We start from the raw sequence: 55940 nt of genomic DNA on the forward strand, positions 1-55940 counted from the left end.
GATGGGCACGCCATTCATCCACCATATGGGCGAGGGCTTTCTGTCGGCCGAGGCGATCGCCGATCCACCGCCCTTCGAGCGAGCACGGGCGGCCGTCGCCTATTCGGGCGTGGCTCGTCAGATGGTGCAAGGCCTGAAATACCAGGACCGTACCGATCTCGCGCCTTGGATGGCGCGCTGGATGGTGCGCGCGGGCGCCGATCTCATTGCCGAGGCCGATGTGGTTGTTCCGGTGCCGCTACACTGGCGGCGCTTTTTCAGGCGGCGTTTCAACCAGTCGGCGGAATTGGGGCGCGCGGTTTGCGAACTCAGCGGGCTGTCCTTCGCGCCCTCCGCCATGCGGCGCGTGAAACTCACCCGCCAGCAGGTCGGGCTGGAGCGACAGGAACGCGAGGAGAATGTGCAGACCGCGTTTCGTGTGCCGGCGGAAGCGGAAATCGAGATTACCGGCCGCAGGGTGCTTCTGATCGATGATGTCTACACTACGGGTGCCACCGTGCGTGCCGCCACCAAGGCGCTGAAAAGAGGAGGTGCGGCCGCCGTCGACGTGCTGACCTTTGCCCGCGTGCTGCCGGGGGACTTCCGGGCGGATGAGTCCGTGACTATATAAGTCGGCAACAGAGAACGGAAACGCCATGGCCGATGTCACCATCTACACCCGCATGATGTGCGGCTACTGCACGGCAGCCAAGCGGCTGCTGGAGCGCAAGGGCGTCGCCTATACTGAGCATGACGCCTCGTTTTCGCCGGAACTGCGCCAGGAGATGATTTCGCGCGCTCATGGGCGTACGACCTTTCCGCAGATTTTCATCGGCGACAGGCATGTCGGCGGCTGCGACGACCTCCATGATCTGGAGGCCGAAGGCCGGCTGGACAAACTGCTCGCCAACGGCACGACGATTTGAGGGTATGATCATGGATGTTTTCAAGGCCGCGGCGATCCAGATGCGCTCAGGCGAAAGTCCTGAGCGCAATGCGGTCGATCTCGAACGGTTGGTGCGTGAAGCGGCGGCGCAAAATGCCACCTACATCCAGACGCCTGAAATGACCGGAGCGCTGATCCGCGACAAGGAAGCGCGTGCCGCCTCCTTTACCTCCGAGGACAAAGACATCGTCGTCGCGACCGCGCGCGGACTGGCGCGCGAACTCGGCGTCTACCTCCATATCGGCTCGACCGCCATCCTGCGCGCCGACGGCAAGCTCGCCAACCGGGCGCTGTTGTTTGGCCCGGACGGCACCACGCTTGCCACCTATGACAAGATCCACATGTTCGACGTCGATCTCGACAATGGCGAGAGCTGGCGCGAATCCGCCTCCTATGAACCAGGCATCGAGGCCGTCGTGACCGAGATCGCGGGCGCGAAATTGGGTTTTGCAGTTTGCTACGATCTGCGGTTTCCGCAGCTGTTCCGTGCCGAGGCGATGGCGGGCGCCGACCTTTTGACCGTGCCCGCGGCCTTTACCCGTCAGACGGGCGAGGCACACTGGCACGTGCTGCTGAGGGCCCGCGCCATCGAGAACGGCGCCTTTGTCGTCGCCGCCGCGCAAGGCGGCCTGCACGAGGACGGCCGCGAGACTTATGGCCATTCGCTGATCGTCGATCCGTGGGGGCGCATCCTGGCGGAAGCCGCGCATGACGAACCCGATGTGATCGTCGCCGAGATCGACCCGGCGCAGTCGCTTGCGGCGCGCAAGAAGATACCGAACCTCAGAAATGCGCGGGATTTTACCATCAATGCCGGCGCGGTGGAGGCGCCGCGTCTCAGGGGTGCCGCCTCTTGATCCGCTTTTCCCTCATCTGCGAAAACGAGCACGAGTTCGAGGGCTGGTTTCGCAGCAATAACGATTTCGACACCCAGAAGAAGCGCGGTTTTGTCGATTGTCCCAGCTGCGGCTCGCACAAGGTGCAGAAGGCCCTGATGGCGCCCGCCGTCTCGACCGCCCGCAAGCAGGAAACCATTGCGCTGGCCATGGGCGAGGCGCAGAAGCAGGCCATGGCGCAACTGAAGGCGATGGCCGAGAAGGTGCGCGAGAATGCCGACTATGTCGGCGACAAGTTCGCCGAGGAAGCGCGAAAAATCCACTTTGGCGAGACCGACCCGCGCGGCATCTATGGTGAAGCGACGCTGGAAGAGGCCAAGAGCCTGGCCGAGGACGGCGTCGATTTCATGCCGATCCCGGTATTTCCGGACGATCGCAACTGAATGATCAACTCACGTTGCCGATCAGCTTCTCGAGCAGGCTCGAAAGCGTCTCCTGCTCGGCCTTCGTCAGGCCCGAAAGAATCTCGTGTTCATTGGCCACATGGGCGGTGACAGCCTCGTCGATCAGCGCCAGACCCTTTTCGGTCAGCCGTACGACAATGCCGCGCCGGTCGCTGGGGTGTGGTCCGCGCAGGATCAGCCCCAAGGTTTCGAGCCGGTCGAGCCGGTTGGTCATGGCGCCGGACGTCACCATCGTCGCTTCGTAAAGCGCTGTCGGGGTCAGCGCATAGGGCGATCCCGAGCGGCGCAGCGTCGCCAGCACGTCGAACTCCCCAGACTGCAGTCCATAGCGAGCAAACAGCGGCGCGAGCCGCTCGCGGGCGATTAGAGACGACGCCTCGTTCAGTCGTCCGAGCACGGCCATCGGTGACACATCCAGGTCGGGCCGCTCCCGCTTCCATTGCTCGATCGCCCGCGCTGCCCTATCCACCGTCTCACCGCTATGTATCTTGACGTTAAGAATCTTTCCGCTATCATAACGCAGGATGCAAGGCCGGCCAAGAGCCGCGCGGGACAGGGTTCGATCATGAAAATTCTCTGGGATTCGGCTCTCGGCCTGCTGGTGGTCACCGGCGGCCTTCTTGGCCTGACGCTGCCCTTCGGCAAGCTCGCCACGGCGGACGGCGTGCCGGCCATGGTCTGGGCCTTCGTCATTTCGCTTGGTGCCGGCGGCGTGCTTTTGTGCGCATTGCTGCTCAGCAGGCAAAAGATCCGGCTGACGGCGCACAAGCTGCGCTATTTCTTCGTCACCGCGGCTGTGTCCTACGCGTTTCCCAATCTCCTGATGTTTTCAGCCATCCCGCATCTCGGCGCCGGCTATACGGGCATCATGTTCACGCTTTCGCCGGTCATCACGCTGGTGTTCTCGATCCTGCTCGGTGTCCGGCGCCCCAATATGCTCGGCATATCAGGCATTGCCGTCGGCTTCATCGGTGCAGTGATGGTCGCTCTTACGCGCGGCGAGACCGGCCAGCCGGCCGACTATTTCTGGGTGGCCGTCGGGCTGCTCATTCCGGTCAGCCTCGCCGCCGGCAACATCTACCGCACCGTCGATTGGCCGGAAGGCACCGGCCCGATCGAGCTTGCCGTCGGCAGCCACCTGGCGTCGGCGACGCTGTTGTTCATCGGTATTCTTGCCCTGTTCGGCCTCAAGGCGTTCGCGCCGCTCGGCGGTGTGCCGCTGGTGGTCGTCGCGCAAGTCGCATCCGCATCGGCGATGTTCGCCTTCTTCTTCCGGCTACAGGCCGTCGGCGGCCCGGTCTATCTCAGCCAGATCGGCTATGTGGCGGCCGCGGTAGGGCTGTTTGCCGGCACGATCTTCCTTGGCGAGCACTACCAGCTGCTGACCTGGGCCGGCGCCGTCATCATCACCGCCGGCGTGTTCATCACCACCAGGGCGCAGAGCCAGACCAGCATGAGAGCGCAGGGCCAGGCCGCCTAAACGTCTTCACCCTTGCCGGCCGTACTGGCGAGGCGGCTCCCGTCCGCTCGATGCCGAATGGCGAGAGACTGGATCAGACCGATCCTTTTTCCGCCAGCACCATGTAGTTGACGTCCATGTCCTTCGATCGCGACCAGCGGTCGGCAAGCGGGTTGTAGGTGACGCCGGTGCGGTCGATGACAATGAGGCCGGCGCCGCCAAGCGCCTTTTCCAGTTCTTCCGGGCGCACCAGCTTGCCGAATTGGTGGGTGCCGCGTGGCAGCCAGCGCAGCACGTACTCAGCGCCGATGATGGCCAGCCCCAGCGCCTTCAGCGTACGGTTGATGGTGGCCACGAACATGATGCCGCCGGGCCGGACCATCTGCCCGCATTTGGCGACGAACAGGTCGATGTCGGCGACATGCTCAACCACTTCCATGTTCAGGATGACGTCGAATGTCTCGCCGGCGTCGGCGAGGTCCTCGGCCGTCGTGGCGCGATAGTCGACGCTCACATTGCCTTCGGCGGCATGCAGTTTTGCCACTTCGATGTTCGTTTCCGAGGCGTCGGCTCCCACGACCTCGGCGCCAAGCCGCGCCATCGGCTCGCACAAAAGGCCGCCGCCGCAGCCGATGTCGAGGATGCGCAGGCCTTCGAACGGCCGTGCCGCGCGCGGGTCACGGCCGAAGCGCGCCGCGATCTGGTCGCGGATATAGGACAGCCGGACCGGATTGAATTTGTGCAGCGGACGAAACTTGCCGTTCGGGTTCCACCATTCGGCGGCAAGGGCGGAAAAGCGTTCCACTTCTCCGGCATCGATCGTCGATCGGCGGGGCTCTGGCATCGGTTGGTCTCCTCGACACTACAGCGCCGCGCGTCCTTCGGATGCGCAAAGGACGCTGTAGCACTTTGATTCTGCGCATGATCCCTTCCGAAACCGAAGTCGATTTCGGGGTCATGCGCTAGGAAGTCGGGCGTGAGGCCTCGAATGTCAAGGCAACATTTTCTCCCTGCTGCCAGGGCCCGTCTACTTCGTGTCCAGCACGTCGCGCAGCTTCGCGGCCAGTTGCTCGATGGTGAACGGCTTGGCCAGGAAATGCACGTCATGGTCGAGCACACCGTTATGGACGACGGCATTCCTGGTGAAGCCGGTGGTGAAGATGACTTTCAGCCCGGGCTGGCGCGCGACCGCTTCCTCGGCGAGCTTGCGACCGTTCATCACCGGCATGACGATATCCGTGAAAAGCAGGGCGATGCCAGGCGTCGCGGCCAGCTTTTGAAGGGCCTCCGGGCCGCTTCCGGCCTGGATGACGGTGTAGCCGAGTTCGCGCATGGTGTCCGTTGTAGCGGCTCGCACGCGGGCGTCGTCCTCGACCACGAGGATTGTCTCGGTGACCTTGGAGACGCTCTTGCCACGCTCGGCGGGCGCGGCCGGCTCCTCGGGGCCGAAGAACCGTGGCAGGTAGATCTTGATCGTCGTGCCTTCGCCCGGTTCGGAGTAGATATTGACGTGGCCGCCTGACTGTTTGACGAAGCCGAACACCTGGCTCAGCCCCAGTCCCGTGCCTTTGTTGACCGGCTTGGTGGTGAAGAAGGGTTCGAAGGCCTTGGCAATGACCTCCGGTGACATGCCGGCACCGGTGTCGGTCACTGCGATCATCACATATTGGCCCGGAGCGACTTCGGCATGCGTCGAGGCATAGGCCTCGTCGAGGTAGCTGTTGGCGGTCTCGATGGTCAACTTGCCGTCATTATCCATGGCATCGCGGGCGTTGACGGCCAGGTTGAGGATCGCGTTCTCGATCTGGCTGGGATCGGCGTGAGTTTTCCACAGGCCACCCGCCAGCACCGTTTCGATGCGTATGCCCTCGCCCAGAGCCCGGCGCAGGAGGTCGGACATGCCAGTCACCAGCCGGTTGGTATCGACGACCTGCGGCGCCAGCGGCTGGAGACGGGAGAAGGCAAGCAGCCGCGAGGTCAAATTGGCGGCGCGGCTGGCCGCATCCGTCGCGGCCTCGATGAATTTCTCGATGTCGTTCTCGCCTCGCTTCAGCTTGCGCTGGGCAAGGTTCATGGCACTGAGGATCACCGCCAGCATGTTGTTGAAATCATGGGCGATGCCGCCGGTCAGCTGCCCCACGGCCTCCATCTTTTGCATCTGGCGTATCTGGGATTCGGCCTTTTCACGCGTCTGGATCTCGTTGCCAAGTTCGATGTTCTTGCGCATGAGCTCTTCCTGAGCGGTGGCGACCTCGCGGAAGCGGCGGCGGGATTCGCGAATGGTGTAGGCGCCGAGCAGGAAGATCGCGGTGAGCGCCGCCAGCGAACCGATGCGCAGCCACGCCTCGACCCGGTCCGTGTGCTCGTCGCGCGCAGCGATGTCGGCGGCGTCGATGCGCCGGATCATATCCATGTTGGTCCGGATTTCGTCCATGGCGGACTTGCCTTGACCGCTGCGGAACCTTTGCAGCGCTCCGGCCGCGTCGCCCTTGTCGTACAGGGCCATGGTTTCGGCCAGTTCAGCCTGCTGTCGCGAAAGCGCGTCCTTGATATGACTGATCTGCTGGACGAAAGGGCTGTCCGAAGCCGCCATGGCGTCGATGCGGGAGAGCTGCCCCGGAATTGCATCGACCGCCTTCCGATAGGGTTCGAGATAGGATATCTCGCCGGTCAAGAGATAGCCGCGCCGACCGCTCTCGGCGTCCTGCGCCAGCGAAAGCAGGCCGGAGAGCAATTGCTGATACTCAATTGTGGCGCGCGCGGCGGCACGATTGGCCCTCTGGCTTTCGACGAGCATGGCGCGGGAGCCGACGATCAGCGCCAGCACCGCGAAACCGGCGACAATCGGAAACGTTTGCCATCGCATGGCACGTCGAAGACGAGCAATCATCTGTTCTGCCGAACCAAAAGGAATTCCCGCGGGCAGCATTTGGTAAGCGGCGGCAGCCTGCAAGGCAATATGCCGTCTTCTTGAAGCCGGCAATCCGCGTCCAGCCTTGCGAAACCGAAAGCATTTGGCTAAGGAGGCCGCGCATTCAGCGGCCGGCGCAGCCGGACGTGTCTTTCCGCTTTTCGGGATTCCGCTTTCTGGGTTGGGGTCCGGCTTCAGTCAAAGGCAATTCGCTTCCATGGCGCGCATCGTGATGAAATTCGGCGGAACCTCCGTCGCCGACATCGCCCGCATCCGCAATGTGGCGCGTCACGTCAAACGCGAGGTCGATGCCGGCCATGAGGTGGCGGTGGTGGTTTCGGCAATGGCCGGCAAGACCAATGAACTGGTAGCCTGGACGCGCGAGGCCTCGCCGATGCACGACGCACGCGAATACGATGCCGTTGTTGCTTCCGGCGAGCAGGTCACCGCCGGACTTTTGGCGATCACGCTGCAGAACATGGGCATCCATGCGCGGTCCTGGCAGGGCTGGCAGATCCCGATCAAAACCGACAACGCGCATGGCGCGGCGCGCATCCTCGACATCGACGACGCGTTCCTGGTCAAGCGTTTCGGCGAGGGCCAGGTTGCTGTCATCGCAGGTTTCCAGGGTATCGGGCCGGACAACCGCATCGCCACGCTTGGCCGCGGCGGTTCCGACACCAGTGCGGTGGCCATAGCCGCGGCGGTCAAGGCCGATCGCTGCGACATCTACACCGATGTCGACGGGGTCTACACCACCGATCCGCGCATCGAGCCCAAGGCGCGGCGGCTGGGCAAGATATCGTTCGAGGAAATGCTCGAAATGGCCTCGCTCGGCGCCAAGGTGCTGCAGGTGCGTTCGGTCGAACTTGCCATGGTGCACAGGGTGCGTACCTTCGTGCGGTCGTCCTTCGACGATCCCGACGCGCCCGGAATGGGGGATTTGCTCAATCCTCCGGGAACGCTCATTTGCGACGAGGAAGAGATCGTGGAACAGCAGGTCGTCACCGGAATTGCCTACGCCAAGGACGAGGCCCAGATTTCGCTGCGCCGCGTCGGCGACCGCCCAGGTGTCGCCGCCGGCATCTTCGGGCCGCTGGCCGAGGCCAACATCAATGTCGACATGATCGTCCAGAACATTTCCGAGGACGGCAAGTTCACCGACATGACCTTCACGGTGCCTTCCGGAGACGTCGACAAGGCGCTTGCCGTGCTCGATCGGCTGAAAGCCGAGGTCGGCTACGATGTCGTGCAGTCGGAAGCCGGCATGTCGAAGGTGTCGGTCATCGGCATCGGCATGAGGAGCCACGCCGGCGTCGCGGCCACCGCCTTCAAGGCGCTGGCGGACAAGGCGATCAACATTCGCGCCATCACCACCTCCGAGATCAAGATTTCGATACTGATCGACGGTCCGTACACGGAACTTGCTGTTCGCACTTTGCATTCCGTCTACGGTCTGGATAAGCAGTAGCAAGACTGAATCAGTTGTTGCGCGCGTGCCGGCAGCGGCGGAAACTGCGCCGGCAAGTGTTTCATTGGAGAAGAAGCCGCGATGCGTGAGACGGCCGTTGGCCCGCGCGTTCTGCTGAAACGGCTCCGCGAGCTCATGCAAGAGCCGCTGGAGCCGCAGGAGCGGCTTGACCGGATCGTGCGCGATATCGCCTCCAACATGGTCGCCGAAGTGTGCTCGCTCTATGTGCTGCGCGCCGATTCGGTGCTCGAGCTCTATGCCACCGAAGGTCTGAACCCCAACGCCGTCCACCTGGCGCAACTGAGGCTGGGGCAGGGCCTGGTCGGCACGATCGCCGCCAGCGCGCGGCCACTCAACCTTTCCAACGCGCAGGAGCACCCGGCCTTCGCCTACCTGCCGGAGACCGGGGAAGAGATCTACAATTCCTTCCTTGGTGTGCCGGTGCTGCGGGCAGGGCGCACGCTGGGCGTCCTGGTTGTCCAGAACAAGACCATGCGCCACTACCGCGACGACGAGGTCGAGGCGCTGGAAACGACCGCCATGGTGATCGCCGAGATGATCGCCACCGGTGATCTGGCGCGGCTGACCCGGCCAGGTCTCGAACTCGACCTGCGCCGCCCGGTGAGCTTCACCGGCCTGTCCTTCAACGATGGCGTCGGGCTTGGGCATGTCGTGCTGCACGAGCCGCGCATCGTCGTCACCAACCTGTTCAACGAGGATAGCGAGGAAGAGGTCCGGCGGCTGGAAAGCTCGCTCGGCTCGCTGCGGCTCTCCATCGACGACATGCTGGAGCGCCGCGACGTCGCTTTCGAGGGCGAGCATCGCCAGGTGCTGGAAGCCTACCGCATGTTCGCCAACGACCGTGGCTGGGTGCGGCGCCTGGAAGAGGCGATCCGCAACGGCCTGACGGCGGAAGCGGCGGTGGAAAAGGTGCAGAGCGACATGCGCGCGCGCATGCTGCATATGACCGATCCCTATCTGCGCGAGCGGATGAGCGATTTCGACGATCTTGCCAACCGGCTGCTGCGCCAGCTGATGGGACGCGGGCCGGAGGATGTCGCGGCATCGCTGCCGAAGGATGCCATCATCGTCGCCCGCTCCATGGGCGCCGCCGAGCTGCTCGACTATCCCCGGGACAAATTGCGTGGACTGGTGCTCGAGGATGGCGCGGCCACCAGCCACGTCGTCATCGTCGCGCGCGCCATGGGCATTCCGGTCGCCGGCCAGATGAAGGGCGCGGTTTCAATGGCGGAAAACGGCGATGCCATCATCGTCGACGGCGAGGAAGGCGCGATCCATCTGCGGCCGCAGTCCGATCTCGAGGCAGCCTATGCCGAAAAGGTGCGGTTCAGGGCACGCCGGCAGGAAGTCTACCGCGAACTGCGCAAGAAGCCGTCGATGACCAGGGACGGCGTGCAGGTCGACCTGCTGATGAATGCCGGGCTTGCCGTCGATCTGCCGCAGCTGGCCGAGGCGGGCGCGGCCGGCATCGGCCTGTTCCGCACCGAATTGCAGTTCATGGTCGCCTCGACCTTTCCGCGCGCCGAAGCGCAGGAGAAACTCTATCGCGACGTGCTCGAGGCCGCGCGCGGCAAGCCGGTAACTTTCCGCACCATCGATATCGGCGGCGACAAGGTGCTGCCCTACTTCAAGGGCACCATCCAGGAAGAGAACCCGGCGCTCGGCTGGCGGGCGATTAGGCTGACGCTCGACCGTCCGGGTCTGCTTAGGACCCAGATCCGCGCCCTGCTCAAGGCCAGCGGTGGGCGTGAACTCAAGCTGATGCTGCCGATGGTGACCGAGCTTGGCGAGATCGCCCAGGCGCGCGAGATCATCGATCGCGAGGTGCGGCATCTCTCACGCTTCGCCCACCACCTCCCGACCAGCCTCAAGCTGGGCGCCATGCTGGAAGTACCGTCGCTCCTGTTCCAGCTCGACGAATTGATGAAAGCCGTCGACTTCGTCTCGGTCGGTTCGAACGATCTGTTCCAGTTCGTCATGGCGGTCGACCGTGGCAACACGCAACTGGCGAACCGCTTCGATACGCTGTCGGCGCCGTTCCTGCGTGTGCTCAAGCAGATCGCCGACGCCGGCGCTCGCAACCACACGCCCGTGACGCTGTGCGGCGAACTCGCCGGCAAGCCGATCTCGGCAATGGCGCTGATCGGCCTCGGGTTCCGCTCGATCTCGATGTCGCCGGCCTCGATCGGCCCGGTCAAAGCCATGTTGACGGAACTGCCGCTGGACGAGCTGAACGCCTTCTTCGACGATAATCTGATGGCGCCGGCGCAGGGGCTGCCGATGCGGGCGTTGCTACAGGCCTTTGCCGACGACCGCTCCATTCCGCTGTAGCATTTGTCATGATCAACCTGCCCCGTGACCGCATGGATCAAGTCGTCAAGCGTTTCGAGATGCTCGAAGCGCAGATGTCGGCCGGCCCGGCGCCGGATGCCTATGTGAAGATGGCGTCGGAATATGCCGAGCTTCAGGACATGGTGGCCAAGGTTCGGGCGCTGCGCTCGGCCGAGCACGAGCAGGCCGACCTTGAAGCGATGCTCGCCGACAAAGGCACCGACGCCGAGATGCGGGCTCTCGCCGAAGCCGATCTGCCCGGCGTCGAGAAGCGCATCGAAGAACTGCAGAAGGACATCCAGATCCTGCTCCTGCCCAAGGATGCCGCCGACGACAAGAACGCCATCCTTGAAATCCGCGCCGGCACCGGCGGGGACGAGGCGGCACTCTTCGCGGGCGACCTGTTTCGCATGTATGAGCGCTATGCCGCCGAACGCGGCTGGCGGTTCGAAACAGTGTCGGCCAGCGACGGCGATGCCGGCGGTTTCAAGGAAATCATCGCCACCGTGTCCGGCAAGGGCGTGTTTGCCCATCTGAAGTTCGAATCCGGTGTGCATCGCGTGCAGCGCGTGCCGGCAACCGAGGCCAGCGGCCGCATCCACACTTCGGCCGCCACGGTTGCGGTGCTGCCTGAAGCGGAAGAGGTCGACATCGAGATCCGCGCCGAGGACATCCGTATCGACACGATGCGGGCCTCGGGTTCCGGCGGGCAGCACGTCAACACCACCGATTCGGCGGTCCGCATCACGCATTTGCCGACTGGCATCATGGTGGTGCAGGCGGAGAAGTCGCAGCACCAGAACCGGGCGAAGGCCATGCAGATCCTGCGGGCCAGGCTCTATGATCTGGAGCGCGGCAAGGCTGACGAGGAGCGTTCCGAATCGCGCAAGTCGCAGGTCGGCTCCGGTGATCGCTCCGAGCGCATCCGCACCTACAATTTTCCGCAAGGCCGCGTCACCGACCACCGCATCAATCTGACGCTCTACAAGCTCGACCGGGTGATGATGGGCGAACTCGATGAAATCGTCGACGCACTGATCGCCGATCACCAGTCAAAGCTGCTGGCCGATATAGGCCTCGATGGCTGACCCTCTGCCCGAGGCACTGGGGCCGCTGCTGCGGGAGGCGCGGGCCAGGCTTGCGGCGGCCATGATCGACGATCCGGCGCTCGATGCGCGGCTGATCGTCGAACATTATTCCGGCACGACGCGCACGCAGGCCATTGCCGAACCCGGGCGCAAGGTCGACGGGGGCGCCATCGCCGAAATCGAGGCCGCGCTGAAACGGCGAACCGGTGGCGAACCGGTGCATCGCATCCTCGGCTATCGTGAATTCTACGGTCTGCGCCTATCGCTATCGTCGGAAACGCTGGAGCCGCGGCCGGACACCGAGACGCTGGTGGAGGCGGTGCTGCCCTTCGTCAAGGCAACGGCCGCACGGGAGGGCACATGCCGCATCCTCGACCTCGGCACCGGGACGGGCGCGATCGCCCTGGCGCTGCTGAGCACGGTGCCGGCCGCGACCGCCATCGGCGTCGACATTTCCGCAGGCGCGCTGGCGACAGCGACCCGCAATGCCGGGCAATTGGGGCTCGGCGGCCGGTTCACGGCACTGCAGTCGGACTGGTTCGAAAAAGTTTCCGGCCGATACCATGTAATTGCCGCAAACCCCCCCTATATACGGTCGGAGGATATTGGAAATCTGCAGAACGAAGTTCGCGATTTCGATCCGCGCCTGGCACTTGATGGCGGTGCGGATGGGCTTACCCCCTACAGGATCATCGCCGCCGAGGCGGCAAGATTTCTGGAAGCCGAAGGCGTGATAGCGGTCGAGATCGGCCACACGCAACGCAACGAGGTCAACGACATATTTAGCGTAGCCGGCTATGCCGCCGGTGAGGTGTTCGGCGATCTCGGCGGAAACGACAGGGTTCTTGTCTTTCAACGGGGAAAGCCTTGACGCAGTGCGAAAAAACCGCTTGGCAATGCCGGGGAATGCGGCTAGGGTCGCCTCAACCGGATGAGACGAAGCAGGCAGTGCTCTTAGCGATTCGGTTTCCTTGGAAATAGCTGCCTTCTTGCGCAAACGACGCCCAAGCTTCGTGCGGGAATCGTCCGGCAAGTGATGTAACCGGAACAGGATGGCACGTGGCGCCAACGCAATCGATGCGGGCGAACGCCGGTGAAGAAACGAAACGGCTGGCTGCATGAGCGCCTCCGTTCGTAACGAGTTTTCGAAAATTTCAAGATGAAGAGAGTCGAATGAGGCCACAACAGCAGAACAGGCGCATGCGCGGTCGCAACAACAATGGCGGCGGCGGTGGCAACAACAATAACAACAACCGCAAAGGCCCGAATCCGCTGACGCGCAATTACGAGAGCAACGGCCCGGACGTGAAGATCCGTGGATCGGCTCAGCAGATCGCCGAAAAATATGCCACCCTTGCCCGTGATGCGCAAAGCTCCGGCGACCGGGTCATGGCGGAGAACTATCTCCAGCACGCCGAACACTACAATCGAATCATTGCCGCCGCGCAAGCGCAGATGCCGATCCAGAACGTCCAGCAGAACCGCGACGACTTCGACGATGATGGCGACGAGGACCGCGACGAGTTCGACAATGCGGGCAACGTCGGGGCCGGCAACAGCGGAGCAAGCAGCGGCGGCAACACCATTTCCGATCCGCAAGTTCCGGTGATCAACCATGGCGCCGGTCCGCAGCCAGTGATCGAAGGTATGCCGGCCGAGGTCGCGCTCAACCGGGAAAGCGGCCGCGACAATCGTGACAATGCTGGCCGTGACAATAGTGGACGCAACCATGGCGGCCGCCATCGCGATCGCCGCCCCAATGGCGGCTATGGCCAGAACGGCCAGCGCGATTATGCTTCGTCCGCCGAGCAAGGCGGCCAGCAGCAGCGCAACGAGGCCCCGGGACAGGCTGAGGTGCAGGCAGAGTCCGCTTCGCCGGCCGAAACCGTCGCGGCGACCGAACCGGCTCCGCTGTTCGAGAATTTTTCGCCAGCCGGTCTGGCCGCCCAGGCCGAGCTCAATGAGGCGGCGGCCGAGAGCGGCGCTGCCCGCCGCCCGCGGCGACCGCGCCGCCCGCGCGCCACTGCCGACCAGGCAGACGGCGGCGGCCGCAATGCGGATGCCGGCGAGGTGGCCGCGGCCCCTGCCGAGGGCGGCAGCGCAGAGCCCGTGATCTCAGACATCGACAACTGATCGAGCAGCACTTGAAGACGTTGAACGGCGGGGAGAAATCTCCGCTGTTTTCGTTTTTTGCGCCTGTGGAATATTATGCATTGACCGACATCAAGGCGTCTTGAGACAGCATGGCCTATGCACCATATCTCGGCTGAACAGGATCCGGCTCGAATGGGCGGGTCCGTCACCGCAATCTGATCCGGTGCCGCAAAGCGGGCCGGTGACGGAAGGAGACAGATATGAATCTTGAGAAATACTCCGAGCGCGTGCGCGGCTTTATCCAGTCCGCGCAAACCATGGCGCTCTCCCGCAATCACCAGCAATTCACCCCCGAACACATCTTGAAGGTACTCGTCGACGACGATGAGGGCCTAGCCGCATCCCTGATCGAGCGCGCCGGCGGCAATGTCCGCGACGTCAAGCTCGGTGTCGAGGCGGCACTTGAGGCGATGCCCAAGGTGGAAGGCGGCAATGGCCAGCTCTATCTGGCGCAGCCTCTGGCCAAGGTGTTCTCGACCGCCGAGGAACTGGCCAAGAAGGCCGGCGACAGCTTCGTCACCGTCGAGCGGCTGCTGCAGGCGCTTGCCATGGAAAAATCGGCCAAATCAGCCGAAATCCTGGCCAAGGCCGGCGTCACCGCGCAGGCGCTGAACCAGGTTATCAACGATCTCCGCAAGGGCCGCACCGCCGATTCGGCGAGCGCCGAGCAGGGTTATGATGCGCTGAAGAAATACGCGCGTGACCTCACAGCCGATGCCCGTGCCGGCAAGCTCGATCCGGTCATCGGCCGTGATGACGAAATCCGCCGCACCATCCAGGTGCTGTCGCGCCGCACCAAGAACAATCCGGTGCTGATCGGCGAGCCCGGCGTCGGCAAGACGGCCATCGCCGAAGGCCTGGCGCTGCGCATCGTCAATGGCGACGTGCCGGAATCGCTGAAGGACAAGCAGTTGATGGCGCTCGACATGGGCGCGCTGATCGCTGGCGCCAAATATCGCGGCGAATTCGAGGAGCGGCTGAAGGCCGTGCTCTCGGAAGTAACTTCGGCCAACGGCAGCATCATCCTGTTCATCGACGAGATGCACACGCTGGTCGGTGCCGGCAAGGCGGATGGCGCGATGGATGCGTCCAACCTCCTGAAGCCGGCCCTGGCGCGCGGTGAACTGCACTGCGTCGGCGCGACCACGCTCGATGAATACAGAAAACACGTCGAGAAGGACCCGGCGCTGGCCCGCCGTTTTCAGCCCGTCTTTGTCGACGAGCCGACGGTGGAGGACACCATCTCGATCCTGCGCGGTCTGAAGGAAAAATACGAGCAGCACCACAAGGTGCGCATCTCCGACTCGGCGCTGGTGGCGGCGGCGACGCTGTCCAACCGCTACATCGCCGATCGTTTCCTGCCGGACAAGGCGATCGACCTGGTCGACGAGGCTGCCTCGCGGCTCAGGATGCAGGTCGATTCCAAGCCCGAGGCGCTGGACGAGATCGACCGCCGCATCATGCAGCTCAAGATCGAGCGCGAGGCGCTGAAGGTCGAGAAGGACGAGGCCTCGAAGGACAGGCTTGTCCGCCTGGAAAAGGAACTCGCCGGCCTCGAGGAGGAATCGACCGAGATCACCGCCAAATGGCAGGCCGAAAAGCAGAAGCTCGGGCTTGCCGCCGACCTGAAGAAGCAGCTCGACGAGGCGCGCAACGAACTGGCCATTGCCCAGCGCAAGGGTGAATTCCAGCGCGCAGGCGAGCTTGCCTATGGCAAGATTCCGGAACTGGAAAAGAAGCTGAAGGAGGCTGAGGCCCAGGACGGCAAGGCCGGCATGGTCGAGGAAGTGGTCACACCCGACCACGTCGCCCATATCGTGTCGCGCTGGACCGGCATTCCCGTCGACAAGATGCTGCAAGGCGAGCGCGACAAGCTGCTGCGCATGGAAGACGAGATCGGCAAGCGCGTCGTCGGCCAGGGCGAGGCGGTGCAGGCCGTTTCCAAGGCGGTGCGGCGTGCCCGTGCCGGCCTGCAGGATCCGAATCGGCCGATCGGCTCGTTCATGTTCCTCGGACCGACGGGCGTCGGCAAGACCGAGCTGACCAAGGCATTGGCCAGCTTCCTGTTCGACGATGAGAGCGCCATGGTGCGCATCGACATGTCGGAGTTCATGGAAAAGCACTCGGTCGCCAGGCTGATCGGCGCGCCTCCCGGCTATGTCGGCTATGAGGAAGGCGGCGCGTTGACCGAGGCGGTGCGGCGCCGGCCCTATCAGGTCGTGCTCTTCGACGAGATTGAGAAGGCGCATCCGGATGTCTTCAACGTGCTCCTGCAGGTGCTCGATGACGGCCGGCTGACCGATGGCCAGGGCCGCACCGTCGACTTCCGCAACACGCTGATCATCATGACGTCGAACCTCGGCGCCGAATATCTGGTCAATCTCGGCGAAGACCAGGATGTCGACGCCGTGCGCGACGAGGTGATGGGCGTGGTGAGGGCGCATTTCCGGCCGGAATTCCTCAACCGCGTCGACGAGGTGATCCTGTTCCATCGGCTGCGCCGTCAGGACATGGACCGCATCGTCGAGATCCAGCTCAAACGGCTGGAGAACCTGCTTGTCGATCGCAAGATCGCGCTGTCGCTGGATCACGAGGCGATCGAGTGGCTTGCGGCCAAGGGCTACGATCCGGCCTATGGCGCCAGACCGCTGAAGCGGGTGATGCAGAAGGAACTGCAGGACCCGCTGGCGGAGAAGATCCTGCTCGGCGAGATCCTCGATGGCTCGACGGTGAAGGTGACCGCCGGTTCCGACCGGCTGAATTTCCGCTCGAAGCCGACTGTTGTCGCGACCGAGGCGGCGGCCTGACCGATGCGTGTCGCCTAAACCGGCCTTGGTTTTGGGACAATGACATGCATTAAAAACAAAAGATCTGAAGCGCGTCGCGCTTCGGAGTGCCGCGCGCCCAGTTTGGGCGCGCGGCGTTTTTCATAGCAAGCATGGGACGCGGATGACGCTGGACGACTATAACGACTTCTGCGCCTCTCTGCCTGCCACGAACCATGTCGTTCAGTGGGGTGGCGCCCATGTCTGGAAGGTCGGGACCAAGGTCTTTGCCATTGGTGGCTGGAACGAAGGCGCGCAGCTCTTCGTCACCTTCAAATGCTCCGACATTGCCTATGACGTGCTGAAGGAACAGCCGGGCTTGCGGCCCGCGCCGTATCTTGCCTCGCGCGGCATGAAATGGATCCAGCGTCAGACAAGCCAGAGCATGGATGATGACGCGTTGCAGGACTATCTGCGCGAGAGCCACCGCCTTGTTGCGCTCAAGCTGACGAAGCAGGCGCGCAAGGAGTTGGGGCTTGGCGCAGGCTAGTCTAGAGCATCGGGCGATTAACATGCAACGTAGCCTGCCTGTTTGAGATAGTTCCAGCATTCGGTTGGATCGAACATGGCGCAGATGCTTCCGACGGCGCGGACGAGATCGTCGTAGGTGCGCGCTTTGGCCTTTCGCAACAGGGTTTTGAGTTTTGCGAAGGCCATCTCGATCGGGTTGAGGTCCGGCGAATATTTGGGCAGGAAGAGGAACCTGGCGCCGCGCTGTTTGAGCGCCTCTGCGGCGCGCGGACTTTTGTGGACATTGAGATTGTCCAGAATAACGATGTCGCCGCGCCCGAGAGCCGGTGCGAGCTGGGTTTCGACATAGGCATCGAACGCCGCCCCGTCGATGGCTCCCTCGATGATCCAGGGGGCCACCAGTTCATGGCAACGCAGGTCGGCGATGAAGGTCTGGGTATGCCATTTGCCGAAGGGCGCATCGGCGAGGAGCCTCTTGCCGCGCAGGCTGCGCCCGCGCAACGGGGTCATGTTGATCTTCACGCTCGTTTCGTCGATGAAGACGATCCGCGCCGGCACGGCGCGCATCAGAGGCTGATGATGGTCGCGCCACTCACGCCGCGCCGCTCTCACGTCGGGCCGTTCTTGCTCCGACGCCAGCAGGGCTTTTTTTATACGTAAACCCCTCCCGGCACAGCAACTTCGACAGGTTCGACGGGTCCGCCCTGACGCCGTGCTCGTCTTCAAGCCACGCGCCAAGCTCAGGCATCGTGATGTCCGGCCTGGCCATCACTTTGTCGACAATGGCCTGACGATACGGGCCGAGTTTGCCAGACCCGGCAGGACGCCCCTGACGGGCCGGTTCGACGGAACCAGTCGCCGCATAGCGTGCCTGAACGCGTACCGCCGTCGAAGGCGCCACCTCAAACTGCGCCGCAACTGCCCGCCGCGACTTGCCCTCGGCAATGCCGCGAACAAGTCGAAGCCTCAAATCCTGCGAAACCGCTTTGCCCATGGTGCACCTCCGCATCCATAGGAATCAGACTTCAGTCGAAAAGGGAATCCCAACGATTCACCCTATTCGCCCGACGCTCTAATTGACTGTGGAGAGGTTGCCGCCTCACAATTCCTAGAATGTTCGGCCTCAAACGAGACCTAGTAGATGGCCTGCTCATGCGGGCAGACGGGCTCGTCGCGCCAATTGCCCAGGCGCACGCGGAAACGTTCGCCGATGCGAAGACGCAGCCATTCGGCGTGCTGCCGCTCGGCCGGACCGTCGTAATAGATGTGGGCGTGATAGCTGGCGATTTCCGAAAGCGGCCTCGGACCGGCTTTTTCGTTCCCTTCGATGTTCCCCTTCGATGATCCCCGGGGAACTCTACACCAAGCACCGACACTCGGAAGAGGCCGCGTAGCCCCGAAAACCGCAGCGGCGGGGGGTGCGCCTGCACTCGCTACCCCCCTGTTGCCGCGGCGCCGTTACTGGCCGCAATGGTGGCCATTCACCGATGGTGGCGCCTTCGGCGGCCTGCCGCTGGCATTGGGTGTTTCCGGGTTTGCCCCCTGCGGGCCTGCGGGGCAATTTTGATCGGCATTCGAATTCATATAATCCGAGCTCGTCCCAACGATGCCAATGCTGGAGGTGGTGCTTGGATCGACGAGCACCCGTCTTGCATGGTGCCTTGGCTGGTGGGTCCCGGAAGTTGCCCCGGTGTTTGCGTTATAAGCGCCGGCATCCTGGGCCAGCGCCGCCGTCGCAAGGCCGATGGTGAGGGCCGAGGCTGCGAGGATTTTTGTAAGCATGGGAGATACTCCATCTTCGTTTTTCGGCTTTTGCCGGATCGTGTCCGACATGGGCAGAACCCATCGGTCCGATCGACGTTCCGTTGAGAGTCGACACCTTTTTGTGAAATCTTGTCGTCAATCGTTCACAAACGCTCCGGCGCCGCCGCAAGGTGCCGGGCATGTCATTAGCCAGCTCAGCAGCCTGTGAAGCCGATAGGACGAGCCGCGCCGCGCCGCCGCATGATCGAGTTCCCCAGCCTGCCTCCGATTACGGACAGTCGGCTTGCGGCCCCAAAGTGGTCCCAACCGCGCGACAACTTGAGCATCCTGACTTCTGAAAGTCGTCGCTCCTCGGCACCAAGCCTCCTATCCATTGCCCCATTCTCGCCGGCACGATCGCCAACTGCGGACCAAGTTCTTCCGCGATCGTCAGGTGCGTGACGACGGCGTGGCTGGCCACGATTCTGAGGCCATTTGCGCCATCCCCAAATCCTCACGGACGAACGCGGATGATCGTCTTTCCCTTGCGCCGCTCGGTCGGGTTGAAGGCGGCGACGGCATCGTTGAGGGCCGAGACGTTGCCGATGTTCGTCCGCAGACGTCCGTCCCGCACCCGTTGGACGATCTCGTTCAGCTGGGCACGATCGGACTCGACAACGAAGTCGACCGCAAGGCCGTCGGCGGGCCGCGCCTCGACAGGCCCGACGACGGACACCAGCGTTCCTCCGGCCCGGACCATGCCTGCGGACCGCTTGCCGATGTCGCCGCCGATGACGTCGAACACCAGATCGACCTTGCCGGCGTCTTCCAGGGCGTCGTTGTCGAGGTCGATGAACTCCTTCGCGCCGAAGTCGAGCACCGCCTGACGGTCGACGGCGCGTCCGGTGCCGATGACGTAGGCGCCGGCCTCCCGTGCGAGTTGCGTCACCATCGACCCGACCGCGCCGGCTGCGCCATGCGCAAGAACGCTCTGCCCGGCCCGAAGGCGGCCGAGCTCGAATAGTCCCTGCCAGGCGGTCAGGCCCGAGATCGGCAGGCTCGCACCCACCGTGAAGTCGACGTCGCCCGGCAGCGGCGCGAGGTTGCGTGCCTCGATGGCGATATACTGCGCCAGGGTGCCGTCGCGATACCAGTCGGCGAGGCCGAACACCCGCTGTCCCACCGACAATCCCGTCGTGCCATAGCCGAGGGCGGTGACCACGCCGGCCAGTTCGTGCCCGGGAATCGACGGTGTTCGGTCACGATCGCGGCGATCGGTCCAGGTCGAGGGCCACGTCAGCTCGGTCGGGACGAACCCCGAAGCATGAACCTGAACCACGACATCGTTTATCGCTGCCTGCGGCTCGGGCCGCTCCACCAGCGTCATCCCGGCCGTTCCCGCCGCCTGGTCCGTCACCACGATAGCCTTCATGATAGTTTCCTCCTCGGTCATTTGTCTCTTTGGTGGAGAGGCTTCCGACCACTCCCCGGATTTGGGCGGCACGTTCGCCAGCAGGGGTCCCGAGGCCTTCGGCAATCGTCAGATGCGCGACGGCGCGTGCAATCCAGAACTGGTCGCCGCTTTATGCAGCAGCCATGATTTCGGCATAGGTGCCGAAATCGACATTGCCGCCGGACAGCACCACGGCGACGCATTTGCCCGCGAGTTCGATCCCGCCCGAAGACAGCGCAGCCAGTCCGACACAGCCGCCCGGTTCGACCACCAGCTTGAGGTGGGCCATGGCGTCGCGCATCGCCTGCGCGGTCGCCGTGTCGGAAACGGCAATGGCGCCGGCGAGGTTCCTGCGGTTGATCTCGAAAGTGATGGCGCCCGGCTCGGCGGTCAGGATCGCGTCGCAGATCGAGCTGTAGCCCGGTTCGTTCGAAACCCGGGCGCCGGCGGCAAGCGAGCGGCGCGTGTCGTCGAAATGCTCCGGCTCCACCGCCCAGACCGCGGTGCCGGGCGAGGCGTCCTTGACCGCGACGGAGATGCCGCTGGTCAGACCGCCGCCGCCGCAGGGGACAATGACCGCGTCGAGGCTGACGCCGAGCGTCCTGGCCTGCCTCATGAGTTCAAGGCCAATCGTGCCCTGCCCGGCGATGATGGCCGGATCGTCGAAGGGCGGCACCAGCACCATGCCCTTGTCCAGATAGGGGCGAACCACGGTCAGGCGGTCATCGCGGAAGCGGTCGAACGGCACCACCTCGGCGCCCATCCGGCGGACGTTGCCGATCTTCATCGCCGGTGCGTCCGCCGGCATGGCGATGACCGCCTTCACCCCGAACATGGCGGCGGAAGCGGCGACCCCTTGCGCATGATTGCCCGAGGAAAAGGCGACGACGCCACGGCTGCGTTCTTCTTCACTCAGCGAAGACAGCTTGTTGTAGGCGCCGCGGAACTTGAACGAGCCGGTGCGCTGCAGCGTCTCGGGCTTGAACAGGATACGGCCGCCAAAGCGCTTGTTCAGCTCCTGCGATTCGATCAGGGGGGTTTCGACAATCAGGCCCGAAAGCCGGGCAGCGGCGGCGCGGATGTCGGCGATGCCGGGAAGAGTGAGGGTGGTCATGCGAGGTCCAGCAAGAGAGATGGTGTCTCTATGATGCCCGCAAAGGCACGTGGCGTGCCATTGAAAAAATGTGACCGTTACAAAGTTGGCGAGTCATGAACGGCGTTTGCACCGCCCCTCACCTGCCAAGGGCAGTGAGGGGCGGCGCCGAGACCGAGAATTGACCGCTCCTAACCCAGCAGCGTCCTTTGCCTCTTGGTGCCGCCCAGCTTGCGCCAATTGTTGAAGCGGTGGGTGGCGGCGGCAAACGAGATCTTCATCTGCTGTGAGACCGAATAGCGCGACTTGCCCTCGTCGAACATGCGGTAGCAGCATTCGACGCCTTCCTCGGTCAGCTTGCCATCCGGAGCCTTGTTGTGCGGATTGGCGGGGTCGAACTTCTCGACCTCCTGCTCGACCAGGCCCTTCAGCCTCTGCAGGTCCGCCTCGATGCTGGCGATAAGATCGAGGACGGGCTTCGGATCGAAATGCTGTGCGGGATGTTTTGTCGTCATCTGCTGGATCCTCATTCTTGTCTTAGGTTCAGCTATATAGGTGAATCTTTGCCGATAACAAAGGGCCACCCACGCTCGAGCGCTTCAACAATTCTTGACCTCGCGGCCAAGCATGCGATTGACCCGGGCCACTTCCAACCCTAGTTTAGAACAATTCTAAATAGGGTGATTTCCTCATGCTTTCCCGTGTTTTCGGTTTCGGCCGCCGGCCCTTCGAGTCGCTCTCCGAACAGGAGATCCTGGCGCTGGCCATTTCGTCCGAGGAGGACGATGGCCGCATCTACCGGGCCTATGCCGACGGGCTGGCGGAGCGGTTTCCGCAATCGGCGAAAGTGTTCGAGGAGATGGCCAAGGAAGAGGACGGCCATCGCGACTCGCTGATCGAGCTTCATCGCAAGCGCTTTGGCGAGCGCATCCCGCTGATCCGGCGCGAGCATGTGAAGGGGTACTATGAGCGCAAGCCCGACTGGCTGGTAAGGCCGCTCGGCATCGAGCATGTGCGCAGCCAGGCCGAGGCGATGGAACGGCAGGCCTATCTGTTCTATGTCGAGGCGGCGAAGCGCACCACCGATGCCTCGACGCGGAAATTGCTCGACCACCTGGCCTTGGCGGAGCAAGGCCATGAAACGCTGGCGCAGCGCCTCGAACAGAAGCATGTCCCCGGCGAGATGAAGGACGAGGAGGCTGCCGCCGAGCAGCGCCAGTTCATCCTTACCTATGTGCAGCCGGGCCTGGCCGGATTGATGGATGGCTCGGTCTCGACACTGGCCCCGATCTTCGCCGCCGCCTTCGCCACGCATGACACCTGGCAGACCTTTCTGGTCGGTCTTGCCGCCTCGATCGGCGCCGGCATTTCGATGGGCTTCACCGAAGTGGCGTCCGATGACGGCAAGCTATCGGGCCGGGGCTCTCCGATAAAGCGCGGCATCACCACCGGCGTCATGACGGCGGCGGGCGGCCTTGGCCATGCGCTGCCCTATCTCATCCCGCATTTCTGGACGGCAACCGCCGTTGCCGCCGTGGTGGTGTTCTTTGAGTTGTGGGCGATCGCCTTCGTCCAGAACCGCTACATGCAGACCCCCTTCCTGCGCGCCGCCTTCCAGGTGGTGCTGGGCGGCGCGCTGGTGTTCGCGGCCGGCGTGCTGATCGGGAATGCATAGATAAGCGGAGGTCGGCGCTGCCCCTCATCCGCCTGCCGGCACCTTCTCCCCGTATAAGGGACGGGGAGAAGGAGATGGCTTCTACCTTGGTGCTCTTCCTGCAAGGTAGGCAATTGGCGAAATCCGCGATGACAGCGCCCCTCTCCCCGTCACTATACGGGGAGAGGATGCCGGCAGGCAGGTGAGGGGCGGCGCCAATATCAACCAAACTCACCCATTCGCCGCCCGGCTGTCAGCCGGTGCCTCGTCCCTCTCCGTCAGCCCATAGTCGCGCACGACATGCGCGATGCGCAGACGATAGCCGGCAAAGATACCGCCCCGGCCGGCTTGCTGCGCCTGCCGGTGCTCCTCGGTGTTGCGCCAGGCCCTTACCGCGTCCTCGTCGCGCCAGAACGACAGCGACAGGATGCGATTCGGGTCTGCCAGGCTCTGGAAGCGCTCGATGGAAATGAACCCGTCGATGCCGTCGAGCAAGGGACGCAAATTGGCGGCGATGGCGAGATAGGCATCGCGTTTGCCCGCCGCCGGTTCGACCTCGAAGATGACGGCGATCATGTTTTCACCAATGGCGCGTGGGGCCCGGAGACGTGTTTCAGGAACATGCGGTCCTCCCTGAGGATGAAGCGTTCACGGCGGGCGAACTCATAGTTTGCCTTGCCGGCGGGATCGGCGGCAAGCCGGGCGCGATAGGCTTCGTAGGCCGCCAGGCTGTCGATATTGTAGACGGCATAGGCCGTCGTGGCCGAGCTCTCATGCGGGGCATAGTAGCCGATCAGGTCGGCGCCGCAGCGCGGAATGGCCTGGCCCCAGTTGCGGGCATATTCCTCGAAGGCAGCCTTGCCGAAACGGTCGATCTCGTAGCGGATGAAGCAGGTGATGGTCATGGTCGGCTCCCTGGGTTTTTGCATCAATGGTTCGAGCGCGGTCGAAACGTCGTGCGCATCGAGGTGCTAGGCATTTCCTGTCAGGAGCCGCCGTCGCCGGCTCCTTGAGCTGAAGCCAGAATAGTGGTTATCTCACTGGGATGCTTCGACAAGGATCAAACTATGCGTGAAGGACCCGACATTGCCCGTATCGCCAGCCTGGTCGGCGATCCGGCCCGCGCCAACATGCTCTCCGCATTGATGGGCGGCACGGCACTGACGGCAAGCGAGCTGGCGCTGGAAGCCGGCGTCTCCTTGCCGACAGCCAGTTCGCATTTGTCGAAATTGATGGAGGGCGGACTGCTGACCCTGGCCAGCCAGGGCCGGCATCGCTACTACGGCCTTGCCGGGCCGCAAGTGGCGGGCATGATCGAAGCCATCACCGGTGTCGCCGAAGCCGTTGGCCCCAGGCGCGTGCGGCCGGGCCCGCGTGACGCGGCGATGCGCGTCGCGCGTCTGTTACGACCACCTCGCCGGCGAGCAGGCGGTCGCGATGCTGGATCGGTTTGTCGACAAAAGAATTCTGGTGCGAGACGATAACAAGATCAGGCTGTCGCCCTCCGCCGCATCACATTTCGCAGCCATCGGCATCGATGTCGGCGCCAGGCCGCGCCGTCCGGTCTGCCGCGCCTGCCTCGACTGGAGCGTTCGGCGCTCGCACCTCGCCGGCTCGCTTGGGGCCGCCATCCTCGACAAGATTCTTGCCGAGAAATGGGCACGGCGTGAGAAGGACAGCCGTGCGGTCATTTTCTCGCCGCCGGGCAAGGCGGCATTCGAGAGGGTGTTTCTAGCCTGAGCGGGCTACCCCCGCTTCAACGCCTTGCCCTTCTTGAAAAAATCCACCCAGGGATCAGGCTCCGCCAGCCGCTCCAGCGTTGTCTTGTCGCCGATCGGGAACGCGTTGGGCGCCAGTCCGGCCTCGATCTCGGCCCAGGTCACCGGCATCGACACGGTGGCGCCCTTCTTGGCCCGCGAGGAGTAGGGGGCGACGGTGGTCGCGCCGCTGCCATTGCGCAGATAGTCGACGAAGATTTTGCCGGTGCGCGCTTTCTTCGACAACGTCGCGGTGTAGCGGTCCGGCGCTCCCTGTTCCAGCGCGCGGGCGAAATCATGGGCGAAGCTCTTGACCTCGGCCCAATCCGCCGACGGTTTCAGCGGCACGACGACATGAAAGCCCTTGCCGCCCGACGTCTTGACGAAATTGGGCAGCGACAGTTCGTCGAGCTTGCCCCTTATGTCGAGGGCGGCCGCGCGCACCGCCTCGACGTCGACGCCCTCGTCCGGGTCAAGATCGAAGACGATCTGGTCGGGCCTTGCCAGATCATCGATGGTGCAGCCCCAGATGTGGATTTCGACCACGCCGAGCTGGACCAGTGCCGCAATGCCATCGAAATCGCGGATGAACAGGATTTCCTCGCCGTCGGTGGGATCGTTCGTCTTCGCGATCTTCTCGTGCATGCCGGGTGACGCATGCTTCTGGAAGAAGCGCTGGCCGTGCACGCCATCCGGCGCCCTGACAAGGCTGAGCGGGCGGTCGACCACGAACTGTTTCATGCGCGGCCATACCAGCGCATAGTAATCGAGCAGGGCCTGCTTCGATATCTTTTCGTCGGGCCATAAAAGCTTGTCGGGATGGGAGAGCTTCACGGTGGTTCTGGCGGCTCCGGCAGCCTTGGCGGCGCTGGATGCCGGCTTGGCCTTGGCCGCGCTCTTGGCTGTCGCTGCTGCCTTCGGCTTTTCCTGCACGACTTCCTCCGCGGGCTTATCCTCGCGCAATCCCTGGAACGAGGCATGGCGTATTATACGGTCGGAGGTCCAGCTGCGAAACTCCACTTCGCCGACCAGCTCCGGCTTGACCCAGACCAGGCCCTTGCCCGTCGGCACGGCCGCGTTGAACGGTGAAGCCGTGGCTTTCAGCGCGTCGAGTTTTTTCTTCAGCTCATTGGCGCCCTTGGTGGAGAAGCCGGTGCCGACGCGACCGGCATAGTGCAGTTTGCCACCCTCGTAATAGCCGACCAGCAGCGAGCGCAGCCCGCGCCCGGTCTTGTCCGACGGCAAATAACCGCCGATGACGAATTCCTGCCGTGCCGTGCATTTCGACTTCACCCAGGTCGGGCCGCGCCCGCTGCGGTAGGACGCATCGGCCCGTTTGGAAACGACGCCTTCCAGCCCCATGCGGCAGGCATGCTCCAGCATCACCTTGCCAGGCTCGGCGAAATGGTCGCTGAAGCGGACCGCCGAGTCCTGCGGCTGCCCGGCCAGCAATTCCTGCAGGGCCTGCTTGCGATCGACCAGCGGCTCGCGGCGCAGGTCCTGCCCATTCAGCCACATCAGGTCGAATACATAGTAGATGAAGCGATTTGTCCGTTTTGCCGACAGATCCTGCTGCAGCAGCGCGAAGGAAGAGACGCCGCTGTCGGCCAGCACGACGATCTCGCCGTCGATGATGGCGTCGCTGCATTTCAGGCTGGCGAGCTCGGCGACGATGGCGTCGCCGAACTTTTTCGTCCAGTCGAGGCCGGTGCGGGTCAGCAGCCGCACATCGGTGCCAGCGATCTGCGCCTGCATGCGATAGCCGTCGAACTTCACCTCGTGCAGCCAGTCCTCGCCGGACGGCGCATCCCGCTCCAGCGTCGCCAATTGCGGCTCGATGAAGTCCAGGTGCTTCGCGTGTCCGGCCTTCGCCGTGCCGGCGGCCGGCTTGTTGGAGTGCCAGACCTTCGGTTTCTCGCCCTTGGCCGCCTTGCCTTCGCCGACCTCCTCGATCGTCAGGCCGGATTTCACCGATCTGGGCTCGTCCTTCAGAATATCCTCGCCCGGCCGCGCGGCGGCATCACCCGACTTGATCAGCAGCCAATTGTCGCGCTTCTCGCCGGGGCGCGGTCTCAGCCGCACCAGATGCCAGCGGCCGTGCAGCTTGTGGCCGTTGAGTTCGAAATCGATATGTCCCTTCTTCATCGCCTTGGCCGGATCGCCGTCGGGTGTCCACGTGCCTTCGTCCCAGACGATGACCGAGCCGCCGCCATATTCGCCCTTCGGAATGGTGCCTTCGAACGGCGCGTAGTCGATAGGATGATCCTCGACATGCACGGCCAGCCGTTTCTCATGCGGGTCGAGGCTTGGCCCGCGCGTCACCGCCCAGCTCCAGAGCACGCCCGCATGTTCCAGGCGAAGGTCGTAGTGCAGCCTTGTCGCGGCATGCTTGTGGATGACGAAGATGCCGCCGGCCTCGCCCTTCTTGTGGACCACCTTGCCGGCCGGCTCCGCGGTCTTCTTGAAATCGCGTTTGGCATGATACTGTTCGAGGCTAGCCATCTGTTCGCATCCTCACGCCGACTTGCGCTTGGTCGCGGCTTCTTTCGGCTTGCCGCGCTTGGCCGCCGCTTTTGCCTTCACCGCGGTCTTTGCGCGGCCGGTGCCGGAACCGCCTTCGGACGAAAGGCTCTTCTTCAGCGCATCGAACAGGTTGACCACATTGGAAGGCTTGGGCGGCGCCTTGGCCTTCGGCGCCTTACGGCCCGCCTTCTTGGCGCGAATGAGTTCGAGCAGCGCGTCCTCGTATTTATCCTCGAACTTCGAGGGATCGAACTTCGCCTTCTTCTTGTCGATGATGAGCTCGGCCAGATCGGTCATTTCCTGATCCGTCTTCACCGCCTCGATGGCGCCGAAGACGGTGTCAGGCTGGCGCACGGTGTTGTCGTAGCGCAACGTCGTCAGCAACATGCCCTTGCCGAGCGGCTCGATGACCACGGGACGTTCACGCCGATAGAGCACGATGCGGGCCAGCCCCGCCATCTTCTTGCCGGCCATGGCGTCGCGGATGACGGCGAAGGCTTCCTGTGAGACTTTGTCGGCCGGTGTGACGTAGTAGGGGGTATCCAGGTAGATCTGCTCGATGGAGGATTTGTCGACGAAACCGTCGAGCCCCATCGTATGCGACGACTCGATCTGTACGGCCTCGATCTCGTCTTCCTCGATATGGATGAACTCGCCATTGTCGTCTTCGTAACCCTTGATCTCGTCTTCGTCCCCAAGCGGCTTGCCGGTTTCGGCGTCGACATAGATCCGCTTCACCGTGTTGCCGGTCTGGCGGTTGAGAATGCGAAACGAGACTTTCTCGGCATGAGTGACGACATTGGTGAGTTCGATGGCGCAGGTGACCAGCGAAAGCTTCAGGTAGCCTCTCCAGGCCGGACGCGGCGCCATGACGATTCCTGTTGAGAAAGACGATTTCCGTTAAAAGATGAGGTGCAACGGACAACGTCGCAACCGGTTCCAATCCGGTCGGGCCAAGGCCGGCGCGAATGCCTCCGGCCTTGGTCCTCAGCCCCTTATTCGGCGGCCTGCAGGTTGATCTTGCTTTCCGCCATTTCGGTCAGCTTGCGATCCGTCGCCTGCTCTTCCTTGAGGTTCCTGGCCAGCAGATCGGCGCAGTCGCTGCGGCCAAGCTGCTTGGCCCAGGCGATCAGCGTGCCGTAGCGGGTCATCTCGTAGTGCTCCACCGCCTGCGCCGATGCTATCAGGGCAGCGTCCAGCACCTCCTTGTCGTCGATATCGCCGCTTACCTCGTCGGCCTCCTCGAGGATGCCGTCAATGGCCGGGCAGTTGACCGTCTTTGCCTTGACGCCACGCAGTTCGAACACCTCCTCGACGCGTTCGACGTGGCCCCTTGTCTGCTCGAGATGTTTTTCGAAGCCGGCCTTCAGCTGCGCGTCGGTGGCTTTGTCGATCATCTTCGGCAACGCCTTCTCGATCTGTTTTTCGGCATAATAGATGTCGCGCAGAGTATGCACGAACAGGTCGTCCAGCGTTTTGATGTCCTTCGAAAAGAAGCCCATGGTTTCAGCCTTTCCATTGCTCTTGCTGTTTCGGGATTGTTGGCCTGCCTTTGGCAGCGCCCATCGAGCCGGCATGCCGGCCCAAGGCTCAACGTCCGGTGCATGGGCCGGTTCCGGTCCCCATTGGCAGGAGGCAAATGAAATTTCCGGCGGCCGTCTGCAAGTTGAAACAGAACCGCGCGCAGGCGACATTCAAACGAAACATATGTGATGCAAAAGTCACACCGGCGAAAATGGCGACAAAAGGCGCCGAAACACCCCGAATCGGCCGCATTCCGGCCACGAAGCGACGGGTTTTCGACCAGAAATTAACATCACGTTCACCGACTATTCACGCCTCGATGCTATCATTCCCGCAAATCGGAAAGGACATCCGAAAACGGGACAGGGACAGGTAAAATGAACTTCCTCACGCACCTCATCGGCTATGCCGCCGCCATCCGCGAATTCGTCGCGCCGACCTATCGGCCCGAGCGCTATTACATGCGCGGCCCCGGTCCGGCTTGCGCCCGCCGCGGCACGTCGCTGGGCGCGCACTGACCATGACTTTCGAGAGCCGCCACAACAGCCGCATCTGCAGGCCGGGTGCCAACTCCCGCGCGACCACCTATCGCGCCGAGCGCCCGATTTTCTCCGACAGGCGGCGGGCGGCATCGCCACGTCTTTGATGCCGCCGGCTGGCTTGGTGTCGCAGGACACGAGCAGCCGAGGCACCCGTGACCGACCCTCCCCAGTCAGCCTACCAAGTCAAGCCGTCCACCTGAATCCTTCGACGCAAGCCATCCGCTGATCCTCTTCGATGGCGTCTGCGCGCTGTGTTTGGGTTTCGTGCGCCTCGCGGTCAGGCTCGACCGTCAGAACCGATTCCGCTTCGCCACCGCGCAATCGTCCTTCGGCGAAGCGCTGTTCCGGAGACACGGGCCGCGCACCGACAGCTACGAAACCAATTTCGTTTTTATCGATGGCGCCTTCACGCGGCCCGACAGCTTCGTCGCGGTCCTTGGCTGAAGGCCGTCCAGTGTTCAGCAGGCGAAATGACATAGCCGGCTAACGGCATGGCTCGCTGGGTTTCGAGATGGCAGGTCGGCCCGGATTTCACACCCGCTCGCCGGGACGATCGCGGGCTACCGCGACTGGCTTGTGCTGCCGGGTCCGCAAGGCTCCAGCACGATCGCCCCGCCCGCTGTCTTGCCAAGTTCCCTGCAGCCCTGAGGGGTGCACAGCGTCCACCCATCGCCAGTCGCCCCGGAGGCGGCTAGCACGACGCGGCGCTGCGTACCGATCTTGGGCGCGTAGACCCACCAGCCGCCGCGAAGCACCGCGCCCTCGGGTGGCTCCATGCCGGCGCCCGAGCCCTCGATGCGCGCCTCGACGACTTGCAGGCCGGAAGGCGTCACCCTCCAGTCTTCCTCCCAGCGCGTCCGTTCGACCGAATGCGTCCACGACAGGGTGAAGGCGGCGGCAGCCAGCGCCACTGTCTTGCCGGCGGCCAAAATGCAGAGGCTCAAGGGATCGTCGGCCCGGGAGCGCCGGACACGGTGCGGGTGCGGTACCAGTGCGCGCCCACCACCAGCAGCGACAGGACGAAGCCGGCCTCGTCGGTCAACGGCACCGCCGCTACCAGCAGGAAGGCTGCGGCGGCGGCCGCGAACCGTTCCCATACGGTCAGCCGCGTGCGCAGGAAGCCGATCACGGCCGCCCCCCACAGGCCGATCGCCAGCACGGCCTTGACGACGATATAGGCGACCGCGGGCCAATACCCGACCGCCGCCGACAGTGGGCCGCCGTCCTGCAGCATGAGAGCCGGCGTGTAGACGGCCATGAACGGCACGACAAAACCGGCGGCGGCGACCTTTATTGCCTCGAAGGCGATTTTCAATCCGCTTTCCCGGGCGATCGGCGCGGCGGCGAAACAGGCGAGCGCCACCGGCGGCGTCAGATCCGCCAGGATGCCGAAATAGAACACGAACATGTGGCCGACCAGCAGCGGCACGCCAAGCTGGAGCAGCGCCGGCCCTGCAATCGAGGCCGTGATGATGTAGTTTGGGATGGTCGGAATGCCCATACCCAGCACGACGCAGGTCACCATCGTCAGGACAAGCGACAGGAACAGGCTGGACTGGCCGATGGAGACGATGAAGGCACCGAAGGTCGTCGCGACGCCGGTCAGCGTCATGGTGCCGACAATGACGCCGACCACGGCGCAGGCAATGCCGACCGGCAGCGCCGTGCGCGCGCCTTCGGCCAGCGAATCCCGGCAGGCGATCAGCGTGTCGCGCCCGCCCGAGACGAAGAGGTTTGCCACGATCAGCACGGCGGCGGCGACGAGAATGGCGTTGATGCCCATCTTGAAGAAGCTGGCGGCGACGAGGCCCAGACCGATCCAGAAGACGGCGCGCAGGATGGGCGAGGGCAGTCCGAGCGCCACCGAGCCGCCGAGGATCAGCAGCACCGTCATGGCGAGTCCGATCGTGCCGGCATAGAGCGGCGTGTAGCCCGAGAACAGCAGGTAGATAAGGACTGCAAGTGGCAGGATCAGGTACCAGCCCCGGCGGAAGGCCGCCAGCGGCGAAGGCAATTCGGCCCGGGACAGGCCAAGCAGATTGTGTTTCCCGGCTTCGAGATGCACCATCCAGAAGGCCGAGGCGAAATAGAGCAAGGCGGGAATGATCGCCGCCTTGACGATTTCGGAATATTCGACGCCGAGCGTCTCGGCCATGATGAAGGCGACGGCGCCCATCACCGGTGGCATGATCTGTCCGCCCATCGAGGCCGTGGCCTCGACGCCGCCCGCAAAGGCGGCACGGTAGCCGAAGCGCTTCATCAGCGGAATGGTGAACTGGCCCGTGGTGACCACATTGGCGACGCCGGATCCCGAGATCGTGCCCATGAGCCCTGATGCGATCACCGCCACCTTGGCCGCGCCGCCACGTGCATGGCCGACGAAACCCAGCGAGACGTCCGTGAACAGCTTGATCATGCCGGCGCGTTCCAGGAACGAGCCGAACAGGATGAACAGGAAAATGTAGGTGGCCGAAACGTAGATCGGGATGCCATAGATGCCTTCCGTGCCATAGGCCATCTGGTCGACGACTTGCGAAAAGTCGTAGCCGCGATGGTTCAGCGGCGACGGCAGATGCTGGCCGAACAGCGCATAGAGAAGAAAACACCCGGAAATGACCGGCAGGGCCGGCCCCATCATCGCGTAGGCAGCCGCGAAGACGGTGACCAGCGCGACGACGCCGAAGATCAGGTCGGCCGTGTTCAGGTCGCCGGCGCGCAGGATCAGCGGCTGGTATTCGAGATACTGGTAGGCGGCGACAGCGACACCGGCCAGGGCCAGCGCCCAGGCGAGCGTCCGTCCGGCGGCGTCCAGCTTGCGCGCGGACGCGACGAGCGGGAAAGCCAGCAGCATCAGGAAGCCGACATGGGAGGCGCGCAGCACCTGGCTCGGGATGCTGAGGATGTGGGCGGCCGTGGCAATCTGGAACAGCGAGAAGATGACCGCGATCCAGAACAGCAGCCGGCCTTCTCGCGATGGCGCGAAACCGCCTCCGGTCGGGTCGTGGAAATCTTCCGCCGTGGCCTGTGTTCTTGTCTCGGTGCCGGCCGCTGTCTGAGCCATGGGACTTGCGCCTTCAATCGGCCGGGAGCCGGCCGCCCGGTCCCCGGCCATAGCCCCTTGTCACATCATGCCCTTTTCCTTGTAGTAGCGCGCGGCGCCCGGATGCAGCGGGATGGGCAGCCCCTTGATCGCGTCCTCGAGCTTGATCGACTTGGCGGCATTGTGCGCGGCAACCATCTGGTCGAGGTGTTCGAACAACTGCTTGGTCATCTGGTAGGCTTCGTCATCCGACACGTCGGACCGGGTCACCAGGATGTTCGTGATGGCCAGCGTCGGGATGGCCTCCTTCTGGCCCTGGTAGGTGCCGGCGGGAATGGTCGCCGCCTGGAACGGCGCGCCCAGCTTCTGGGCGACCTCGGCCGGAACCGCCACCACGGTGATCGGCAGCGATGAAGCAAGGTCCTTGATCGACGCGACGCCGAGCCCCGCCGACTGCAGCGTGGCGTCGAGCTGGCGGTTCTTGATCAGTTCGACCGATTCGCCGAACGGCAGGTATTCGGTCCTCGACAGATCGCTGTAGCTCATGCCCAGCGCCCCGAAGATGGCGCGCGCGTTGAGTTCGGTCCCGGATTTCGGTGCGCCGACCGACAGGCTCTTGCCCTTCAAGTCGGCGAAGGACTTGATGCCGGACTCCTGGCTGGCGACGATCTGGACGTAGTTCGGGTATATGGCCGCGATCGCGCGCAGCTTTTCGAGCTTTTGCGGGAAACCGGCATCGGCGTCGCCTTCGGCGGCGGCTTTCACCGAATCGCCGAGCGCGAAGGCGATCTCGCCCTTGCCCTGCTCCAGAAGGTTCAGGTTCTCCACCGAAGCCTTGGTCGCCTGAACCTGGGTGCGCACGCCCGGAATGGTCTTGCCGTAGATTTCCGAAAGCGCGACGCCGAGCGGGTAGTAGACTCCGGAAGTGCCGCCGGTCAGCACGTTGATGAACTCGTCGGCCCTGGCACCGCAGATACCCACGCCCAGCGAAAGGGCCACCATGCCAGCCGCGATGAACTTCGTTCTGAAAAAGAGCACGTGTTTTCCTCCCTGGGATAGCGACAACCGCATCACCTCCTCGACGCGGACCGGCCCGAGTTTAGACGGCGGGCCGCAAATGCCAACCCGCAAATGTGCCATTAGACGAACGGCTGAGTGGATCCGGAACGCCTGCCGGCTTGCGCAAGGCGCGACTGCAGCCGAAAGTTTTCCGCAACCTGTCGAAATCGGCCGCCGCAGCGCGACATACGTTCGGCCCGCAACGGAGCGGCCTTCGAAACCACGGGAGAAGACCCATGCGATACATGCTTTTGATCTACAATGACGAAGCCGCTATGGCGAATGCGCCGAAAGAACAGACCCAGCAGACCCTCGCGGCCTACGGTGCCTATACCGAAGCTTTGAAGAAATCCGGCGCGTGGTTGGCTGGCGAACGGCTGCGCCCGACCCAGGCGGCCACTGCGGTGCGGATGGCCGGCGCCAAGACCAACGTGCTCGACGGCCCCTATGCCGACACCAAGGAGCAGCTTGCCGGGTTTTATATGATCGAGGCGGCCGACATCGACACGGCCATCGAATGGGCGGCGCGCTGTCCCGCCGCCAGCACCGGCACGGTCGAGGTACGGCCCATCTGGGAAATGACCGAGTACGTCACCGAGCAATGAGAATGTGATGGACGATCGTTCTGAGCAGGCGTGGGCGGCGGCCGAAGCAGCCGCCCGGCAGAGCTACGGCAAGCTGGTCGCCTGGCTCGCGGCGCGCTCGCGCGACGTTGCCGGCGCCGAGGACGTGCTGGCGGATGCGTTCGCGGCCGCGCTCGAACGCTGGCCGCGAACCGGTGTGCCCGCGCAGCCGGAAGCCTGGCTGCTTGCCGTGGCGCGGCGACGCCGCGTCGATGCGGTGCGCCGGCGGCTCACCCGGGAGGCTGGCCGCGAGCATCTCAAGTTGATTGCCGAAGAGATGGAGGCGCGCATGACCGACGAAGACCTGCCCGACGAGCGGCTTCGCCTGATGTTCGCCTGTGCCCATCCGGCGATCGAATCGGGCGTGCGCGCACCGCTGATCCTGCAGACCATCCTCGGCTTCGATGCCGCGACGATCGCTTCGGCGTTTCTTGTCTCACCGGCAACGATGAGCCAACGCCTGGTGCGCGCGAAAACCCGTATCCGCGAAACCGGCATTCCGTTCCGTGTGCCGGAGCGGGCCGAGCTTGGCGAACGGCTGGACGCCGTGCTGGAAGCGATCTACGCGGCATTCGCCGAAGGCTGGTCCGATCCGGCCGGCACCGAGACGCGGCGCCGCAATTTGGCGAGCGAAGGCATCTGGCTTGGTCGCCTGGTGGCCTCGCTTCTGCCTGACGAGCCGGAGGCGCTTGGCCTGCTCGCATTGATGTTGTTCGCCGAGGCGCGCCGGCCCGCGCGACGCGATGCCGCCGGCGATTATGTGCCGCTGACCGAGCAGGATTGCGCGCTGTGGGACGATGTCTTGATCGACGAGGCCGAGGCCCTGCTTGGCCATGCCGCGACCAGGGGCGTCATCGGCCGCTATCAGCTCGAGGCAGCGGTGCAGTCGGCCCATACGACGCGACGGCTGAGTGGCCGCATCGACTGGGCCGCGATCAGGCAGCTCTACGATGCGCTGTCGATGATATCAGGTTCGCCCGTCGTGGCGATCAACCGCGCGGTGGCCATCGCCGAGACAGACGGGGCGACGGCAGGGCTGGCCGCGCTTTACGTGCTGGGTGATGACAAGCGCCTCGCCGACTATCAACCCTACTGGGCCGCCCGCGCCGGCCTGCTGGCCAGGCTCGGCAATGTGGTGCATGCGGTCGAAGCCTATGACCGGGCCATCGGCCTCGAACGTGATCCGGCGCTGCGCCGCTTCCTGCAGGCAAAACGGGCTGCGCTTGTTAAAAACTGAGCGCTGAAAGGCGCTGCCGCTCCCGGCGATCTTTCAGCCCGGCCACATCTGGTGCGATGCGTTAAGCTTTTGCACCAGCGGATGCGCACGCAGTTCGCTCCACAGGCGTTCAATGTTCGGCCAGGCTGCGCGCGCCTTGCCTGTGTCGGGATGCCAGGCCACCAGCATCACCAGGTAGATATCGGCCACCGACATCGCCTCGCCGGCAAGCCAGTCACGGCCGCGCAAGGCGGCATCGATGACGGCAAAGCCGCGATTCATCTCGGCGACGGCAGCCTGCTTGACGGCTTCGGCGCCGTCGGCATCGGCCGTGTAGCGCGGCGCGTAATAGAAGCGCAACATCGCCGGGTAGATCACCGACGACATGAAGGCCATCCAGCGCAGGAACTCGGCGCGCGCGGGCGCGTCGATCGCCGGTGCCAGGCCAGCCTCGGGGTGGCGCTCTGCAAGCAGGATGCAGATCGCCGCCGATTCGGTGATCGAGCGGCCGTCCGGCAAGGTCAGCACCGGCACCTGGTTCAGCGGGCTGATCTCCAGGAAAGCCGGATCGGGCCGGTCGGTCTTCGGCACGTCGATCTGCTCGAAGGGTGCGTTCGCCAGCGCCAGCGCCGCCTCGATGACAAAGCCGCCGCTGCCGGGACGCGTGTAGAGCTTGTACATGAGATACTCCCCCGGCCCGAACAGACGGGCCGTTGACGATATGAACCGGAAGCAGGGCTCTGCTCAAGCTGGTGGCAGGCGCCACGAGAGGATTTTTTAGCGGGCCAGTTTCATGATGCGGAAGGTTGGCGGGACAGCGCCCCCTCTGTCCTGCCGGACATCTCCCCACTAGGGGGAGATCAGATGTCACGACGGCTTTCGCCAATCACCAGCGTCGAAAAAAAGCGCCTTCAGTGAAACTGCTGATCTCCCCCTTAGTGGGGGAGATGCCCGGTAGGGCAGAGGGGGGCGCGAAGGGACTCGACTGACGGGGTTCTGATTCCGGCGTACGGAACCCTAAGCCCCCAGCCCCTCAAACAGGATCGTCGACAAATAACGCTCGGCGAAGTCGGGTATGACCACGACAAGGGTCTTGCCCTTGTTCTCCGGCCGTGAGCCGATGACGATTGCCGCCTGCAGGGCCGCACCCGACGAAATGCCGACCGGCACACCTTCGAGGCGGGCGACGAGGCGCGCATTGGCGACGGAATCCTCGTTGGAAACCTTGACGATCTCGTCATAGATCGTGGTGTCGAGGATCTTTGGCGCGAAGCCGGCGCCGATGCCCTGGATCTTGTGCGGGCCTGGCTGGCCGCCAGACAGCACCGGCGAGGCTTCCGGCTCGACGGCGACGACATGCAGCGAGGGCTTGCGCTTCTTCAGGACCTGGCCGACGCCGGTGATGGTGCCGCCGGTGCCGATGCCGGCAACGAAAATGTCGATCTCGCCCTGCGTGTCGTTCCAGATTTCCTCCGCTGTCGTCTTGCGGTGGATTTCCGGATTGGCGGGGTTTTCGAACTGCTGCGGGATGACGGCATTGGGGATGGTCGCGGCCAGCTCGTCGGCCTTGGCGATGGCGCCCTTCATGCCTTTCGGCCCTTCGGTCAGCACCAGCTCCGCGCCAAGCAAAGCCAGCATCTTGCGGCGCTCGACCGACATCGTCTCGGGCATGGTCAGGATCAGCTTGTACCCCTTGGCGGCGGCGGCGAAGGCGAGCGCGATGCCGGTGTTGCCCGAGGTCGGTTCGATCAGCGTCGTCTTGCCGGGCGAGATCTTGCCGGCCGCTTCCAGCGCCTCGATCATCGCCACGCCGATGCGGTCCTTGACCGAGGCGATCGGATTGAAGAATTCGAGCTTGGCGACGAGATTGGCAACGATGCCCTTCTCCTTGGCGAACTTGTCGAGCCGTACCAGGGGCGTGTCGCCGATCGTGTCGGTGATGGAGCCGTAGATGCGGCCGCGGCCGGGGACGCGGGCGGAGGTGACGGGCTTGTTCATTGGTTTCGCTCCCAGGATTTCAGGCGATTGGCATCAGCCGGCAAGATAGAGCCTTCGATCGCGCAAGATAGACCGTCGGCCGAAAATATCCGAGTAGGGCTTGTGTCTAAAACGCTTCCGCCTTGGAAAAGCGTTTCGGGGCGACGCCCGTTTCTGGAACGGATTCGCAGAAAGCCCCCTATTGGCGGGCGGCGATCGCTGCCGCTGCGCCGATCATGAAACCGGCCGCCGTGCGGTTCAGGGCCTTCAGCGCGCGCGGCGATTTCAGGAACCAGCGCGCCTTGGCGGCGAGCGCCAGGTAAGGCACCAGCACGACGAACAGGACGACGACCGTCAGCGCCGCGAGGAGACCATAGTCGGCAGGCGTGATCGTCTTCAGGTCGACGATGGTCGGCGTGATGGCGAGATAGAAGATCATCGTCTTCGGATTGCCGAGCGTCACGGTAAGGCCGGCGGCGAAGCTCGACAGCAATCCGGCCTTGCCCTTTTTCGCTTCGACGGTCTCGGGTGTGATGCCGGCGGTCCAGAAGCGTCAGCCGAGAAAAGCCAAATAGGCGATGCCGGCCCACTTGATCGCAAAAAACACCATGCCGAAGGTCTGCGCGACGAGGGCGAGGCCCAGCACCACGGCGGTCAGATAAGTGAGATCGCCAACCATCAGGCCGAAGGACATGGCCAGCGACGAGCGGAAGCCGGAGCCCAGCGCACGCGCGACAAGCGCCGTGATCCCGGGGCCTGGAATGGCGGCGGCGACGCCGAGAGCGGCGCTATAGGCGAGGAAGCCGGTGAGGGTCATGATGCGGCCTTGCGTCCGGAAACGCTGTTGGGACGGCGCCTTGTCGCACGAAGCCGGGCTCGCGTGAATTCCCTGAAGCCGGATTCCATTGCACCACGCCGAGGCGCGGTCAGGAACGACCGCCCCCGTAGGTCACGCGCCAGATCGTGCCGTTGCCGTCCTCGGTCACGATCAGCGCGCCGTCGCTCGCCACCGCCACGCCCACCGGCCGGCCCCAGACCTCGCCGTTGGAGATGACGAAACCGGTCATGAAATCCTCGTACTCGCCGGTCGGCTTGCCGTCCTTGAACTTGAGCCGGACGACCTTGTAGCCGGTCCTGTTGCCGCGGTTCCACGAACCGTGCAGGGCCACGAAGGCATCGCCCCTGTATTCCTTGGGAAATCCGGTGTCGGCGGGCAGATCCTTGCCGTCGTAGAAGGCGATGTTGAGGGGCGCCGAATGCGCCTGCATCAGCACGTCGGGAATATCGGCCTTGCCGGCAAGATCGGGGCGCGCGCCTTTGTGGCGCGGATCCTCGTTGTTGCCGATATAGTACCAAGGCCAGCCATAGAAGGCGCCCTGCCTGACAGCGGTTGCATATTCGAACGGCACATTGTCGCCGAGCGCGTCGCGCTCATTGACAACGCACCACAGCACGCCGGTCGCCGGCTGCACCGTCATGCCGGAACAGTTGCGGAGGCCCGTGGCGACGATGCGGCCGTTCTTGCCGTCCGGATCGAAGGCCTGCACGTCGGCGCGGCCTTCCTCGGCACCCCAGGTGGCGCCGAGCGGCTCCGACTTCACCCACGCATCGAGGCCGCCATCCGGCTTCCTGCTCATATCCTCGGCGATGTTCGAGCCGGAGCCGACCGAGAGATAAAGCGTCTTGCCGTCAGGAGAAAAGGCGATGTCGCGGGTCCAGTGGTGGTTCGAGGGGATGTTGTCGACGATCGTCTCCGGCTTGCCGGAGGCCTTCAGCGCGCCCTTGCGGTAGGCGAAGCGCACGATGCTGTCGCTGTTGGCGACATAGACCCATTGCGGGTCGTTGCCCGGCGGATAGAAAGCAACCCCATAAGGCTGGTTAAGTTTGCCGGCAAAGATGCTTTTCTCGGCGGGTTTCGCGCTGCCTGGAGCCAGGCGGTAGACACGAAGCTGGTTGGCTTCGCTGTCGGCGACGAACAGGTCGCCATTCGGCGCGATGCGCACGACGCGCGGATTGTCGATGCCGGACGCAATCAGCTCGGCCGAGAATCCGGGCGGCAGCCGTGGCTTTGTATCGGCCGGCATGTCGGCAAGGCCGGCGCTGTTCGAGGCCGATTTGGTGGCATAGGGTTTCGGCAGGTCTTCCGGCTTGATCAGCCGGCGCACCCCGGGTTCGTCGGCGCGCCAGTCGCCGAAGGCGGCCGCGCCTCTTAGGACCGGTTGGTCGGCGGCCAAGACCGAACTGGCAATCACAAGGCCAACCGGGATGGCGGCCATTGAAGCAAATCGGATCATGGGATCCTCCGCAACGTGTCGGCAATCGGTTGCCACGGCCAGCGGCAACGGCTGACCATCGCGATTGTTCCACGCCACACGTCGAGTTGAAGCGGCGCCGGAGCGGCGGTCAGGCCTCTGTGGCGTCGAGGTCGCTGTCGAGGCGCCTTTCCAGTTCGACGAGATCGGCCGGTAGCGGCAGGCCCATGGCGCGCATCTCGCGCAGTTTTTCGCGCAGCTGCTCCTGCACTTCATGCGCGTCTTCCGGCTGGTTGACCATCTCCTCCAGCAGCAAGCTGATCTGGGCCTTGAACGATTCGAGCGCCATTGTTTTTCTCCTTGCGGCCTGTTCGTTCGGTGCCGCACTCGAAGGTGCGTCGACATCCCGTAGGCCGTGCCGAAATATCTTACCGCAGCATGCGGGATATCAGCTGCGCCGTATAGTCGACCATCGGCACGATACGGGCATAGTTGAGCCGGGTCGGGCCGATGACGCCGAGCGCGCCGACCACGCGGGCATCCTTGTCCCGGTAGGGTGCGACCACCAGCGATGAGCCCGACAGCGAAAACAGCTTGTTCTCCGAGCCGATGAAGATGCGTACGCCCGATCCCTGCTCGGCAAGGTCGAGCAGCTGAATCAATCCGTCCTGCGTCTCCATGTCCTCGAACAGATGCCGCAGCAGTTCGATGTCGGCCTGCGCGGTGACGTTTTCGAGCAGATTGGCGCGCCCGCGTACGATGAGCCGCGCCGGCAGGCCGCTTTCCGCGCCCGCCCATACCGCCAGCCCTTTCTCGACGAGGTCCTGCGACAGCGTGTCGAGTGCGGCTCTCGTCTCTTCCTTGATGCGTGCGATCTCGCTGCGCGCCTCGGCCAGCGTGCGGCCGCGAATATGCGCGTTGAGGAAATTCGAGGCTTCGTGCAGTTGCGAGACGGTGATGCCCGCCGGCAGGTCGACGACACGGTTCTCGACGTCGCCATTCTGCGACACCAGCACGGCAAGCGCCTTGGTCGGCTCCAGCTGGATGAACTCGATATGCTTCAGCGCCACCTCGTTCTTGGCGGCCAGCACCAGGCCGGCGCCGCGCGACATGCCCGACAGCATCTGGCTGGCCTCGGTCAACATATGCTCCAGCGTCGCGCCCGAGCCCGATGCCCGCACCTGCGCCTCGATGGTGCGGCGCTCCTCGTCGGAGAGGTCGCCAAGCTCCATGAAGGCGTCGACGAAGAAGCGCAGGCCGGCCTGGGTCGGCAGCCGGCCGGCCGAGATGTGCGGCGCGTAGATCAGCCCGAGATGTTCGAGGTCGCTCATCACATTACGGATGGTCGCCGGCGACAGCGAGGAGGGCAGGATGCGCGACAGGCTGCGCGAGCCCACCGGCTCGCCGTCCCTGAGATAGGAATCGACGATGCGCCGGAAGATGTCGCGTGAGCGCATGTCGAGCGATTGAAGCGCAAGCGGCTGCGAACCGGGATCGATTGCCTTGGTCATTCGGCCGAAAACCTCCTTGCTGAGGATATAGACTTCGGCGCGGCGCGCGCAACCAGTGTCTGCGTCGGATCACCCGGACCGTTTTCCTTTGCGCGCTGCCCCCCATGCGTCTAAAAGCCGGCCACGATTTCAAAACTGATAGAAAGCAGGCCGAATGCGCCCCTCCAAACGCCAATTCGACGAAATGCGCGCCATCTCCTTCGAGCGCGGCGTCTCCAAGCACGCCGAAGGCTCGTGCCTGGTGAAGTTCGGCGACACCCATGTCCTGTGCACGGCAAGCCTCGAGGAGAAGCTTCCCGGCTGGATGCGCAATTCCGGCAAGGGCTGGGTGACGGCCGAATATGGCATGCTGCCGCGCTCCACCGGCGAGCGCATGCGCCGCGAAGCCTCCGCTGGCAAGCAGGGCGGCCGCACGCTGGAGATCCAGCGCCTGATCGGCCGTTCATTGCGCGCCGTGGTCGATTTGCAGGCGCTGGGCGAACAGCAGATCACCGTCGACTGCGATGTCATCCAGGCCGATGGCGGCACCCGCACTGCCTCGATCACCGGCGGCTGGGTGGCGCTGTACGACTGTTTGCGCTGGATGGAAGCGCGGCAGATGGCCAGTGTCTCGAAGGTGCTGAAGGACCATGTCGCGGCGATTTCCTGCGGCATCCATGACGGCCAGCCGGCCATAGACCTCGATTATCTCGAGGACTCGTCGGCCGGCACCGACGCCAATTTCGTCATGACCGGCAAGGGCGGCATCGTCGAGATCCAGGGCACCGCCGAGGGCGAGCCCTTCTCCGAGGACCAGTTCGCCGCCCTGATGGGCTTGGCCAAGAAAGGTATTTCGCGGCTGGTGAGCTTACAGCAGATGGCGGTAGCGTAGTTTTCAAATGCCGAGCTTCACCCCCCTCTGCCCTGCCGGGCATCTCCCCCTCAAGGGGGGAGATCGGAAGTCCGGCTTTCCTTCGCCAACTATCAACGGCGCGAGGGGTGCGGCGACGCTGAAGCTGCTGATCTCCCCCCTTGCGGGGGGTGAGGAGTGGTCCGCGCAGCGGACGGGAAGCCAATTGCTTGGCTTTCCGAACAACAAACGCCCGGAGCGACAGCGTAGGGCCGGGTCCGGCAGGCCAGAGGGGGGCGCCCGGTGACACCCTCCGCGATCCTGGAATCGGCTCTCTACGTCACCGACCTAGCCGCCGCCGAAACCTTCTACACCGATATCCTCGGCCTTGACCTGCTCGGCAAGGTCGACGGCCGCCATCTCTTCTTCCGCTGTGGACCCGGCGTGCTGCTGATCTTCAACGCCGAGGCGACCAGAATCCCGCCCGCACCCGATGCCAAGCTGAAAGTGCCGCCGCACGGCACGGTCGGCGAAGGTCATCTCTGCTTCGCGGCAACCGCCGACGAGATCACCCGCTGGAGAGCGCATATCGAGGCGAAAAACATCGCCATAGAAAGCGAATTCGAATGGCCGCAAGGTGGCCGTTCGATCTATATACGCGACCCCTCGGGCAATTCGATCGAGTTCGCCGAGCCAAGAATCTGGGGCCTTTGATGCATTCGCCAACCGTTCATACGCTTGATGGCAAGAAGATCGTCGTCGCCAGCCACAATGCCGGCAAGCTGCGCGAATTCGCCGATCTCATGGGGCCGTTCGGCTTCGAAGCGAAGTCGGCCAAGGATTATGGCCTGCCCGAACCTGACGAAACCGGCACCACCTTCGAGGAGAACGCCTACATCAAGGCGCTGGCCGCCGCAAAGGCGACCGGCCTGCCGGCGCTGTCGGACGATTCCGGCCTGTGCGTCGACGCGCTCGACGGCGCGCCCGGCGTCTACACCGCCAACTGGGCCGAAACCCCTGAGGGAACGCGCGATTTCGGCATGGCCATGCAACGCACGGAAGTGGCATTGCAGGAAGTCGGCGCGGCCGAGCCGTCGCGGCGCACGGGCCGCTTCGTCGCCGTCATTTGTCTGGCCTTTCCTGATGGCGGGGCGGAATATTATCGCGGCGAGGTGGAAGGCACGCTGGTCTGGCCGCCGCGCGGCGAGCTCGGCTTCGGCTATGATCCGGTGTTCCTGCCCGATGGCTTCGAAAAGACCTTTGGCGAGATGAGCGCCGAGGAAAAACACGGCTGGAAGCCTGGCCAGGCGACCGCCCTGTCACACCGCGCCCGCGCTTTCCAGAAATTCGCCCGCGCCAGGCTGGGCGCGCAATGATTGGGACCGGCATGAGCATGCCGCTCGACCGGACGCCCGGTTTCGGCGTCTATGTCCACTGGCCGTTCTGCGCGGCCAAATGCCCCTATTGCGACTTCAACAGCCATGTCCGCCACCAGCCGGTGGACCAGGAGCGCTTTGCCGCCGCTTTCGAGGCGGAGCTGGCAACGATGCGCCAGCGCACCGGGCCGCGCGAGGTGACCAGCATTTTCCTCGGCGGTGGCACGCCGTCGCTGATGAAACCCGAAACGGTGGCCAGGGTTCTGGATGCCGTGGCGAAGAACTGGACGGTGCCGGATGGCATCGAGGTGACACTGGAAGCCAACCCGTCCTCAGTCGAAGCCGAACGGTTCCGCGGCTACCGCGCGGCGGGCGTCAATCGCGTCTCGCTCGGCGTCCAGGCGCTGAACGACAAGGATTTGCGGTTCCTCGGCCGGCTGCACAATGTCGAGGAAGCGCTGCATGCGATCGGCCTGGCGCGCGAGATCTTTCCGCGCCTGTCCTTCGACCTGATCTATGCCCGGCCCGGCCAGACACCTGAGGCTTGGGCATCCGAGCTCGAACAGGCGATCGGCCATGCCGCCGACCATCTGTCGCTTTATCAATTGACCATCGAGGAAGGCACGCCGTTCCATGCGCTGCATGCGGCGAAGAAATTCATCATTCCCGACAATGACCATGCCGCCGATCTCTACGCATTGACGCAGGAGATCACCACGGCGCATGGTTTGCCGGCCTACGAGATTTCCAACCACGCCCGGCCGGGCGCCGAAAGCCGGCACAATCTGACCTATTGGCGCTATGGGGAATATGTCGGCGTCGGCCCCGGCGCGCACGGCCGCTTCGTCGAGAATGGCCATCGGGTGGTGACCATCGCCGAAAGGATGCCGGAGACCTGGGCCAATCTGGTCGAGGCCAAGGGCCATGGCGTCACCGGCGGCGAGATCCTGACGCGCTCGGAAGAGGCCGACGAATTCCTGCTGATGGGGCTGAGGCTCGCCGAGGGCATCGACCTGTCGCGCTACGAGGCTTTTTCCGGACGCGGCCTGTCGAGCGCGCGGCTGTCGGTGCTGCAGGGCGAAGGGCTGGTGGCGCCGATTGGCAATGCCCGCCTGCGCGCCACGCCGGCCGGCATGATCGTGCTGGATGCCGTGGTGGCCGATCTGGCGCGGTAGAGCATGATCCCCGAAAGTCACCGAACGCAAAAAGTGGATGAGAAACGCGGCCGAGCAACCACGCTTTCGTCATTCTCGGGCTTGACCCGAGGATCCATGCCGCGGCCTTTGTCGAGGGATGCGACGGACCAGATTTCTGCACCGTTGCAACGGCTTGATGTCATGGCATGGATCCTAGGGTCTGCGCCGCGTCGCTGGGCTCCTTGCTTCGCCCTAGGATGACGAAGTGAGGGCGGTCTTCGCGCTCCCCCGCGAAGATTATTCAAGCGTCGTGCTTGTGGCGGTGTTTGGCGCGATCTTTCTCGGCGTGCGATTCACCAGCGCGAACCGGCTTGGCGTCCGCCTTGTCGCGGCGGGCGCGGTGCTGGTCGCCGATCGGATGTGGGGGCACGCCTTCTCTGGCGCTTTTCGTTTCAAGACGGGTGATGAAAATATCGAAGCGATTGGGCATCGTTCGGTCAGTGCTCCGTCGTGCTGTCTGGTTTGTTGTTGGAAAGCCTGGCGTTTGTGGGCAAGGCCCTGGCGGCCCGCTTGCTCAGGCTGGCTTCGTCTTCGGCAGGCAGGCGCTTGTCCCTGGGCAGGGGGGCGCTGTTGCGACCGGCATAGTAGGGCGCGAAAGCGTCCTGTATCGTCAGGCTTTCCATCCTGTCCTCCCTAGGGAATCAGGGGCTAAATCCGCCAAATCCGGTTTCGTTCCCTACTGTGGCGAAGGAATGGCGGCTACCTTACATCGACGTGAGTTTTGCAAGCCCGCGCCAGCCATGCCAAATATGATTTTGGCAGGCCAAACAGGGCTGAACGGAGACGGCATCATTGATTGGCGAGACGGGCAAGCGCAGCTATGTGGTCGGGCAGACCGAGATCGCGGCCCGTCCGCTCGAGCCGGCGCTCTATCTGGTGGCGACGCCGATCGGCAACCTCGCCGACATCACGCTGCGCGCGCTGGAGACGCTGGCCGGTGCCGACATCGTCGCCTGCGAGGACACGCGGGTGTCGCGCGTGCTGCTAGACCGTTACGGCGTTCGCAGGCGCACCACCGCCTATCACGAGCACAATGCCGGCGAGGCCGGGCCGAAGCTGATCGCGGCCCTTGAGAGCGGCCAGAGCGTGGCGCTGATTTCGGACGCCGGCACGCCGCTCGTTTCCGACCCGGGCTACAGACTGGTCGGCGAGGCGCTCGACCATGGCATCCGCGTCGTGCCGATCCCCGGCCCGTCGGCGCCGCTTGCAGCACTCACGGCATCCGGCCTGCCCTCGGACGCCTTCCTGTTCGCCGGATTCCTGCCGGTGAAATCGGGGCAGCGGCTGGCGCGGCTGGAAGCGCTGCGAGCCGTGCCGGCGACGTTGATCTTCTTTGAATCGCCGCGCCGACTAGCCGAGTCGCTTAGCGCCATGGCCGAAGCCCTCGGCGGCGAACGTAAAGCCGCGATCGGCCGTGAATTGACCAAGACTTTCGAGGAAATGCGCATCGGCACGCTCAGGGTGTTGGCCGATCACTACGCGGCGGCCGACACGCCGAAAGGCGAGATCGTCGTCTGCGTCGGCCCCGCCGAGGCCAAGGCCGACGAGCCCGAGGACATCGACCGCCTGCTGCTCTCGCTCGCCGCCGAAATGCCAGCCTCAAAGGCCGCGGCGGAAGCCGCGAAGATGACCGGCGGGCAGAAACAGGTGCTCTACCGGCGGCTGCTGGAGCTTAGGGATGCCCGCGCTGATGGCTGAGCGCCCGAGCGCCAGCCGCCAGAAAGCCTATCGGCGCGGCCATCGCGGCGAATGGCTGGCCGCGATTGCGTTGATCATGAAGGGCTACAGGATCCTGGCGCGCCGCCACCGTACCCGCTTCGGCGAGATCGACCTGATCGCGCGGCGTGGCGACCTGGTGCTGTTCGTCGAGGTCAAGGCCCGCCGCACGCTGATGGAAGCCATGGAGGCGATCGGCCGTGAATCGGAGCGCCGCATCGAGGCGGCGGCCGACATCTGGCTGTCGCGCCAGTCCGACTACGGCAGGCTGTCGATGCGCTTCGACATGGTCGCGGTGCTGCCTTGGCGCTGGCCGGTGCATGTCGAGAACGCGTTTTATGGGCGGAACTGAGGGGCCATTCCAGGTTCGTCGTCCACGGGCGGAGCAGGAGCGGAGCGACGTCGCGGAGACCCGAGGATGACCAAGGCGGAGGGTACGGATCGCTCCTCACCCCCAGATCATCAACGCCACCAGCCCGACAATACCGACAACCAGCCGCCACCAGCCGAACAGCGAGTAACCGTTGCGCGAGACGTAATCGAGCAGGAAGCGGACCACGAACAGCGCCGTGACGAAGGCGGCGACGAAGCCGATGGCGATGATCGGCAGGTCGGCTGACGACAGCACGTTGCGGTTCTTGAACAGGTCGAAGGCAAAGGCGCCGACCATGGTCGGAATGGCGAGGAAGAAGGAGAATTCCGCGGCCGCGCGCTTGTCGACGCCCAGGAGCAGCGCGCCGACGATGGTCGAGCCCGAGCGCGACGTGCCGGGGATCAGCGACAGGCACTGGAACAGCCCGATCTGCAGGTAAAGCCTGGTCGGGAAGCGTTCGACGTCGCGATAAACCGGCTTCAGGTTCATGCGGTCGACGGCCAGAAGGATGACGCCGCCGATGATCAGCATGATGCAGATCAGTCTTGGCGATTCGAACAGCACCGTCTTGATGAAGTCATGCGCCAGCGCGCCGATGATCGCCGCCGGCAGAAAGGCGATGAGGATGCCGATGACGAAATGCCGCGTCAGCCGGTCATGCGGCAGGTCGAGCAGCATTTGCCACAGCCGCCGGAAATAGACGCTGAGGATAGCCAGGATGGCGCCGAGCTGGATCAGGATCTCGAAAGCCTTGCCGGTCGACTGGAAGCCGAGGAAATGCCCGGCGAGCAGGATATGGCCGGTCGAGGACACCGGAATGAATTCGGTCAGCCCCTCCAGCAGGCCGAGCAGCAGGGCTTCGACGACGGTCTGGCTTTCCATTTCCACCTCGGCATTAGGAAGACGGCGAGAGAACAGGGCTTGCTTGTCATGGCGCCGAAGTCCCCCTATAGGTCGCAGCACCGTGACGGCCCGAATTGTGGGCCGCCAAGACTTACCGGCGCAGTCGGCGATTCGCCAGTGTGCCCTATCATCGCGGAACCATGCTGACGCTTTTCCACCATCCCATGTTCGCAACCTGCCGCTTCGTCCGCCTCGCCTTCGGCGAGTATGGCGAGGAGCTGGCGCTGATCGAGGAAAAGCCGTGGACGCGGCGCAAGGAGTTTTTGGCGCTCAACCCGGCCGGCACCTTGCCGATCCTGCTGGCCGAAGGCGACGTGCCGATCGTCGGCGCGACGGTGATCTCGGAATATCTCGATGAGACGCGCGGCGTGCTCAAGCGCGACAAGCGGCTGTTCGCCGAGGACCCGATGCAGCGCGCCGAAATCCGCCGGCTGATCGACTGGTACTTGAACAAGGCCGAAAGCGAGATCACCCGTCATCTGGTGCGCGAACGCGTGCTGAAGCCGATCATGCCGGAAACGGCGGGCGGCGGGTCGCCGGATTCGGGCGCGATCCGTGCGGCGCGCGCCAACATCCGCCAGCACATGAAATACACCAACTGGCTGGCCGGCACCCGCCATTGGCTGGCCGGTGGCCGGGTCACCTATGCCGATCTCGCCGCCGCCGCGACGCTGTCGGTGCTCGACTATCTCGGCGAGATCGACTGGCGCGAACACGCCGCTGCGCGCGAATGGTATACGCGGGTGAAGTCGCGGCCCTCCTTCCGGCCGCTCCTGACCGACCGTGTGCGCGGCCTGTCACCGGTGTCGCATTATGCGGACCTCGATTTCTGACGCGTCGAAACTGCGGGCGCTGATCGACGCGGAGGCGCGGCGCGCCGGCTTCGATGCGCTTGCCGTCACCACTCCCGATGCGATCCCGCTGGCGCCGGCGCGGCTGGCCGAATTCGTCGCGGACGGTTTTCACGGCTCGATGGGCTGGATCTCCGACACGCTCCAGCGTCGCAGCGAGCCTTCGACGCTTTGGCCCGAAGTGCGCTCGATCGTCGTGCTGGCGATGAACTACGGGCCGGACCATGATTCGCGCGATGTGCTGGCCAAGCGCGACCGCGGCGCCATCTCCGTCTATGCCAGGAACCGCGACTATCACGAGGTGATGAAGGGACGGCTGAAGGAAATCGCCGGCAAGATCGTGGCGCGCGCCGGCGGCGACGTGAAGGTTTTCGTCGACACCGCACCGGTCATGGAAAAGCCGCTGGCGGAGGCCGCCGGGCTCGGCTGGCAAGGCAAGCATACCAACCTGGTCAGCCGCGAACACGGCTCCTGGCTGTTCCTCGGCACCATCTTCACCACGGCCGAACTCGCACCGGACCAGGCCGAGATCGACCACTGCGGCTCCTGCCGCGCCTGCCTGGATGCCTGCCCGACCAACGCCTTCCCCGCGCCCTACCGGCTCGATGCGCGGCGCTGCATCTCCTACCTCACGATCGAGAACAAGGGGCCGATCCCGCATGAATTCCGCGAGGCGATCGGCAACCGCATCTATGGCTGCGACGACTGCCTCGCCGCATGCCCCTGGAACAAGTTCGCCCGCGCGGCTTCGGAGGCCAAGCTCGCCGCACGCGATGATCTGCGCGAGCCGCCGCTCTCCGAACTGCTCGAACTGGACGACGCGGCCTTCCGCGTCGTCTTCTCGGGCTCGCCGATAAAGCGCATCGGCCGCGACCGTTTTGTCCGCAACGTGCTGATCGCCGCCGGCAATTCCGGCGAGGCCGCACTTGCCGACCCCGTGCGCGCACTGCTCGGCGATCTTTCGCCCCTGGTGCGGGGCGCGGCAATTTGGGCGCTGGCGCGGCTTGTGTCCGAGGCCGAATATTCTGAGCGGGCCGCGACCGGCCTGAAGACCGAGAGCGACGCTGCCGTGCGCGACGAATGGCGTCTGGCGCGGCCAGACAGGACGCATGCATGAACGAACAGCGGATATTCATCTTCGGCGCCGGCTATTCGGGCAAGGCTTTTGCCCGCGCCGGCACGCAAGGGTTGCGCCCTACGAATACGCCCACCCCTAACCCCTCCCCACAAGGGGGAGGGGGATTTCTGTCGGTGCCGACCTCGGACTCGCGTGACCCTATGGAAAATGTCGCGCGGCAGCATACCCTCCCCCTTGTGGGGAGGGTTAGGGTGGGGGTCCCACTTCGTAAGAATCTTGTTTTCGATGACCCAAGCGCCGACACCGGGACAGCCACGATTTTCGGCACGACGCGCTCGGCCGACAAATTCGAAGCGCTGCGCCAGGCCGGCATCGCCCCGCTGCTGTTCGATGGCGCGCTGACGGACGAAATCGGCGAAGCGCTGGAGAAAAGCACGCATCTGGTGATCTCGATCGCGCCGGAAGCTGACGGCGATCCCGTATTGAAAGCCGCCCGCGCGGCAATCGCCCGAATGCCTGCGCTGCAATGGATCGGCTACCTCTCCACGGTCGGCGTTTATGGCGATCATGGCGGCGCCTGGGTCGACGAAACGGCCGCGTGCCGCCCGGTGTCGAAACGCTCGGTCATGCGGGTGGCCGCCGAGCAGGACTGGTTGAAACTCGGCGGGGATATCGGCCGGCCGGTGGCAATCCTGCGGCTGTCCGGCATTTACGGCCCGGGCCGCAATGCGCTGGTTAATCTGGAAAACGGCACCGCCAGGCGGCTGGTCAAGCCGAACCAGGTGTTCAACCGCATCCATTGCGACGACATATCAGGCGCGTTGTGGCAGCTCATCAAGGGCAATAAAGGGGGCATCTTCAACGTCACCGACGACCTGCCGGCGCCGCCGCAGGATGTCGTCGCTTATGCCGCTTCGCAGATGGGCGTCGAGGCGCCGCCCGAAATTCCTTTCGAGACCGCCCAACTTTCGCCCATGGCGCGGTCCTTCTATGGCGAGAACAAGCGCGTCGCCAATGCGGCGATCAAGGCGGCGGGCTATCGCTTTCGTTTTCCCGATTACCGCACCGCCTTTGACCATATGTGGGCAAGCGGCGACTGGCGCGACGGCGAGCCGCGCAGCCCGATGAAGGGCTAGGGCAATTCCAGAAAAAGTGTGAAACGGTTTTCCGTCCGGAATTGCGCCAAGAGGTAGAGCGATCGAAACCCCGGGCGCGGCGTGCTATGATTGGGCTTGGGATTGTGGTGGGATCCGGTTTCATGAAGACAGCGACGCGGTCGTCCCTGGGTAAAAAATCACTGCTGGCGGCCGCGCTTGGCCTGCTTCTGCTCACAGGCCTTACAACCAAACCGGGCTCCGCCGAGGAGCGCGCGAAAGACCTGTTCGGCGCCGCGAAACTGCCCACAGTGACCGCCCCGCAATCCTTCGGCTTCTATTCCAAGGGCTGCTTTGCCGGCGGCGTCGCGCTGCCCATGGACGGCATGAACTGGGAGGTGATGCGGCCCTCGCGCAACCGCCGCTGGGGTCACCCGGCGATGATCGCGCTGATCCAGAAATTGTCGCGCGACGCGGCGTCCGACGGCTGGCCGGGCCTGTTGATCGGCGACATTTCGCAGCCGCGCGGCGGCCCGATGCTGAGCGGCCATGCCTCGCACCAGATCGGCCTTGATGCCGACATCTGGCTGACGCCGATGCCGGACCGCAAGCTGACCCCCAGCGAACGTGAAAACATCAGCGCCACCTTGATGGTCGATGAAAAGACCCATCTGGTGAGTGACGCGCTGTGGAAGCCGATGCATACGCGGCTTTTGAAGCGCGCCGCGAGCTACCCCGAAGTCGAGCGCATCCTGGTCAATCCGGGCATCAAGAAGAAGCTCTGCGACACCGTCACCGGCGACCGCTCCTGGCTGCGCAAGATCAGGCCGTTCTGGGGCCATGACTACCACTTCCACATCCGCATCGGCTGCCAACCGGGCTCGCCCGCTTGCAAGGGGCAGGAAGCGACCCCGGCCGATGACGGCTGCGGCAAGCCATTGGCCTGGTGGTTCACGCAGGAGCCATGGCGGCCCAACAAGAATCCGGATGCGCCGAAAGCCCGCGACCTGATGACGATGGCGAACCTGCCCAAGCAATGCCAGTTCGTGCTCGACGCGCCTGGGCCGGAATCGGCCGAGGCGGCGACCTACCGTGGCGACGCCGTCGCGGTCGCTGCGCCCGAACCGGAAGCGCCTTCACCGCCCGCCACCACGGCCAGCGGCACGGCCGGCTTGCCAGGCGCGGTGAACGCTTTCACGACGCCCGAGGTCGGCGTGCCGGTGCCGCGCCCACGACCGCCCGCGAACTGATCGTCGCGTCGCTCAATCGGTTTAGGGTGCCATTTTCCGCGAAAGAGTGGCTGTTTGGCCGCAGAAACTGTCTCAGCGCATTGCCGGGTTCGAAAACCGTTTCCCTTTTCAAACTCATGCGCTAGTCAACGGAAGAACGGCGATACGCCGTCAGGGGCGCCGGAGACGGACGAGAGCATGCCAAGCGTAAGCGATATTGACACGTCGTTGCGGTTTCCGATCCTGATCGGCGACATTGGCGGCACCAATGCGCGCTTCTCGATTGTGCTCGACGCCAATTCCGAGGCCGGCGAGCCGACGATCGTGCAGACCGCCAATTACAACACCATCGACGAGGCGATCCAGGCGGCGGTGCTGGACCGCTCATCCATTCGTCCGAATTCGGCGGTTCTGGCGGTGGCCGGCCCGGTCGACGGAGACGAGATCGAGCTCACCAACTGTCCGTGGATCGTCAAGCCGAAGCAGATGTTTTCGAGCCTCGGGCTGAGCGACATCGTCGTGCTCAACGATTTCGAGGCACAGGCGCTGGCCGTCGTCGCACTTGGGGAAGAGCATATGGAAAAGATCGGCGGCGGCACGCCGGAGCCCAATGCCGGCCGCGTTGTGCTTGGCCCGGGGACCGGGCTCGGCGTTGCTGGCCTGGTCTACGCGCTGCACCATTGGATCCCGGTGCCCGGCGAGGGCGGCCACATGGACATCGGACCGCGCTCACCCCGCGATTTCGAGGTCTTTCCGCATATCGAGAAGCTCGAGGGCCGCATTTCGGGCGAGCAGATCCTGAGTGGGCGTGGCCTCGTCAATGCCTACCGGGCGGTGGCAAGGGCGGACGGCAAACAGGCTCCCTTCACCACGCCGGCGGAGATCACGGCGGCGGCGCTGGCCAAGACCGATCCGGTCGCCGAGGAAGCGCTGTCGATGTTCGTAACCTGCCTCGGCCGTACGGCAGGGGATCTCGCAATGGTGTTCATGAGCCGTGGCGGCGTCTTCCTCACCGGCGGCATCGCGCAGAAAATCGTGCCGGCGCTGAAAGCGGGCAATTTCCGCGCCGCCTTCGAGGACAAGGCGCCGCACAGCGAATTGATGCGCTCCATGCCTGTCTATGTCATCACCCATCCGCTGGCGGCTCTTCTCGGCCTTGCCGCCTATGCCAGGAATCCGTCGCTGTTCGGCGTCCAGACGGAGGGCCGGCGCTGGCAGGCCTAGTGGCGTCGCCTCGAGGACGCGCTGCCCGCGACGAAGTTAATCAGCCGCGGGCATAGGCAAGCCGGCCGCATGGCGCTAAGAGGAGTGCCGAATTGCAGCCCGGCCCCAGGCGGAAACCACGAAGCTCACGATTTGACTTTTCAAGCTCCAAACAAGCAGAAGGCCACGCCCGGTCAGGTCACAGCGGTGCTCCGCCGCATTCTCGCGGAAAACAGCCGTGACTACCGTTGGACCTATGCCATGGTCATCGCGTGCTCGCTGATCGTTTCGGGTACGACTGCCTTCACCGCCTGGATCATGGCCCCGATGGTCAACCAGATCTTCTACGAACGGCGTGGCGACGCGATCGTATGGATCTGCGCCGGCTTCATGGCGGCTTTCCTGCTGCGCGGCTTCGCCGGCTATGGCCAGGCGGTCGCGCTGGCCAAGATCGGCAACAATCTGGTGGCGCGCTACCAGAAGCGCATCTTCGACCATCTGATGAAGCTCGGTGTCGGCTTCTTCAACGACACGCGTTCAGGCCGGCTGGCGGCACAGGTCAATGAAAACGTCGGCGGCATCCGCGACCTGTTGTCGTTGACGCTGACATCCATCAGCCGTGACGCGGTCACGCTGGTCGGCCTTGTCGGCGTCATGGTCTATCAGGATCCGGTCCTGTCGCTCAGTTCGCTGCTGATCGGACCGCCGCTGATCTGGGCTGTTGTCTATCTCACCCGTCGCGTGCGGCGCATCACCCGGGAATCCGTGCTGATCAATTCCCGGCTGATCGGGGCCGTGCAGGAAGCCACGCAAGGCATCGCCATCGTCAAGGCTTTCACCATGGAGGACGCGCTTGCGCGCCACATCGGCGCCATGGCCGACACGGCCGAGCAGCGCAACAACAAGATCGCCCGTGTGTCGGAACGGCTGGCGCCGATTTCCGACATGCTGGCCGGCCTCGCCGTAACCTCCGTCATCGCCTATTCCGGTTATCGGGCACTCGTCCTTGGTCAGCCGCCGGGCGCGGTCTTCTCGTTCATCACCGCGCTGATCCTGGCCTATGACCCGGCGCGACGCCTGGCGCGCATGCAGGTCGGCATGGAGCGCGCGCTGGTCAATGCGCGCATGATCTACGAGCTGCTCGACCTCGAGCCGCAGCAGGGCGACGCGCCCGATGCAACCGAGGCGCATTTCACCACGGGCGAAGTGCGGTTCAACAACGTGTCCTTCCGCTATGTCGAGGACATGCCGGTACTTCAGGACCTGAGCTTCGTCGCCGCCGCCGGCAAGATGACCGCCATCGTCGGCGCTTCCGGGGCCGGCAAGACGACACTGGTGGCGTTGCTGCAGCGCTTCTACGATGTCGAGTCCGGCACGATCGAGATCGACGGCCAGGACATTTCCAAGGTCACCAAGCAGTCGCTGCGCGGCTCCATCGCCTATGTGTCGCAGGCGCCCTATCTGTTCGAAGGCACCATCCGCGACAACATCCGCTACGGCCGCCCCTCCGCAACCGATGCCGAGATCGAAGAGGCGGCGAAGCAGGCAGCGGCCGACGGTTTCATCCGCCAGCAGCCGCAAGGCTATGACACGCCGGTCGGCGAGAACGGCGCGACGCTCTCGGGCGGCCAGCGCCAGCGCGTGTCGATCGCCCGCGCCATCGTGCGGCAGGCGCCGATCCTGTTGCTCGACGAGGCGACCTCGGCGCTCGACAACGAGGCCGAAGCCCGTGTCCAGCAGGCGCTGACCAAGGTCATGGAAGGGCGCACCACCATCGTCATCGCGCACCGGCTGTCGACGGTGGTCAATGCCGACCACATCATCGTGCTCGAACAGGGCCACTTGGTCGAAGAGGGCACGCACGCCTCGCTGATGGCCGATCCGCACAGCGTCTATGCCCGTTTCCACCGGATACAGGGCGTCAAGGGCCTGGGGCTTGTCGACGACAGCGCGCCGATCCAGACTTCGGTTCACGACATCGAAACCCAAAGAATCGCCGGGAGCACGGCATGAGCGAGACGTCAGCAAACGACAATCCGGCAACCGATATGGGCCTTGTGGTGGTGGGTGCTGCCGGCCGCATGGGCCAGACGCTGATCCGCGCCATCCACAGCATTCCGGGCGCCCGGGTCATCGGTGCGGTCGAGCGTGCGGATTCGCCTCATCTGGGCAAGGATGCCGGCGAACTCGCCGGCGTCGGTCGCATCGACGTGGCGATCGGCAATGATCCGCTGCCGGTCTTCGCCAAGGCCGATGGCGTGCTCGATTTCACCACGCCGGCCTCGACCGTCGAATTCGCCGGCTACGCGGCGCAGGCACGCATCGTCCATGTCATAGGCACGACAGGTTGTTCGGCCGACGACGACGCGAAGATCGCCGCGGCGGCGCGCCACGCGACGATCGTCAAGTCGGGCAATATGAGCCTCGGCGTCAATCTCCTGGCGGTGCTGGTCGAACAGGCGGCACGCGCGCTCGACGCCGACGATTTCGATATCGAGATCCTCGAAATGCACCACAGGCACAAGGTCGACGCGCCCTCGGGCACCGCGCTGCTGCTGGGTGAGGCCGCCGCCGCCGGGCGCGGTGTGGCGCTGGCCGGCAATGACGTGCGTTCACGCGACGGCCACACAGGCGTGCGCAAGACCGGCTCGATCGGCTTCGCCACGCTACGCGGCGGCTCGGTGGTCGGCGACCACAGCGTGATCCTGGCCGGCACCGGCGAGCGTATCACCCTCGCCCACCATGCCGAGGACCGAGCCATCTTCGCCCGGGGCGCCGTCAAGGCGGCGTTGTGGGCGCGTGGCAAGAAGCCGGGACTGTATTCGATGCGGGACGTGCTTGGGCTCGCCTGAGACCGTTCAACCCCAAAACCAAAGGGAGCAAACATGTCGAGAACCCTCGTGCTCGTCCGCCACGGCCAGAGCGAATGGAACCTCAAGAACCTGTTCACCGGCTGGCGCGACGTTGATCTGACCGAGCAGGGCCACGCCGAAGCCAGGGCCGCCGGTGAGAAGCTCAAGACGCGCGGCCTGAAGTTCGACATCGCCTTCACTTCGGCGCTGACCCGGGCGCAAAAAACCTGCCAGCACATTCTCGACGCCGTTGGCCAGAGCGACTTGAAGACGATCCGCGACCAGGCGCTGAACGAGCGCGACTATGGCGACCTCTC

At 64.4% G+C, this 55940-nt stretch carries 54 protein-coding genes and 4 pseudogenes (2 of these 58 only partly in view); 33 read left to right on the plus strand and 25 right to left on the minus strand.

Annotation, left to right across the window (positions count from 1 at the left end; translation table 11 throughout):
- The 4 genes in view from FJ938_RS05295 to FJ938_RS05310 are tightly spaced (at most 25 nt apart) and all read left to right on the plus strand, a layout consistent with a single transcriptional unit that may run on beyond the window.
- A protein-coding gene (locus tag FJ938_RS05295; RefSeq protein ID WP_140692074.1) for a ComF family protein crosses the window boundary here: on the plus strand, positions 1 to 610 show its 3' portion. The gene continues 191 nt to the left of window position 1, outside the view; only the last 610 of its 801 coding nucleotides appear in the window; its start codon lies beyond the left edge, outside the window; the stop codon is at positions 608 to 610.
- Positions 611 to 635: 25 nt separating this feature from the next.
- Positions 636 to 905 (plus strand): glutaredoxin 3, encoded by a 270-nt coding sequence (gene grxC / locus FJ938_RS05300; RefSeq protein WP_140691806.1) that lies wholly within the window; start codon positions 636 to 638, stop codon positions 903 to 905.
- A gap of 10 nt (positions 906 to 915) precedes the next feature.
- The gene (locus tag FJ938_RS05305) at positions 916 to 1782 is read left to right on the plus strand and encodes a carbon-nitrogen hydrolase family protein (RefSeq protein WP_140691809.1); all 867 of its coding nucleotides are present in this window, start codon (positions 916 to 918) and stop codon (positions 1780 to 1782) included.
- On the plus strand, positions 1779 to 2204 hold the full coding sequence (locus FJ938_RS05310) for a DUF1178 family protein (RefSeq protein WP_140691811.1): 426 nt from the start codon (positions 1779 to 1781) through the stop codon (positions 2202 to 2204). The genes FJ938_RS05305 and FJ938_RS05310 overlap by 4 nt, the downstream gene beginning before the upstream one ends.
- Before the next feature lie 4 nt (positions 2205 to 2208).
- On the opposite strand, the gene FJ938_RS05315 is transcribed toward FJ938_RS05310, so the two are convergent.
- A complete protein-coding gene (locus tag FJ938_RS05315) occupies positions 2209 to 2694 on the minus strand; it encodes a MarR family transcriptional regulator (protein WP_140691813.1) in 486 nt (161 codons plus the stop codon).
- A gap of 96 nt (positions 2695 to 2790) precedes the next feature.
- Here FJ938_RS05315 and FJ938_RS05320 point away from each other — a divergent pair, with 96 nt between their 5' ends.
- The gene (locus FJ938_RS05320) at positions 2791 to 3705 is read left to right on the plus strand and encodes a DMT family transporter (RefSeq protein WP_140691815.1); all 915 of its coding nucleotides are present in this window, start codon (positions 2791 to 2793) and stop codon (positions 3703 to 3705) included.
- Between the two features lie 73 nt (positions 3706 to 3778).
- On the opposite strand, the gene ubiG is transcribed toward FJ938_RS05320, so the two are convergent.
- Both ubiG and FJ938_RS05330 read right to left on the minus strand, forming a co-directional pair.
- Positions 3779 to 4528, minus strand: coding sequence for a bifunctional 2-polyprenyl-6-hydroxyphenol methylase/3-demethylubiquinol 3-O-methyltransferase UbiG (ubiG, locus tag FJ938_RS05325; protein WP_140691817.1), 750 nt, complete (start codon positions 4526 to 4528; stop codon positions 3779 to 3781).
- Between the two features lie 183 nt (positions 4529 to 4711).
- Positions 4712 to 6550 carry a CHASE3 domain-containing protein gene (locus FJ938_RS05330; protein WP_140691819.1) on the minus strand — a complete coding sequence of 613 codons (1839 nt, stop codon included), beginning with the start codon at positions 6548 to 6550 and terminating at the stop codon, positions 4712 to 4714.
- Between the two features lie 262 nt (positions 6551 to 6812).
- Between FJ938_RS05330 and FJ938_RS05335 the strand changes: the two genes are divergently transcribed.
- The 7 genes from FJ938_RS05335 to FJ938_RS05365 all read left to right on the plus strand — a co-directional run bounded on the left by FJ938_RS05335 (position 6813) and on the right by FJ938_RS05365 (position 16975).
- On the plus strand, positions 6813 to 8066 hold the full coding sequence (locus FJ938_RS05335) for an aspartate kinase (RefSeq protein ID WP_140691822.1): 1254 nt from the start codon (positions 6813 to 6815) through the stop codon (positions 8064 to 8066).
- Between the two features lie 81 nt (positions 8067 to 8147).
- Positions 8148 to 10418: a phosphoenolpyruvate--protein phosphotransferase gene (ptsP, locus tag FJ938_RS05340; protein WP_140691824.1), complete on the plus strand. Its 2271-nt coding sequence runs from the start codon at positions 8148 to 8150 to the stop codon at positions 10416 to 10418.
- 8 nt (positions 10419 to 10426) lie between these two features.
- Positions 10427 to 11506 carry a peptide chain release factor 1 gene (gene prfA / locus FJ938_RS05345; protein WP_140691827.1) on the plus strand — a complete coding sequence of 360 codons (1080 nt, stop codon included), beginning with the start codon at positions 10427 to 10429 and terminating at the stop codon, positions 11504 to 11506.
- Entirely contained in the window at positions 11499 to 12377 is an 879-nt protein-coding gene (prmC, locus tag FJ938_RS05350; RefSeq protein ID WP_140691830.1) for a peptide chain release factor N(5)-glutamine methyltransferase, read from the plus strand. Before prfA ends, prmC begins: the two co-directional genes overlap by 8 nt.
- 302 nt (positions 12378 to 12679) lie before the next feature.
- Positions 12680 to 13639, plus strand: a complete 960-nt coding sequence (locus tag FJ938_RS05355; protein ID WP_140691831.1) for a DUF4167 domain-containing protein — start codon at positions 12680 to 12682, stop codon at positions 13637 to 13639.
- 221 nt (positions 13640 to 13860) lie between these two features.
- A complete protein-coding gene (gene clpB, locus FJ938_RS05360) occupies positions 13861 to 16467 on the plus strand; it encodes an ATP-dependent chaperone ClpB (protein ID WP_140691834.1) in 2607 nt (868 codons plus the stop codon).
- A 142-nt stretch (positions 16468 to 16609) separates the two neighbouring features.
- Complete coding sequence (locus FJ938_RS05365; protein WP_140610567.1) at positions 16610 to 16975, plus strand: MmcQ/YjbR family DNA-binding protein; 366 nt, start codon at positions 16610 to 16612, stop codon at positions 16973 to 16975.
- 17 nt (positions 16976 to 16992) lie between these two features.
- On the opposite strand, the gene FJ938_RS05370 is transcribed toward FJ938_RS05365, so the two are convergent.
- The 6 genes and pseudogenes from FJ938_RS05370 to FJ938_RS05395 form a co-directional block, all read right to left on the minus strand.
- Positions 16993 to 17950, minus strand: a protein-coding gene (locus FJ938_RS05370; RefSeq protein WP_140691836.1) for an IS630 family transposase whose coding sequence is annotated in 2 segments (ribosomal slippage) — positions 16993 to 17598 and positions 17600 to 17950 — 957 coding nt in all. Because the reading frame shifts where the segments join, the coding sequence is not laid out codon by codon here.
- A gap of 143 nt (positions 17951 to 18093) precedes the next feature.
- A pseudogene (locus FJ938_RS05375) lies at positions 18094 to 18285 on the minus strand (DOPA 4,5-dioxygenase family protein); the annotation flags it as partial.
- A gap of 129 nt (positions 18286 to 18414) precedes the next feature.
- Positions 18415 to 18789 (minus strand): hypothetical protein, encoded by a 375-nt coding sequence (locus FJ938_RS05380; RefSeq protein WP_246671526.1) that lies wholly within the window; start codon positions 18787 to 18789, stop codon positions 18415 to 18417.
- 424 nt (positions 18790 to 19213) lie between these two features.
- The gene (locus FJ938_RS05385; protein ID WP_140691838.1) at positions 19214 to 20131 is read right to left on the minus strand and encodes an NADP-dependent oxidoreductase; all 918 of its coding nucleotides are present in this window, start codon (positions 20129 to 20131) and stop codon (positions 19214 to 19216) included.
- Between the two features lie 151 nt (positions 20132 to 20282).
- Complete coding sequence (locus FJ938_RS05390) at positions 20283 to 21266, minus strand: threonine/serine dehydratase (RefSeq protein ID WP_140691840.1); 984 nt, start codon at positions 21264 to 21266, stop codon at positions 20283 to 20285.
- Between the two features lie 170 nt (positions 21267 to 21436).
- A complete protein-coding gene (locus FJ938_RS05395) occupies positions 21437 to 21760 on the minus strand; it encodes a hypothetical protein (RefSeq protein WP_140610601.1) in 324 nt (107 codons plus the stop codon).
- Positions 21761 to 21936: 176 nt separating this feature from the next.
- Between FJ938_RS05395 and mbfA the strand changes: the two genes are divergently transcribed.
- Positions 21937 to 22920, plus strand: coding sequence for an iron exporter MbfA (gene mbfA / locus FJ938_RS05400; RefSeq protein ID WP_140610602.1), 984 nt, complete (start codon positions 21937 to 21939; stop codon positions 22918 to 22920).
- A 210-nt stretch (positions 22921 to 23130) separates the two neighbouring features.
- Here mbfA and FJ938_RS05410 read toward each other — a convergent pair whose 3' ends face one another.
- Positions 23131 to 23475, minus strand: a complete 345-nt coding sequence (locus FJ938_RS05410) for an antibiotic biosynthesis monooxygenase (protein WP_140691842.1) — start codon at positions 23473 to 23475, stop codon at positions 23131 to 23133.
- Positions 23472 to 23804: an NIPSNAP family protein gene (locus tag FJ938_RS05415; RefSeq protein ID WP_140691844.1), complete on the minus strand. Its 333-nt coding sequence runs from the start codon at positions 23802 to 23804 to the stop codon at positions 23472 to 23474. Before FJ938_RS05415 ends, FJ938_RS05410 begins: the two co-directional genes overlap by 4 nt.
- Positions 23805 to 23966: 162 nt before the next feature.
- Between FJ938_RS05415 and FJ938_RS05420 the strand changes: the two are divergent.
- Positions 23967 to 24639, plus strand: a pseudogene (locus FJ938_RS05420) (winged helix-turn-helix domain-containing protein).
- Between the two features lie 5 nt (positions 24640 to 24644).
- Here the strand turns inward: FJ938_RS05420 and ligD are convergent.
- The 3 genes from ligD to FJ938_RS05435 form a co-directional block, all read right to left on the minus strand.
- Positions 24645 to 27158 carry a DNA ligase D gene (gene ligD, locus FJ938_RS05425; RefSeq protein ID WP_140691847.1) on the minus strand — a complete coding sequence of 838 codons (2514 nt, stop codon included), beginning with the start codon at positions 27156 to 27158 and terminating at the stop codon, positions 24645 to 24647.
- Positions 27159 to 27170: 12 nt separating this feature from the next.
- Complete coding sequence (locus FJ938_RS05430; RefSeq protein ID WP_140691849.1) at positions 27171 to 28049, minus strand: Ku protein; 879 nt, start codon at positions 28047 to 28049, stop codon at positions 27171 to 27173.
- Between the two features lie 125 nt (positions 28050 to 28174).
- A complete protein-coding gene (locus FJ938_RS05435) occupies positions 28175 to 28681 on the minus strand; it encodes a ferritin-like domain-containing protein (protein ID WP_140610608.1) in 507 nt (168 codons plus the stop codon).
- Positions 28682 to 29080: 399 nt separating this feature from the next.
- Between FJ938_RS05435 and FJ938_RS05440 the strand changes: the two genes are divergently transcribed.
- On the plus strand, positions 29081 to 29221 hold the full coding sequence (locus FJ938_RS05440; RefSeq protein WP_013892047.1) for a hypothetical protein: 141 nt from the start codon (positions 29081 to 29083) through the stop codon (positions 29219 to 29221).
- 249 nt (positions 29222 to 29470) lie between these two features.
- Positions 29471 to 29689, plus strand: coding sequence for a DCC1-like thiol-disulfide oxidoreductase family protein (locus FJ938_RS05445; protein WP_281409093.1), 219 nt, complete (start codon positions 29471 to 29473; stop codon positions 29687 to 29689).
- Positions 29690 to 29805: 116 nt separating this feature from the next.
- Here the strand turns inward: FJ938_RS05445 and FJ938_RS05450 are convergent, their stop codons facing one another.
- From FJ938_RS05450 to FJ938_RS05460, 3 genes are read right to left on the minus strand one after another with little or no spacing between them, the layout of a single operon-like run.
- Entirely contained in the window at positions 29806 to 30189 is a 384-nt protein-coding gene (locus tag FJ938_RS05450) for a DUF1850 domain-containing protein (RefSeq protein WP_140691853.1), read from the minus strand.
- On the minus strand, positions 30186 to 32306 hold the full coding sequence (locus FJ938_RS05455) for a TRAP transporter permease (protein ID WP_140691855.1): 2121 nt from the start codon (positions 32304 to 32306) through the stop codon (positions 30186 to 30188). The genes FJ938_RS05450 and FJ938_RS05455 overlap by 4 nt, the downstream gene beginning before the upstream one ends.
- A 60-nt stretch (positions 32307 to 32366) precedes the next feature.
- Positions 32367 to 33323: a TAXI family TRAP transporter solute-binding subunit gene (locus FJ938_RS05460; RefSeq protein WP_246673191.1), complete on the minus strand. Its 957-nt coding sequence runs from the start codon at positions 33321 to 33323 to the stop codon at positions 32367 to 32369.
- A 257-nt stretch (positions 33324 to 33580) separates the two neighbouring features.
- Here FJ938_RS05460 and FJ938_RS05465 point away from each other — a divergent pair, with 257 nt between their 5' ends.
- Positions 33581 to 33949: a YciI family protein gene (locus FJ938_RS05465; RefSeq protein WP_140610612.1), complete on the plus strand. Its 369-nt coding sequence runs from the start codon at positions 33581 to 33583 to the stop codon at positions 33947 to 33949.
- Between the two features lie 7 nt (positions 33950 to 33956).
- Positions 33957 to 35204, plus strand: a complete 1248-nt coding sequence (locus FJ938_RS05470; RefSeq protein WP_140691859.1) for an RNA polymerase sigma factor — start codon at positions 33957 to 33959, stop codon at positions 35202 to 35204.
- A gap of 33 nt (positions 35205 to 35237) precedes the next feature.
- Here the strand turns inward: FJ938_RS05470 and FJ938_RS05475 are convergent, their stop codons facing one another.
- From FJ938_RS05475 to hrcA, 6 genes and pseudogenes are all read right to left on the minus strand, one after another.
- Positions 35238 to 35864 carry a glutathione S-transferase family protein gene (locus tag FJ938_RS05475; RefSeq protein WP_140691861.1) on the minus strand — a complete coding sequence of 209 codons (627 nt, stop codon included), beginning with the start codon at positions 35862 to 35864 and terminating at the stop codon, positions 35238 to 35240.
- A gap of 336 nt (positions 35865 to 36200) precedes the next feature.
- The gene (gene cysK, locus FJ938_RS05485; RefSeq protein ID WP_140610615.1) at positions 36201 to 37181 is read right to left on the minus strand and encodes a cysteine synthase A; all 981 of its coding nucleotides are present in this window, start codon (positions 37179 to 37181) and stop codon (positions 36201 to 36203) included.
- Positions 37182 to 37359: 178 nt separating this feature from the next.
- A pseudogene (locus FJ938_RS05490) lies at positions 37360 to 37977 on the minus strand (LysE family translocator).
- Between the two features lie 109 nt (positions 37978 to 38086).
- Positions 38087 to 39436 (minus strand): sorbosone dehydrogenase family protein, encoded by a 1350-nt coding sequence (locus FJ938_RS05495; RefSeq protein WP_246673204.1) that lies wholly within the window; start codon positions 39434 to 39436, stop codon positions 38087 to 38089.
- A gap of 127 nt (positions 39437 to 39563) precedes the next feature.
- Positions 39564 to 39761 (minus strand): hypothetical protein, encoded by a 198-nt coding sequence (locus tag FJ938_RS05500; RefSeq protein WP_140610618.1) that lies wholly within the window; start codon positions 39759 to 39761, stop codon positions 39564 to 39566.
- Between the two features lie 79 nt (positions 39762 to 39840).
- On the minus strand, positions 39841 to 40923 hold the full coding sequence (gene hrcA, locus FJ938_RS05505) for a heat-inducible transcriptional repressor HrcA (protein ID WP_140691866.1): 1083 nt from the start codon (positions 40921 to 40923) through the stop codon (positions 39841 to 39843).
- 154 nt (positions 40924 to 41077) lie between these two features.
- Between hrcA and rph the strand changes: the two genes are divergently transcribed.
- From rph to FJ938_RS29810, 5 genes and pseudogenes are all read left to right on the plus strand, one after another.
- On the plus strand, positions 41078 to 41794 hold the full coding sequence (gene rph / locus FJ938_RS05510) for a ribonuclease PH (RefSeq protein ID WP_140691868.1): 717 nt from the start codon (positions 41078 to 41080) through the stop codon (positions 41792 to 41794).
- A 261-nt stretch (positions 41795 to 42055) separates the two neighbouring features.
- Positions 42056 to 42466, plus strand: a complete 411-nt coding sequence (locus FJ938_RS05515; protein WP_140691870.1) for a VOC family protein — start codon at positions 42056 to 42058, stop codon at positions 42464 to 42466.
- Positions 42466 to 43128 carry an RdgB/HAM1 family non-canonical purine NTP pyrophosphatase gene (gene rdgB, locus FJ938_RS05520; RefSeq protein WP_140691872.1) on the plus strand — a complete coding sequence of 221 codons (663 nt, stop codon included), beginning with the start codon at positions 42466 to 42468 and terminating at the stop codon, positions 43126 to 43128. The genes FJ938_RS05515 and rdgB overlap by 1 nt, the downstream gene beginning before the upstream one ends.
- Positions 43129 to 43139: 11 nt before the next feature.
- On the plus strand, positions 43140 to 44303 hold the full coding sequence (gene hemW / locus FJ938_RS05525) for a radical SAM family heme chaperone HemW (protein ID WP_140691874.1): 1164 nt from the start codon (positions 43140 to 43142) through the stop codon (positions 44301 to 44303).
- Between the two features lie 265 nt (positions 44304 to 44568).
- Positions 44569 to 44682: pseudogene (locus FJ938_RS29810) on the plus strand (transporter); the annotation flags it as partial.
- Positions 44683 to 44761: 79 nt separating this feature from the next.
- Here FJ938_RS29810 and FJ938_RS05535 read toward each other — a convergent pair.
- Entirely contained in the window at positions 44762 to 44947 is a 186-nt protein-coding gene (locus tag FJ938_RS05535) for a hypothetical protein (protein WP_140691876.1), read from the minus strand.
- Between the two features lie 169 nt (positions 44948 to 45116).
- On the opposite strand from FJ938_RS05535, the gene rsmI reads away from it, so the two are divergent.
- Complete coding sequence (rsmI, locus tag FJ938_RS05540; protein ID WP_140691879.1) at positions 45117 to 46022, plus strand: 16S rRNA (cytidine(1402)-2'-O)-methyltransferase; 906 nt, start codon at positions 45117 to 45119, stop codon at positions 46020 to 46022.
- On the plus strand, positions 46015 to 46392 hold the full coding sequence (locus FJ938_RS05545; protein WP_140691881.1) for a YraN family protein: 378 nt from the start codon (positions 46015 to 46017) through the stop codon (positions 46390 to 46392). Before rsmI ends, FJ938_RS05545 begins: the two co-directional genes overlap by 8 nt.
- Positions 46393 to 46488: 96 nt before the next feature.
- Here the strand turns inward: FJ938_RS05545 and FJ938_RS05550 are convergent, their stop codons facing one another.
- Positions 46489 to 47295, minus strand: a complete 807-nt coding sequence (locus tag FJ938_RS05550) for an undecaprenyl-diphosphate phosphatase (RefSeq protein ID WP_140691883.1) — start codon at positions 47293 to 47295, stop codon at positions 46489 to 46491.
- Positions 47296 to 47456: 161 nt separating this feature from the next.
- Between FJ938_RS05550 and FJ938_RS05555 the strand changes: the two genes are divergently transcribed.
- The 8 genes from FJ938_RS05555 to FJ938_RS05590 form a co-directional block, all read left to right on the plus strand.
- A complete protein-coding gene (locus tag FJ938_RS05555; protein ID WP_140610628.1) occupies positions 47457 to 48149 on the plus strand; it encodes a glutathione S-transferase family protein in 693 nt (230 codons plus the stop codon).
- Positions 48130 to 49284 carry a tRNA epoxyqueuosine(34) reductase QueG gene (gene queG, locus FJ938_RS05560; RefSeq protein WP_140691885.1) on the plus strand — a complete coding sequence of 385 codons (1155 nt, stop codon included), beginning with the start codon at positions 48130 to 48132 and terminating at the stop codon, positions 49282 to 49284. The genes FJ938_RS05555 and queG overlap by 20 nt, the downstream gene beginning before the upstream one ends.
- A gap of 212 nt (positions 49285 to 49496) precedes the next feature.
- Positions 49497 to 50381: an SDR family oxidoreductase gene (locus FJ938_RS05565; RefSeq protein ID WP_246673193.1), complete on the plus strand. Its 885-nt coding sequence runs from the start codon at positions 49497 to 49499 to the stop codon at positions 50379 to 50381.
- 122 nt (positions 50382 to 50503) lie between these two features.
- A complete protein-coding gene (gene mepA / locus FJ938_RS05570) occupies positions 50504 to 51589 on the plus strand; it encodes a penicillin-insensitive murein endopeptidase (protein WP_140691887.1) in 1086 nt (361 codons plus the stop codon).
- Between the two features lie 177 nt (positions 51590 to 51766).
- On the plus strand, positions 51767 to 52792 hold the full coding sequence (locus FJ938_RS05575; protein WP_140691889.1) for a glucokinase: 1026 nt from the start codon (positions 51767 to 51769) through the stop codon (positions 52790 to 52792).
- A 132-nt stretch (positions 52793 to 52924) separates the two neighbouring features.
- Entirely contained in the window at positions 52925 to 54784 is a 1860-nt protein-coding gene (locus FJ938_RS05580; RefSeq protein ID WP_140610632.1) for an ABC transporter ATP-binding protein, read from the plus strand.
- Entirely contained in the window at positions 54781 to 55623 is an 843-nt protein-coding gene (gene dapB / locus FJ938_RS05585; protein ID WP_140691890.1) for a 4-hydroxy-tetrahydrodipicolinate reductase, read from the plus strand. The genes FJ938_RS05580 and dapB overlap by 4 nt, the downstream gene beginning before the upstream one ends.
- 33 nt (positions 55624 to 55656) lie before the next feature.
- Positions 55657 to 55940: the 5' portion of a 2,3-bisphosphoglycerate-dependent phosphoglycerate mutase gene (locus FJ938_RS05590; protein WP_140691892.1), read on the plus strand. Its footprint extends 337 nt past the window's final position; only the first 284 of its 621 coding nucleotides appear in the window; its start codon is at positions 55657 to 55659; its stop codon lies beyond the right edge, outside the window.

Source organism: Mesorhizobium sp. B2-4-14 (assembly GCF_006442155.1).
Lineage (GTDB): Bacteria > Pseudomonadota > Alphaproteobacteria > Rhizobiales > Rhizobiaceae > Mesorhizobium.

Excerpts from the sequence above, each read along its gene's own strand:
- grxC (WP_140691806.1), top strand. The coding sequence starts at position 636 with ATGGCCGATGTCACCATCTACACCCGCATGATGTGCGGCTACTGCACG.
- FJ938_RS05305 (WP_140691809.1), top strand. The coding sequence starts at position 916 with ATGGATGTTTTCAAGGCCGCGGCGATCCAGATGCGCTCAGGCGAAAGT.
- FJ938_RS05320 (WP_140691815.1), top strand. The coding sequence starts at position 2,791 with ATGAAAATTCTCTGGGATTCGGCTCTCGGCCTGCTGGTGGTCACCGGC.
- ubiG (WP_140691817.1), bottom strand. The coding sequence starts at position 4,528 with ATGCCAGAGCCCCGCCGATCGACGATCGATGCCGGAGAAGTGGAACGC.
- FJ938_RS05330 (WP_140691819.1), bottom strand. The coding sequence starts at position 6,550 with ATGCGATGGCAAACGTTTCCGATTGTCGCCGGTTTCGCGGTGCTGGCG.
- FJ938_RS05335 (WP_140691822.1), top strand. The coding sequence starts at position 6,813 with ATGGCGCGCATCGTGATGAAATTCGGCGGAACCTCCGTCGCCGACATC.
- ptsP (WP_140691824.1), top strand. The coding sequence starts at position 8,148 with ATGCGTGAGACGGCCGTTGGCCCGCGCGTTCTGCTGAAACGGCTCCGC.
- prfA (WP_140691827.1), top strand. The coding sequence starts at position 10,427 with ATGATCAACCTGCCCCGTGACCGCATGGATCAAGTCGTCAAGCGTTTC.
- prmC (WP_140691830.1), top strand. The coding sequence starts at position 11,499 with ATGGCTGACCCTCTGCCCGAGGCACTGGGGCCGCTGCTGCGGGAGGCG.
- FJ938_RS05355 (WP_140691831.1), top strand. The coding sequence starts at position 12,680 with ATGAGGCCACAACAGCAGAACAGGCGCATGCGCGGTCGCAACAACAAT.
- clpB (WP_140691834.1), top strand. The coding sequence starts at position 13,861 with ATGAATCTTGAGAAATACTCCGAGCGCGTGCGCGGCTTTATCCAGTCC.
- FJ938_RS05365 (WP_140610567.1), top strand. The coding sequence starts at position 16,610 with ATGACGCTGGACGACTATAACGACTTCTGCGCCTCTCTGCCTGCCACG.
- FJ938_RS05380 (WP_246671526.1), bottom strand. The coding sequence starts at position 18,789 with ATGTCGGACACGATCCGGCAAAAGCCGAAAAACGAAGATGGAGTATCT.
- FJ938_RS05385 (WP_140691838.1), bottom strand. The coding sequence starts at position 20,131 with ATGAAGGCTATCGTGGTGACGGACCAGGCGGCGGGAACGGCCGGGATG.
- FJ938_RS05390 (WP_140691840.1), bottom strand. The coding sequence starts at position 21,266 with ATGACCACCCTCACTCTTCCCGGCATCGCCGACATCCGCGCCGCCGCT.
- FJ938_RS05395 (WP_140610601.1), bottom strand. The coding sequence starts at position 21,760 with ATGACGACAAAACATCCCGCACAGCATTTCGATCCGAAGCCCGTCCTC.
- mbfA (WP_140610602.1), top strand. The coding sequence starts at position 21,937 with ATGCTTTCCCGTGTTTTCGGTTTCGGCCGCCGGCCCTTCGAGTCGCTC.
- FJ938_RS05410 (WP_140691842.1), bottom strand. The coding sequence starts at position 23,475 with ATGATCGCCGTCATCTTCGAGGTCGAACCGGCGGCGGGCAAACGCGAT.
- FJ938_RS05415 (WP_140691844.1), bottom strand. The coding sequence starts at position 23,804 with ATGACCATCACCTGCTTCATCCGCTACGAGATCGACCGTTTCGGCAAG.
- ligD (WP_140691847.1), bottom strand. The coding sequence starts at position 27,158 with ATGGCTAGCCTCGAACAGTATCATGCCAAACGCGATTTCAAGAAGACC.
- FJ938_RS05430 (WP_140691849.1), bottom strand. The coding sequence starts at position 28,049 with ATGGCGCCGCGTCCGGCCTGGAGAGGCTACCTGAAGCTTTCGCTGGTC.
- FJ938_RS05435 (WP_140610608.1), bottom strand. The coding sequence starts at position 28,681 with ATGGGCTTCTTTTCGAAGGACATCAAAACGCTGGACGACCTGTTCGTG.
- FJ938_RS05440 (WP_013892047.1), top strand. The coding sequence starts at position 29,081 with ATGAACTTCCTCACGCACCTCATCGGCTATGCCGCCGCCATCCGCGAA.
- FJ938_RS05455 (WP_140691855.1), bottom strand. The coding sequence starts at position 32,306 with ATGGCTCAGACAGCGGCCGGCACCGAGACAAGAACACAGGCCACGGCG.
- FJ938_RS05465 (WP_140610612.1), top strand. The coding sequence starts at position 33,581 with ATGCGATACATGCTTTTGATCTACAATGACGAAGCCGCTATGGCGAAT.
- FJ938_RS05470 (WP_140691859.1), top strand. The coding sequence starts at position 33,957 with ATGGACGATCGTTCTGAGCAGGCGTGGGCGGCGGCCGAAGCAGCCGCC.
- FJ938_RS05475 (WP_140691861.1), bottom strand. The coding sequence starts at position 35,864 with ATGTACAAGCTCTACACGCGTCCCGGCAGCGGCGGCTTTGTCATCGAG.
- cysK (WP_140610615.1), bottom strand. The coding sequence starts at position 37,181 with ATGAACAAGCCCGTCACCTCCGCCCGCGTCCCCGGCCGCGGCCGCATC.
- FJ938_RS05495 (WP_246673204.1), bottom strand. The coding sequence starts at position 39,436 with ATGGCCGCCATCCCGGTTGGCCTTGTGATTGCCAGTTCGGTCTTGGCC.
- FJ938_RS05500 (WP_140610618.1), bottom strand. The coding sequence starts at position 39,761 with ATGGCGCTCGAATCGTTCAAGGCCCAGATCAGCTTGCTGCTGGAGGAG.
- hrcA (WP_140691866.1), bottom strand. The coding sequence starts at position 40,923 with ATGACCAAGGCAATCGATCCCGGTTCGCAGCCGCTTGCGCTTCAATCG.
- rph (WP_140691868.1), top strand. The coding sequence starts at position 41,078 with ATGCGCCCCTCCAAACGCCAATTCGACGAAATGCGCGCCATCTCCTTC.
- rdgB (WP_140691872.1), top strand. The coding sequence starts at position 42,466 with ATGCATTCGCCAACCGTTCATACGCTTGATGGCAAGAAGATCGTCGTC.
- hemW (WP_140691874.1), top strand. The coding sequence starts at position 43,140 with ATGAGCATGCCGCTCGACCGGACGCCCGGTTTCGGCGTCTATGTCCAC.
- FJ938_RS05535 (WP_140691876.1), bottom strand. The coding sequence starts at position 44,947 with ATGGAAAGCCTGACGATACAGGACGCTTTCGCGCCCTACTATGCCGGT.
- FJ938_RS05545 (WP_140691881.1), top strand. The coding sequence starts at position 46,015 with ATGGCTGAGCGCCCGAGCGCCAGCCGCCAGAAAGCCTATCGGCGCGGC.
- FJ938_RS05550 (WP_140691883.1), bottom strand. The coding sequence starts at position 47,295 with ATGGAAAGCCAGACCGTCGTCGAAGCCCTGCTGCTCGGCCTGCTGGAG.
- FJ938_RS05555 (WP_140610628.1), top strand. The coding sequence starts at position 47,457 with ATGCTGACGCTTTTCCACCATCCCATGTTCGCAACCTGCCGCTTCGTC.
- queG (WP_140691885.1), top strand. The coding sequence starts at position 48,130 with ATGCGGACCTCGATTTCTGACGCGTCGAAACTGCGGGCGCTGATCGAC.
- mepA (WP_140691887.1), top strand. The coding sequence starts at position 50,504 with ATGAAGACAGCGACGCGGTCGTCCCTGGGTAAAAAATCACTGCTGGCG.
- FJ938_RS05575 (WP_140691889.1), top strand. The coding sequence starts at position 51,767 with ATGCCAAGCGTAAGCGATATTGACACGTCGTTGCGGTTTCCGATCCTG.
- dapB (WP_140691890.1), top strand. The coding sequence starts at position 54,781 with ATGAGCGAGACGTCAGCAAACGACAATCCGGCAACCGATATGGGCCTT.